Origin of the sequence: Paenibacillus sp. 32O-W, assembly GCF_007679495.1 — a bacterium.
Classification (GTDB): domain Bacteria; phylum Bacillota; class Bacilli; order Paenibacillales; family NBRC-103111; genus Paenibacillus_L; species Paenibacillus_L residui.
The window spans coordinates 1-57,671 of the sequence record NZ_VEGP01000027.1 but is presented as its reverse complement, the minus strand read 5'-3'; the positions used below and the strand labels follow the sequence as shown (position 1 = coordinate 57,671).

Annotated in this window: 58 protein-coding genes and 1 tRNA gene (1 of these 59 running past the window's edge); 4 read left to right on the top strand and 55 right to left on the bottom strand. The window is 48.9% G+C overall.

The features are described from left to right. The 43 genes from pabC to FS806_RS12530 form a co-directional block, all read right to left on the bottom strand. Window positions 1-725, bottom strand: the 5' portion of a protein-coding gene (gene pabC, locus FS806_RS12740) for an aminodeoxychorismate lyase (protein WP_144936821.1). 154 nt of this gene lie to the left of the window's left edge; 725 of the gene's 879 nt are visible here — the first part of the coding sequence; the start codon lies at window positions 723-725; the stop codon falls past the left edge of the window. 80 nt (window positions 726-805) lie between these two features. Next, window positions 806-1,408 (bottom strand): aminodeoxychorismate/anthranilate synthase component II, encoded by a 603-nt coding sequence (gene pabA / locus FS806_RS12735; RefSeq protein WP_144936818.1) that lies wholly within the window; start codon window positions 1,406-1,408, stop codon window positions 806-808. Window positions 1,409-1,445: 37 nt separating this feature from the next. Beyond that, window positions 1,446-3,005 carry an anthranilate synthase component I family protein gene (locus FS806_RS12730; protein WP_260982068.1) on the bottom strand — a complete coding sequence of 520 codons (1,560 nt, stop codon included), beginning with the start codon at window positions 3,003-3,005 and terminating at the stop codon, window positions 1,446-1,448. Between the two features lie 186 nt (window positions 3,006-3,191). Further along, window positions 3,192-4,130 carry a cysteine synthase A gene (gene cysK, locus FS806_RS12725; RefSeq protein ID WP_144936812.1) on the bottom strand — a complete coding sequence of 313 codons (939 nt, stop codon included), beginning with the start codon at window positions 4,128-4,130 and terminating at the stop codon, window positions 3,192-3,194. A gap of 96 nt (window positions 4,131-4,226) precedes the next feature. After that, complete coding sequence (locus FS806_RS12720) at window positions 4,227-5,165, bottom strand: peptidylprolyl isomerase (RefSeq protein ID WP_144936809.1); 939 nt, start codon at window positions 5,163-5,165, stop codon at window positions 4,227-4,229. 23 nt (window positions 5,166-5,188) lie between these two features. Then, window positions 5,189-6,061, bottom strand: a complete 873-nt coding sequence (gene hslO / locus FS806_RS12715) for an Hsp33 family molecular chaperone HslO (protein ID WP_144936805.1) — start codon at window positions 6,059-6,061, stop codon at window positions 5,189-5,191. Window positions 6,062-6,141: 80 nt separating this feature from the next. After that, on the bottom strand, window positions 6,142-6,906 hold the full coding sequence (locus tag FS806_RS12710; protein ID WP_144936802.1) for a type III pantothenate kinase: 765 nt from the start codon (window positions 6,904-6,906) through the stop codon (window positions 6,142-6,144). Continuing rightward, window positions 6,903-7,769, bottom strand: a complete 867-nt coding sequence (gene nadC / locus FS806_RS12705; RefSeq protein ID WP_144936799.1) for a carboxylating nicotinate-nucleotide diphosphorylase — start codon at window positions 7,767-7,769, stop codon at window positions 6,903-6,905. Before nadC ends, FS806_RS12710 begins: the two co-directional genes overlap by 4 nt. Then, the gene (nadB, locus tag FS806_RS12700; RefSeq protein WP_144936795.1) at window positions 7,762-9,375 is read right to left on the bottom strand and encodes an L-aspartate oxidase; all 1,614 of its coding nucleotides are present in this window, start codon (window positions 9,373-9,375) and stop codon (window positions 7,762-7,764) included. Before nadB ends, nadC begins: the two co-directional genes overlap by 8 nt. A 38-nt stretch (window positions 9,376-9,413) precedes the next feature. After that, window positions 9,414-10,352, bottom strand: a complete 939-nt coding sequence (gene nadA / locus FS806_RS12695) for a quinolinate synthase NadA (RefSeq protein ID WP_144936793.1) — start codon at window positions 10,350-10,352, stop codon at window positions 9,414-9,416. Window positions 10,353-10,549: 197 nt separating this feature from the next. After that, on the bottom strand, window positions 10,550-12,541 hold the full coding sequence (ftsH, locus tag FS806_RS12690) for an ATP-dependent zinc metalloprotease FtsH (RefSeq protein ID WP_144936790.1): 1,992 nt from the start codon (window positions 12,539-12,541) through the stop codon (window positions 10,550-10,552). An 88-nt stretch (window positions 12,542-12,629) separates the two neighbouring features. After that, a complete protein-coding gene (hpt, locus tag FS806_RS12685; protein ID WP_144936787.1) occupies window positions 12,630-13,172 on the bottom strand; it encodes a hypoxanthine phosphoribosyltransferase in 543 nt (180 codons plus the stop codon). A gap of 56 nt (window positions 13,173-13,228) precedes the next feature. Then, a complete protein-coding gene (gene tilS, locus FS806_RS12680; RefSeq protein ID WP_144936784.1) occupies window positions 13,229-14,647 on the bottom strand; it encodes a tRNA lysidine(34) synthetase TilS in 1,419 nt (472 codons plus the stop codon). 32 nt (window positions 14,648-14,679) lie between these two features. Continuing rightward, a complete protein-coding gene (locus tag FS806_RS12675) occupies window positions 14,680-15,600 on the bottom strand; it encodes a protein kinase domain-containing protein (RefSeq protein WP_144936781.1) in 921 nt (306 codons plus the stop codon). Next, complete coding sequence (locus FS806_RS12670; RefSeq protein ID WP_313960582.1) at window positions 15,584-16,348, bottom strand: vWA domain-containing protein; 765 nt, start codon at window positions 16,346-16,348, stop codon at window positions 15,584-15,586. The genes FS806_RS12675 and FS806_RS12670 overlap by 17 nt, the downstream gene beginning before the upstream one ends. 239 nt (window positions 16,349-16,587) lie before the next feature. Continuing rightward, a complete protein-coding gene (spoIIE, locus tag FS806_RS12665; RefSeq protein ID WP_144936776.1) occupies window positions 16,588-19,080 on the bottom strand; it encodes a stage II sporulation protein E in 2,493 nt (830 codons plus the stop codon). Window positions 19,081-19,553: 473 nt separating this feature from the next. Further along, a tRNA-Met gene (locus tag FS806_RS12660) sits at window positions 19,554-19,627 on the bottom strand. A gap of 137 nt (window positions 19,628-19,764) precedes the next feature. Continuing rightward, entirely contained in the window at window positions 19,765-20,247 is a 483-nt protein-coding gene (locus FS806_RS12655; protein WP_144936773.1) for a S1 domain-containing RNA-binding protein, read from the bottom strand. A gap of 89 nt (window positions 20,248-20,336) precedes the next feature. Then, window positions 20,337-20,663: an FtsB family cell division protein gene (locus FS806_RS12650; RefSeq protein ID WP_144936770.1), complete on the bottom strand. Its 327-nt coding sequence runs from the start codon at window positions 20,661-20,663 to the stop codon at window positions 20,337-20,339. Window positions 20,664-20,678: 15 nt separating this feature from the next. Continuing rightward, complete coding sequence (gene yabQ, locus FS806_RS12645; RefSeq protein WP_144936767.1) at window positions 20,679-21,257, bottom strand: spore cortex biosynthesis protein YabQ; 579 nt, start codon at window positions 21,255-21,257, stop codon at window positions 20,679-20,681. After that, the gene (gene yabP, locus FS806_RS12640; RefSeq protein WP_144936764.1) at window positions 21,254-21,535 is read right to left on the bottom strand and encodes a sporulation protein YabP; all 282 of its coding nucleotides are present in this window, start codon (window positions 21,533-21,535) and stop codon (window positions 21,254-21,256) included. The genes yabQ and yabP overlap by 4 nt, the downstream gene beginning before the upstream one ends. A gap of 262 nt (window positions 21,536-21,797) precedes the next feature. Beyond that, window positions 21,798-22,061 carry an RNA-binding S4 domain-containing protein gene (locus FS806_RS12635; protein ID WP_144936761.1) on the bottom strand — a complete coding sequence of 88 codons (264 nt, stop codon included), beginning with the start codon at window positions 22,059-22,061 and terminating at the stop codon, window positions 21,798-21,800. Continuing rightward, window positions 22,061-22,333 carry an HU family DNA-binding protein gene (locus FS806_RS12630; RefSeq protein WP_144936758.1) on the bottom strand — a complete coding sequence of 91 codons (273 nt, stop codon included), beginning with the start codon at window positions 22,331-22,333 and terminating at the stop codon, window positions 22,061-22,063. The genes FS806_RS12635 and FS806_RS12630 overlap by 1 nt, the downstream gene beginning before the upstream one ends. Window positions 22,334-22,428: 95 nt before the next feature. Further along, window positions 22,429-23,910: a bifunctional methyltransferase/pyrophosphohydrolase YabN gene (yabN, locus tag FS806_RS12625; protein ID WP_397347358.1), complete on the bottom strand. Its 1,482-nt coding sequence runs from the start codon at window positions 23,908-23,910 to the stop codon at window positions 22,429-22,431. Between the two features lie 25 nt (window positions 23,911-23,935). Then, on the bottom strand, window positions 23,936-25,678 hold the full coding sequence (locus tag FS806_RS12620; protein ID WP_144936752.1) for a putative polysaccharide biosynthesis protein: 1,743 nt from the start codon (window positions 25,676-25,678) through the stop codon (window positions 23,936-23,938). Between the two features lie 140 nt (window positions 25,679-25,818). Next, a complete protein-coding gene (spoVT, locus tag FS806_RS12615) occupies window positions 25,819-26,361 on the bottom strand; it encodes a stage V sporulation protein T (protein ID WP_144936749.1) in 543 nt (180 codons plus the stop codon). Between the two features lie 378 nt (window positions 26,362-26,739). Then, window positions 26,740-27,846 carry a peptidylprolyl isomerase gene (locus tag FS806_RS12610; protein ID WP_144936746.1) on the bottom strand — a complete coding sequence of 369 codons (1,107 nt, stop codon included), beginning with the start codon at window positions 27,844-27,846 and terminating at the stop codon, window positions 26,740-26,742. Beyond that, a complete protein-coding gene (gene mfd, locus FS806_RS12605; protein ID WP_144936743.1) occupies window positions 27,833-31,354 on the bottom strand; it encodes a transcription-repair coupling factor in 3,522 nt (1,173 codons plus the stop codon). Before mfd ends, FS806_RS12610 begins: the two co-directional genes overlap by 14 nt. A 101-nt stretch (window positions 31,355-31,455) precedes the next feature. Next, window positions 31,456-31,686, bottom strand: coding sequence for an anti-sigma-F factor Fin (fin, locus tag FS806_RS12600; protein WP_144936740.1), 231 nt, complete (start codon window positions 31,684-31,686; stop codon window positions 31,456-31,458). A 168-nt stretch (window positions 31,687-31,854) separates the two neighbouring features. Then, entirely contained in the window at window positions 31,855-32,415 is a 561-nt protein-coding gene (gene pth / locus FS806_RS12595; protein WP_144936736.1) for an aminoacyl-tRNA hydrolase, read from the bottom strand. Between the two features lie 204 nt (window positions 32,416-32,619). Then, the gene (locus FS806_RS12590; RefSeq protein ID WP_144936733.1) at window positions 32,620-33,240 is read right to left on the bottom strand and encodes a 50S ribosomal protein L25; all 621 of its coding nucleotides are present in this window, start codon (window positions 33,238-33,240) and stop codon (window positions 32,620-32,622) included. A 176-nt stretch (window positions 33,241-33,416) separates the two neighbouring features. Beyond that, window positions 33,417-34,364 carry a ribose-phosphate diphosphokinase gene (locus FS806_RS12585; protein WP_144936730.1) on the bottom strand — a complete coding sequence of 316 codons (948 nt, stop codon included), beginning with the start codon at window positions 34,362-34,364 and terminating at the stop codon, window positions 33,417-33,419. A 30-nt stretch (window positions 34,365-34,394) separates the two neighbouring features. Further along, on the bottom strand, window positions 34,395-35,789 hold the full coding sequence (glmU, locus tag FS806_RS12580; RefSeq protein WP_144936727.1) for a bifunctional UDP-N-acetylglucosamine diphosphorylase/glucosamine-1-phosphate N-acetyltransferase GlmU: 1,395 nt from the start codon (window positions 35,787-35,789) through the stop codon (window positions 34,395-34,397). A gap of 106 nt (window positions 35,790-35,895) precedes the next feature. Further along, the gene (spoVG, locus tag FS806_RS12575) at window positions 35,896-36,183 is read right to left on the bottom strand and encodes a septation regulator SpoVG (RefSeq protein WP_144936723.1); all 288 of its coding nucleotides are present in this window, start codon (window positions 36,181-36,183) and stop codon (window positions 35,896-35,898) included. Between the two features lie 120 nt (window positions 36,184-36,303). Next, on the bottom strand, window positions 36,304-36,690 hold the full coding sequence (locus tag FS806_RS12570) for a RidA family protein (RefSeq protein ID WP_144936720.1): 387 nt from the start codon (window positions 36,688-36,690) through the stop codon (window positions 36,304-36,306). 14 nt (window positions 36,691-36,704) lie between these two features. Then, complete coding sequence (purR, locus tag FS806_RS12565) at window positions 36,705-37,520, bottom strand: pur operon repressor (RefSeq protein ID WP_144936717.1); 816 nt, start codon at window positions 37,518-37,520, stop codon at window positions 36,705-36,707. Window positions 37,521-37,631: 111 nt separating this feature from the next. Further along, window positions 37,632-38,486 carry a 4-(cytidine 5'-diphospho)-2-C-methyl-D-erythritol kinase gene (gene ispE, locus FS806_RS12560; RefSeq protein ID WP_144936714.1) on the bottom strand — a complete coding sequence of 285 codons (855 nt, stop codon included), beginning with the start codon at window positions 38,484-38,486 and terminating at the stop codon, window positions 37,632-37,634. A 334-nt stretch (window positions 38,487-38,820) separates the two neighbouring features. Continuing rightward, the gene (locus FS806_RS12555; RefSeq protein ID WP_144936712.1) at window positions 38,821-39,009 is read right to left on the bottom strand and encodes a small, acid-soluble spore protein, alpha/beta type; all 189 of its coding nucleotides are present in this window, start codon (window positions 39,007-39,009) and stop codon (window positions 38,821-38,823) included. A 239-nt stretch (window positions 39,010-39,248) separates the two neighbouring features. Further along, complete coding sequence (gene veg / locus FS806_RS12550) at window positions 39,249-39,524, bottom strand: biofilm formation stimulator Veg (RefSeq protein WP_144936710.1); 276 nt, start codon at window positions 39,522-39,524, stop codon at window positions 39,249-39,251. Between the two features lie 211 nt (window positions 39,525-39,735). Beyond that, window positions 39,736-40,608, bottom strand: a complete 873-nt coding sequence (gene yabG / locus FS806_RS12545) for a sporulation peptidase YabG (RefSeq protein ID WP_144936846.1) — start codon at window positions 40,606-40,608, stop codon at window positions 39,736-39,738. A 62-nt stretch (window positions 40,609-40,670) separates the two neighbouring features. Beyond that, window positions 40,671-41,561, bottom strand: a complete 891-nt coding sequence (gene rsmA / locus FS806_RS12540; RefSeq protein ID WP_144936707.1) for a 16S rRNA (adenine(1518)-N(6)/adenine(1519)-N(6))-dimethyltransferase RsmA — start codon at window positions 41,559-41,561, stop codon at window positions 40,671-40,673. Further along, window positions 41,562-42,107, bottom strand: coding sequence for a ribonuclease M5 (gene rnmV, locus FS806_RS12535; protein WP_144936704.1), 546 nt, complete (start codon window positions 42,105-42,107; stop codon window positions 41,562-41,564). A gap of 289 nt (window positions 42,108-42,396) precedes the next feature. Then, window positions 42,397-43,536: a resuscitation-promoting factor gene (locus tag FS806_RS12530; protein WP_144936701.1), complete on the bottom strand. Its 1,140-nt coding sequence runs from the start codon at window positions 43,534-43,536 to the stop codon at window positions 42,397-42,399. 494 nt (window positions 43,537-44,030) lie between these two features. On the opposite strand from FS806_RS12530, the gene FS806_RS12525 reads away from it, so the two are divergent. Further along, window positions 44,031-44,783, top strand: a complete 753-nt coding sequence (locus tag FS806_RS12525; protein ID WP_144936698.1) for an ABC transporter ATP-binding protein — start codon at window positions 44,031-44,033, stop codon at window positions 44,781-44,783. Then, entirely contained in the window at window positions 44,776-45,996 is a 1,221-nt protein-coding gene (locus tag FS806_RS12520) for an ABC transporter permease (protein WP_144936695.1), read from the top strand. Before FS806_RS12525 ends, FS806_RS12520 begins: the two co-directional genes overlap by 8 nt. Here FS806_RS12520 and FS806_RS12515 read toward each other — a convergent pair. After that, the gene (locus tag FS806_RS12515; protein ID WP_144936693.1) at window positions 45,982-46,749 is read right to left on the bottom strand and encodes a TatD family hydrolase; all 768 of its coding nucleotides are present in this window, start codon (window positions 46,747-46,749) and stop codon (window positions 45,982-45,984) included. The genes FS806_RS12520 and FS806_RS12515 overlap by 15 nt on opposite strands. Before the next feature lie 22 nt (window positions 46,750-46,771). After that, a complete protein-coding gene (locus tag FS806_RS12510) occupies window positions 46,772-48,043 on the bottom strand; it encodes an HD domain-containing protein (protein ID WP_144936691.1) in 1,272 nt (423 codons plus the stop codon). Between the two features lie 381 nt (window positions 48,044-48,424). Between FS806_RS12510 and FS806_RS12505 the strand changes: the two genes are divergently transcribed. Further along, window positions 48,425-48,679: an AbrB/MazE/SpoVT family DNA-binding domain-containing protein gene (locus FS806_RS12505; protein WP_144936688.1), complete on the top strand. Its 255-nt coding sequence runs from the start codon at window positions 48,425-48,427 to the stop codon at window positions 48,677-48,679. A 153-nt stretch (window positions 48,680-48,832) separates the two neighbouring features. Here the strand turns inward: FS806_RS12505 and rsmI are convergent, their stop codons facing one another. The 10 genes from rsmI to FS806_RS12455 form a co-directional block, all read right to left on the bottom strand. Beyond that, window positions 48,833-49,696 (bottom strand): 16S rRNA (cytidine(1402)-2'-O)-methyltransferase, encoded by an 864-nt coding sequence (gene rsmI, locus FS806_RS12500; protein WP_144936685.1) that lies wholly within the window; start codon window positions 49,694-49,696, stop codon window positions 48,833-48,835. Beyond that, window positions 49,693-50,484, bottom strand: coding sequence for a tRNA1(Val) (adenine(37)-N6)-methyltransferase (locus FS806_RS12495; RefSeq protein WP_144936682.1), 792 nt, complete (start codon window positions 50,482-50,484; stop codon window positions 49,693-49,695). The genes rsmI and FS806_RS12495 overlap by 4 nt, the downstream gene beginning before the upstream one ends. A gap of 388 nt (window positions 50,485-50,872) precedes the next feature. Then, window positions 50,873-51,208 carry a DNA replication initiation control protein YabA gene (gene yabA, locus FS806_RS12490; protein ID WP_144936677.1) on the bottom strand — a complete coding sequence of 112 codons (336 nt, stop codon included), beginning with the start codon at window positions 51,206-51,208 and terminating at the stop codon, window positions 50,873-50,875. Window positions 51,209-51,233: 25 nt separating this feature from the next. Then, window positions 51,234-52,037: a PSP1 domain-containing protein gene (locus tag FS806_RS12485; RefSeq protein WP_144936674.1), complete on the bottom strand. Its 804-nt coding sequence runs from the start codon at window positions 52,035-52,037 to the stop codon at window positions 51,234-51,236. A gap of 2 nt (window positions 52,038-52,039) precedes the next feature. Then, on the bottom strand, window positions 52,040-53,017 hold the full coding sequence (gene holB, locus FS806_RS12480; protein WP_144936671.1) for a DNA polymerase III subunit delta': 978 nt from the start codon (window positions 53,015-53,017) through the stop codon (window positions 52,040-52,042). 14 nt (window positions 53,018-53,031) lie between these two features. Beyond that, on the bottom strand, window positions 53,032-53,478 hold the full coding sequence (locus FS806_RS12475) for a YaaR family protein (RefSeq protein WP_144936668.1): 447 nt from the start codon (window positions 53,476-53,478) through the stop codon (window positions 53,032-53,034). A 38-nt stretch (window positions 53,479-53,516) separates the two neighbouring features. Continuing rightward, the gene (locus tag FS806_RS12470) at window positions 53,517-53,846 is read right to left on the bottom strand and encodes a cyclic-di-AMP receptor (protein WP_144936665.1); all 330 of its coding nucleotides are present in this window, start codon (window positions 53,844-53,846) and stop codon (window positions 53,517-53,519) included. A gap of 18 nt (window positions 53,847-53,864) precedes the next feature. Next, entirely contained in the window at window positions 53,865-54,524 is a 660-nt protein-coding gene (gene tmk / locus FS806_RS12465) for a dTMP kinase (protein ID WP_144936662.1), read from the bottom strand. Between the two features lie 199 nt (window positions 54,525-54,723). Then, a complete protein-coding gene (locus FS806_RS12460; protein ID WP_225312814.1) occupies window positions 54,724-56,205 on the bottom strand; it encodes an aminotransferase class I/II-fold pyridoxal phosphate-dependent enzyme in 1,482 nt (493 codons plus the stop codon). 163 nt (window positions 56,206-56,368) lie between these two features. Further along, window positions 56,369-56,572 (bottom strand): sigma factor G inhibitor Gin, encoded by a 204-nt coding sequence (locus FS806_RS12455; RefSeq protein WP_144936659.1) that lies wholly within the window; start codon window positions 56,570-56,572, stop codon window positions 56,369-56,371. A 303-nt stretch (window positions 56,573-56,875) separates the two neighbouring features. Between FS806_RS12455 and FS806_RS12450 the strand changes: the two genes are divergently transcribed. After that, window positions 56,876-57,298, top strand: coding sequence for a hypothetical protein (locus tag FS806_RS12450; RefSeq protein ID WP_222126658.1), 423 nt, complete (start codon window positions 56,876-56,878; stop codon window positions 57,296-57,298). Window positions 57,299-57,671: the final 373 nt, after the last annotated feature.

Below are 57,671 nucleotides of genomic sequence, written 5' to 3'. Positions count from 1 at the left end.
TCTGCTTCCAATAGCATTTCCCAACTGTAATGCCCGGAATGGACCGGAATGGACCTGCTCTCGCATAAGCGGATAACGAATTGACGGGTAATGCCGGACAAAATGCCTGTGTCCAGGGAAGGGGTAAAACACTCTCCGGCAGATACAAAGAACAGATTACTGACCATTCCTTCCGCCAGATGACCTGACGAATTGAGAAACAATCCCTCCGCATGGACTCCGGCCAGCCATGGATACTGAAGCAATTCCCTTTTCGCCAAAATATTATTCATATAATGAAAAGACTTCATTCTCCATCCGGCTTCCGGACTGTTCCGCCTCAGCTTCAACCGCTGCAAAGGGCGGGCGGATGCTTCCCAATTAGGGCGCGGAGGAAGAGATTTGGCATAAAAAATAACGGAGGGAGAATCGTAATCTGCCGAGGGCAGCCCGATTTCCCCAATCCCTGCCGATACGGATAACCGGATGTAGGCATCGTCCAGACCGTTACGGGCCAATAATTCGCGAATAATCTGCATAATGCCTGACCGGTCAGGCTGATATCGAATTCCCAGCTCTCCGCAATCCTTCTCCAACCGTGACAAATGCTCGTCCAGCAAGAAGGGACGGCCGTTATAGGTTCTGAACGTCTCAAACAAACCGATCCCGTAAAGAAAGCCGTGATCGTATGCGGAGACCACGGCTTGATGATGTTCTATCCATTGACCGTTCATGTATAGGATCATGCCTTGCTCCATCCTTTATCCATCAGCTTTCCCGAACTGTAAAACAAGACCATTAAGCCCGTCTCGTCCTGATATCCACACTAACGAAATAAAGAAGCCGTCCGTTCTTTCCAACCTCTATAGGTTTCGATAAAATTGCGCAGCAGTTGCAGGCCATGATCGGTCAATATTGATTCCGGATGAAATTGAACACCTTCTATAGGGTACTCCTTATGGCGTATCCCCATAATCTCTCCCTCTTCCGTTTCCGCACTGATTTCCAATTCCGCCGGGAGGGTATCCCTCTTAACGATTAAAGAATGATAACGAGTAGCGGTGAAAGGGCTGGGTATTCCTGTAAAGATAGTTTTGCCGTCATGCAAAATAGAAGATGTTTTGCCATGCATCAATTTATCCGCCCGGACGACCTCGGCTCCGAAAGCCTGTCCGATCGATTGGTGCCCGAGACAGACTCCAAGGATCGGAATCTCTCCTTTAGACCGTTCGATTAATGCCAGACTGATTCCAGCCTCATTGGGAGTGCACGGACCCGGGGAGATCAACAAATAATCGGGGCGAAGAGAGGCTACTCCGTCCAGATCGATTTCGTCATTTCTCCGTACTTCTATTTCCTCTCGAAGCTCGCCTAAATATTGGACTAAATTATAAGTAAAGGAATCATAATTATCAATGACTAAAATCACAAATAGACCTCCTCGTGTCCAACTCCATATAGAATAGTTAATCCGTCGCGACCGCCGCCGATTCGCTGCACTCAATCGCTTTCCATAGCGCTTTCGCCTTATTAATCGACTCGGTATACTCCTTCTCCGGAACCGAATCGATCACAATACCCGCTCCGGCTTGAACATAACCGACTCCTTGCGTGACAAGCAACGTACGTATAATAATATTAAATTCCATATTGCCGTTGTAGTCAATCCAGCCGATCGCTCCGGTATAGGGGCCCCGTCTGACCGGTTCCAGCTCCTCGATAATTTCCATCGTCCGGATTTTGGGCGCCCCCGTTATCGTACCTCCCGGGAATACGGCAGCAATTACATCGTAGGCATCCTTGCCCGAAGCAAGCTCTCCCTGGACCTCGGACACAATATGCATAACATGGGAATATTTCTCTACGACCATGAAATCATCCACCCGCACGGTCCCATAGCTGGAGATTCTCCCCAGATCATTGCGAAGCAAATCAACGAGCATGACATGCTCGGCACGTTCCTTATCGTTATGGATTAACTCGGCGGCGAGAAGCCCGTCCTCTTCACAGTCGGCTCCCCGGGGCCTGGTCCCGGCAATAGGCCGTGTTCTGACCTTCCGATCCTCCAGCTGCACAAGAAGCTCGGGAGAACCCGATACAAGCTGGAACTCGGGGTAGCGCAGCATCCCCATATAAGGGGAAGGATTGATCAACCGCAGCCATTCGTAAACTGTCTCCGGGCGGGCTCGAAGCTCCTTGCTCTGTCTGACGGACAAATTAACCTGGAAAACGTCCCCGGCGGCAATATAACTCTGAATTCGTCTGACGGCTTCAATAAAGTCATTCCTGGGAAAAGAGGATTCTATCCCCCTAATAGAAGATACATCGATCTCTTGAGACTGCTGCTTAAGCCATTCCAACCGCCGGGATTGCTCAGCCTCTTGCTGTTCCCCCCGGGTTTCTATAATGGCGTCCCATTGCCGCTTCATCCTCTCCACGCGTCTCTCCGCTTCCTGATAAAGCTCTCTCAACAGGCTATTGCTTGTCTGATCTCTAGCCTGTTCCGGCAGATCCAGATGAACCGCACAGTAAAGCTCGCCGCTCTCTTGATCGACGATCCACAATTCGTTGAATTGAGTCATGACATATTCGGGAACCGGCAGATCGTCATCAGCCGCTTCGGGCAGCTTCTCCAGCGAGCGCATGACATCGTAACCGAGATATCCGACACATCCTCCGATAAACTTCGGAGCCCCGGGCACAGAAGGTACGCGATACGGTTTCATCCACTCCTTAATTAAGGCCAGGGGCTTGCCCGTCCTTCGCTCCCTTGTCCCATCCGCATAGACCGTTATGGTCGCTTCCTCTCCCTTTCCTTCAATCGCAGAGCGCGGTGAAAGCCCAAGGAAGGTATATTTTCCCGATTTCCCGCTTTCCAACACAAACGTTGAAGGGCTCTCACCGCTCCAGGCCTGCTCCCAGGACCGGGGACGTTCATACCCGGACGGAAGGGAATACTTGCAGACATAAGGAAGCATAGAGTAATCTTCCGAAGACCACTCCAACCATTGCTCCCATGTTGTCATCTTCTCTTGCATTGACCGATATCCCCCATTCTGCTTGACCGCCATGCAATTAGAAAAGAAGAGCCCCTAGCGGGGCTCAATGTTGTACTGTACATAAAATATATTAGTTTGTTATCCGAGCAGCTTAATTCGATCGACGTTAACAGTACTCTAAATACCGTCTTCCAATAGATATCCTGGATCGGCTCAATCTTCAAATTGGTACAAGGGAGTGCTGAGATAGCGTTCCCCGTTGCTTGGAATAACGGCCACCACCCGCTTGCCCTTGCCCAGCTTCTTGGCTACCTGAATAGCAGCGTAAATGGCGGCGCCAGATGAAATTCCTCCCAGAATTCCCTCTTGCTTCGCGACAGTCCGGGCAGTCTCGAAGGCATCTTCGTTCTCCACCTTGATAACTTCGTCATAGATCTCGGTATTTAATATGTCGGGTATAAAACCGGCGCCCAAGCCTTGAATTTTATGCGGACTCGGCTTGCCTCCAGACAAAACCGGAGAGGAAGCCGGTTCAACGGCATAGATCTTAATATCGGGGAAATGCTTCTTCAGTACTTCACCGGCGCCGGTGATCGTTCCGCCCGTACCTACCCCGGCGACGAAAGCATCCAGCTTCCCGTCATGTCCCTGGATGGCTTCGACAATTTCCGGACCGGTGGTTTCACGGTGTACTTTGACATTGGCGAAGTTCTTGAATTGCTGCGGCATGAAGTAATTTTCATTCTGTTCCAGCAATTCCTCGGCCTTCTTAATAGCGCCCTTCATACCTTCCGGTCCGGGAGTAAGAACGAGCTGCGCCCCATAGGCACGCAATAGATTACGGCGTTCCATACTCATAGTCTCCGGCATGACAAGAATAGCTTTGTAGCCTTTGGCAGCGGCGACCATGGCGAGTCCTATCCCTGTATTCCCGCTGGTAGGCTCAATAATCGTATCCCCTGGTTTAAGAAGACCTTCTTTCTCTGCCGCTTCCACCATGCTGATCGCTATCCGGTCCTTGACACTGGCCCCTGGATTTTGGAATTCCAGCTTCAAATAAATTTCGGCCGCATCATCCGGCACAATCCGATTCAAGCGCACTAACGGTGTATCACCAATTAATTCCGTAACATTCTGTACCAATTTAGCCATAAAAAACACCCTCCCCGGTTTATTTCCGACTAACTCAGTTGGTTTTATTCGATTTTACCAATCTATTGGGTGCATTGTCAATATGTTTTCTCTGTTTTATGATTGAAGCGATGTATCCAGAATGACAGCCTCTCTTTTCTTACGGATGGTGGCCACTACCTCTTTTAAAGGCGGGGCCTTCTGTAAGGACAGCCTCTTCTTTACCATCTCATGAATTTGTTCCTTCGTGCCTATGGAATCAACCTTCCGATTGGTCAGCTTAATGACGGCATATCCTCCATCCAATGGAATAGGCCGGCTAATTTCGCCTATCTCCATGCTTCGGGCCGCTTGCAGTATGCTCTCATCTACAAATGGATCATTATCTTCAATCCAACCCAGATCGCCGCCATCCGAAGCGGACATAGTGTCAAGAGATCTCTCTGCCGCCAATCGGGCAAAATCCGAACCGCCCGAAGCCAGCTCATATACTTTATTAGCCTGCTCTAACGATGCGGATATGACCTGTGAAATCCGAAGATGAACCGTATCCCGGAATTCATCCTTATGAGCTTGAATGTAATCCTCGATTTCCTTATCGGTTACTTTCACGTTGGAGGTGGCCAGCTTCTCCAGGAGAAGCTTGTAATAAACATCATCCCTGAGTTCTTCCCGAGTTAGGCCAAGCTGTTCCTTCATAGAGCGATAATAGGCATCCATACTTTCGTACCCTTGACTCATTCTGGATAGCTCATGCGTTATTTCTTCTTCAGAAACCGCCAATCCCATCTCATCCGCTTCCAATTGAATCGCTGTACGATCCAACATTTGGTTCAGCAGCTCCGCTCCGTATTTCTGCAGCAACTTATCTTCCAGCACGCTTAATAGGATGTCTTGGTCGCCTACCCTGCCCACAATTTTATCATCCTTGGGCGGCAAGGCACCGTTGTCGGAAGGAGAGACGGAAGAATTGCGGAGCAGGAGCAAAGCGGACAGTAGAATGACGGCAGCAGCCAGCAGGACATTCAAACCAACTAACCATTTAGTATTTCTCATCTCATCTCCTCTCCATCCGATAACTAATTGATTTTATCTGCTATTTCTTGCAGTTCTTTCCCCGAGAACTCATAAGCTTCATTGCAGAAGTGGCACACCACCTCTGCCTTGCCATCCTCCTGTATAATTTGGGAGATCTCTTCTTTGCCCAAGCTGATGAGCGTCTGCTCCACCCGGTCCCGGGAACAGTGACAGCGGAAATGAATATCCATCTTGTCCAGCAAATGGATTTCTCCTACGGCTGAAGTCAGAATAGCTTCCAGGGATTGCCCCGAATCCATCAGAGTGGTGATGGGAGGCAGTTCGCTCAAAGTTTGCTCGATTCGGCTTATTTCTTCATCGGTTAAACCCGGCAGCAATTGAATGATAAATCCTCCGGCGGCCTTAACCGAACGATCGACATCTACTAGCACACCCAACGCCACAGCAGACGGTGTTTGCTCCGATTTGGCAAAATAATAAGTAAAATCTTCGCCCAGCTCGCCCGATACGATTGGAACACTGCCGCGGTAAGGCTCCTTCAAACCGATATCTTTCGTTACATAGAGGAAACCCTCCCGCCCGACAGCTCCGGCTACATCCAGCTTGCCTATTTCATTGAGAGGCAGATCGACTTGCGGTTCGTCTACATAACCTCTAACTTCGCCGGCCGCATTAGCATCGACAACAATCTGACCGATCGGGCCGCCGCCTTTCACCTGGATCGTTAGCTTCTCTTCACCCTTCAGCATCGCGCCCATCATCGCCCCCGCTGAAACCGTACGGCCCAATGCCGCGGTCGTCGTCGGGGTTAAACCGTGTCTTCGGCGAAGCTCCTCAACTACTCCGTTCGTCCGAACGGCGAGCGCCCGCACTTTGCCTTCAAATGCGGTCGCACGAATTAAATAATCCAACATAGGTTCACCTGCTTTATTCCTTAAGTTATTGGGTGTGTAACCGATAAATGGTCCTTCGTTGATGGATGATCCTCTTTCGTTTATACATTCCGCTCATAAATAAGACGCAAGCCCTGAAGCGTGAGCAAGGGGTCTACCACATCAATCACTTTCGATTCCGACGCAATCAATTCAGCCAGCCCCCCGGTTGCAATCACCTTCGGATTCGTTCCGAATTCCTCGCGAATTCTGCTGACAATTCCATCCACCTGGCTCGCATATCCGAAGATAATCCCCGCCTGCATCGATGTTACCGGATTTCGGCCCACCGTACTCTTCGGCTTGACCAGTTCAATTCTCGGAAGCTTGGCCGCCTTCTGATACAGAGCCTCGGTAGAAATCCCGATCCCCGGCGAGATAGCTCCCCCTATGTACTGGGCTTGCTCATCTATATAGCAGTAAGTAGTGGCCGTCCCGAAATCTACAATAATCAGAGGGGTCCCGTAGAGCTCGATCCCCGCAACGGCATTGACAATCCGGTCAGCGCCAACCTCACGCGGATTTTCGTAACGTATGTTCAGACCGGTCTTGATTCCCGGCCCAACGATAAGCGGAGTCTTCTTAATATATTTTAAGCTAAGCTGCTCTAATGCAAACATAAGGGGAGGAACTACAGAGGAAATAATAACACCTTGAATGTCTTCAAGCTTAATTCCTACATAATGGAAAAAATTATAGACCATCATTCCGTACTCGTCAGCCGTACCGGAACGGTTGGTGCTGACCCTCCAATGGTGCAGCAGCTGATCCTGTTCATAAATCCCCAGGACGATGTTTGTGTTACCGACATCTACGACCAAAATCATGAAGTCGCCCCCTTTCGCTGGTTAAGGTCGAGACTGATGTCCAGTGCGGATACCGAATAAGTCAGACGGCCGACAGAAATGACGTCAACTCCGGTCTCTGCGATTCGTTTCACGGTTTCCAACTGTACGGAGCCGGAAGCCTCTACTAAAATATACGGGTAGCGGGTCTTAATCTTTGTAACGGCGAGCTCCATTTCCTCCGGCTGCATATTGTCCAGCATAATAATGTCTGCTTGGGCAGATAGCGCTTCTTCGAGCTGATCGAAATTTTCCACTTCCACCTCGATTTTCATCGTATGTGGAATTTGGCTTCTCGCCGCCCGGACCGCCTGAGTGATTCCGCCCGCCCCTATTATATGATTATCCTTGATCATGACCGCATCATACAACCCGAAGCGGTGATTATGGCCGCCTCCTACCTTGACGGCATATTTCTCCAGCATTCGATGGCCAGGTGTCGTCTTGCGGGTATCGACCAGCCTCACAGCGGTCCCTTCCAACGCTTCGACAAATTGGCGGGTACGGGTTGCAATGCCCGACATTCGCTGCAGCAGATTAAGAGCCAGCCGTTCTCCGGTCAAGATGCTGCGGGTGCTCCCTGCAACCTCGGCCAGAATCGTGCCTTTCCGAACGCTAGCCCCCTCTTCAACCTGTGCAGTGAACCTCAGTTCCGGGTCCACTTCAAGAAAAACCGCTTCAGCAACCGGAAGACCGGCTATAATTCCGTCTTCTTTGGCATGAATGATTCCTGTGGAACGGCTGTCTTCAGCAATTGTCGACAACGTCGTCACGTCTCCCGTCCCAACATCTTCATGTAACCAAAGACGCAATGACTCGCGAAAAGTTTCATTCTTTTTAAACATCGCCGATTTTCTCCTCCAAAATTCCATCCGTATGGCTGAACAAAATATGCTTCCTCCATACTAAATCATCTTTCTCCGGAAAGTCTTCGCGGAAATGGCCGCCCCTGCTTTCTTCGCGGAGCAGAGCCGCTTTCGTCGCGAGCAGAGAGCAGACTAATAAATTCGCGAATTCGTATTCCTCTCTTTTGGTCAGGCGGTAGTCGAAGATATGAATTTGTTTCGATAATTCCTCATAACCTTTCTGCAGTCCCGTAGATGTCCGAGTGACACCTGCGTATCGGAGCATAATCTTCTGCAGCTTCAGTCGCCTTTCAATGAATGGCCGGATCGGCAATTCCCTGTCCGGGTTAGCGAACCGCACATCGGGGATTCGGTTGACCGGCTCCAGCTCCTTGATTCTCTCTACGATCCTGCGGCCGAAGACGATAGCCTCCGACAAGGAATTGCTGGCTAATCGATTGGCGCCGTGAACTCCCGTTGAGGAAACCTCCCCGCATGCAAATAACCGCTTGACCGATGTCTCCCCGTGCAAATCCGTCTTAACCCCGCCCATCATATAATGTGCGGCCGGGGCTACCGGGATCCAGTCCGAAGACAAGTCCAGGCCATAATTAAGACAAAACTCATAAATCGTTGGAAACCGCGCCTTCACTTTCTCCTCGGATTCGTGGGTAAAATCCAGAAAGACGAAGGTCGAATTCGTCTTCTCAATCTCGCTGACAATCGCACGGGCGACGATATCCCTTGGAGCCAGCTCCAACTGATGATGATACCGCTCCATAAATCTTTCGCCGTTAATATTGCGAAGCACTGCACCTTCTCCCCGAACCGCTTCCGAGATCAGAAAACGGGGAGCCCCCGGATAAACAAGCGCCGTAGGATGAAACTGGATGAACTCCATATCCCGAATAACGGCTCCTGCACGGTATGCTATAGCAATCCCGTCTCCAGTAGCAATGACCGGATTCGTTGTGTAGCGATACAGCTGTCCGGTTCCGCCGGTGCACAGGACGGTAGCCTTTCCCTGAACATAGACTTTGCTGCCGTCCGGTTTCTGCACCCATACCCCATAGCATTCCCCATCCTGGGTAATTAAGTCAATGACGAAATGATCATCCCAAACCTCAATATTGGGATGCTGGAGGGCTTTGTCAGATAGAGCGCGCACAATCTCATATCCGGTAGCATCCCCATTGGCATGAAGAATTCTTCTCTGACTATGGGCCCCTTCCTTCGTTAAGGCCAGTTCCCCGTTTTCCAAATCAAATTGGGTCCCCATGCGGATCAAATCTCTGACCCCCTCGGGACCTTCATGCACCAGAACATTGACCGCTTCCGGATCGCATAATCCGGCTCCGGCGATCAGAGTATCCTGTCTATGGTACTCCGGAGAATCCTTCTCCGAAATGACCGCAGCGATTCCCCCTTGGGCGTAACGCGTGTTGCTTTCGAGCAGGGATTTCTTCGTAATCAACAGTACTTTATCGGTTTCCGCCGCCCGAATGGCAGTGAACAGCCCGGCAATCCCGGCCCCGATCACAATAACCTCTGCTTGCTTGACAGAGGCGGCAGACAGATCTATATCAACTAAATAGCGGGGAATCATTCTCTCACCTTTTTCTCATACAAAGGAAGTAGCGCATGCTACTTCACCTGCAGCATGCGCTCTAACGAAGCTCTCGCTTGATCCGCAACATGAGGCGGCACATAAATTTGCGGAGATAACGTCTCCAAGCATTTGGCCACCTTCTTCAAGTTGTTTACTTTCATGTTGGGGCAAACCAAGTATTTCGTAGCGAAATGGAAGGTCTTATCAGGACTGTCCTTGCGAAGCTGGTATCCCGTTCCATCCTCTGTTCCAACGATAAACTCTTGCTTATCCGACTCCTTACAATACTGGATGATCGCTGTCGTACTGCCAACGAAATCGGCCAGCTTAACGACCTCCGGCCGGCATTCCGGATGAACGACAAATTCTGCATTGGGGTATTTGGCCCTCATCTCTTCGACATCCTTCACGGTAAGCATGTCGTGAGTGTTGCAGTAACCTTCCCAAATGATCATTTTCTTATCTGTGAATTTAGACACATAGTCGCCCAAATTTTTATCCGGAACCCAGATAATCTCCTCGGAATCCACCGATTCTATCACCTTGATCGCATTGGATGAGGTGCAGCAAATATCGGTTTCCGCCTTCACCTCGGCCGAGGTGTTGATATAAGCTACTACTTTGGCATTGGGATGCTGCTTCTTCAAAGCGCGCAAACCGTCCACATTCACCATGTCGGCCATCGGACATCCCGCTCTTTCATCGGGAATGACGACCGTCTTGTTCGGCGCCAATATCTTGGCACTTTCGCCCATGAAATGAACTCCGCAGAATACTATGACTTCGGCATCCGTAGTCGCCGCCTTCTGAGCCAGCAGGAAAGAATCCCCGCGAAAATCGGCAACCTCTTGTATTTCGTCTCTCTGATAATAATGAGCAAGTATGATGGCGTTCTTCTCTTTCTTCAATTGAAGAATCCGTTCCTTCAACTGTTGGTTCTGCTCTTCCTTCCGCGCTAACGCGAGAGCCTCCATCCCAACCCTTCCTTCCTTCATGACCCCTTATTCGGCAAGCGGTCGGGCACCCCCAACCCCTTCTCCCCCTAAAGGATGGTGTAAGTTTAACCCTAATTTACACAACCTTAACTAAGGTGTCAATGCGGAAAAAGGCGGGAAACAACAAAAATCCGGGAGCCTTCTGCAGGCGATTCCCGGATTTGTTGACCTACCCTTTATTCTTCTTCGTTTTCATTTTTATCCTGGCCCGAACCCGGTTTATTTGTATCCTTCGGCTGGTCCTGACCTTGAATTTTAATTTTCATTTCTTCTTCTTTCTTATAGGCATCATAAGCGGATTCCGTTGCTCCCTCGGATCCCGGAGCTTCATCTCCTACCGTACCATGCTCGATCAGATGAATAATCTGTTCTTTAACCAATGTTTCTTTCTTCAATAGCGTCTGAGCCACCAGGTGGACTTTATCTTCATGATCCTTAAGTATCTGCTTCGCACGATCGTAGCATTGACGGATCATGCTCTGCATTTCCTGGTCGATTTCGTAAGCAATGGCATCACTGTAATTCTGCTCATGCCCCAAATCCCGACCCAGGAATACCTGTCCCTGAGAGTGACCGAACTGCATCGGTCCAAGCTTCTCGCTCATTCCATAATCGACAATCATGCGTCTTACGATGGAAGTGGCCTTCTGGAAGTCATCATAAGCCCCGGTACCGATCTCTCCGATGAACAGCTCCTCGGAGACACGGCCGCCCAACAGGCCGACCACCTGGTCCAGTAGTTCAGATTTGGTAATGACCAGCGGATCTTCCGCTTCCTTGGGCTGCATCATGACATAGCCTCCGGCGCGGCCCCGCGGTACGATAGTGACCTTATGAACCATCCATGCATCTCTTGCATAGTACCCGATAATCGCATGCCCGGCTTCATGGTAAGCCAGAGTCTTCTTATCGCGTTCGCTGATGACACGGCTTTTCTTCTGGGTTCCGACCACAACTCGGTCGAACGCTTCCTCTACTTCAGCCATGCCGATATCTTTTCTGTTGCGGCGGGCGGCGATCAAGGCAGCCTCGTTCAACAGATTCTCCAAATCCGCGCCCGTAAATCCGGTCGTGTATCTGGCCAGTACATCCAATTTAACGTCCTTGGCCAGAGGCTTGTTGCGGGCATGTACCTTCAGCACCGCTTCACGGCCTTTAACATCCGGACGGTCTACCGTAATCTGACGGTCGAAGCGTCCCGGACGCAGAAGCGCAGGATCCAGAATGTCCGGACGGTTCGTAGCGGCGATAATGATAATTCCTTCATTAGCACCGAAGCCGTCCATCTCGACGAGCAGCTGGTTAAGCGTCTGTTCCCGCTCGTCATGCCCGCCGCCCAAACCGGCGCCGCGCTGACGTCCAACAGCGTCAATCTCGTCAATAAATATAATACAAGGAGAGTTCTTCTTAGCATTCTCGAACAGGTCGCGAACGCGGGAAGCCCCTACTCCGACGAACATCTCTACGAAATCGGAACCGCTTATGCTGAAGAACGGCACTCCCGCTTCACCGGCTACCGCTCTCGCCAATAGCGTCTTACCTGTCCCTGGCGGTCCGTTAAGCAGAACGCCCTTGGGAATTCTTGCTCCGACAGCAGCGAATTTACGCGGATCCTTCAGGAATTCGACCACTTCGACCAGTTCCTGTTTCTCCTCGTCGGCTCCAGCCACATCCTCGAAGGTGACCCGCTTCTTCTCTTCGTTATATAAACGGGCTCGGCTCTTGCCAAAATTCATCACTTTGCCGCCGCCGCCCTGAGCTTGATTCAGCAAGAAGAAGAACAGGATGAAAATAATGACAAAAGGAATGATCGACGTCAGGAACGTGATCCATATGCTTCCTTCGTCCATTTTCTCATAGACCTCTTCTTTAACCCCGCTTTCCTCAATCAGGACAATAACCCTCTCATCCAAAGGGGCACGGGTTTTGAAGCTTTTGCCCGATTCAAACTTTCCCTTTATGACGTAGGTATAGCCTTCCGGCTTGACGATGACTCTTTCAATCTTATCCCCCGTCGTTTGGGCTGCTGCATTCTTTAATTCTTCGCGGAATTGATTGTACGTTATCTGCTCTTCAATTTCATTCTGATTGCTGATAAAACGCACAATACCGATGACAACTAAAAAGAGAATTAGATAAAATCCGGTATTTCGGAGGACCCGATTCATCCCCTACCTCCTCTCAAGCGGCACACTTGTTTTATTTTACCACAGCAGGTCTCGGCTTCACAATAGAGCGTAATATTGACTTCGCAGCCTAAGCTTTAGAGTATACTTCTTCTTTTAAGATGCCGACATAAGGCAGGTTCCGGTATTTCTCCGCGTAATCCAACCCGTACCCGACTATAAATTCGTCCGGCAGGGTAAATCCTGTATAATCCGGCGTTAACTCGACCGTTCTCCGCGCGGGCTTGTCGAACAGGGCGACCACCGAAACGGAATGAGCATTTCTTCTCTCCAGAATGTCGATGAGATAGCTCAGGGTCAAGCCGCTATCGATAATGTCTTCGACAATGAGGACATCACGGCCATCCAGCGGTACATCCAGGTCTTTAATAATCTTGACAACCCCTGATGATTTAGTCGATTGCCCGTAGCTGGACACCGCCATGAAATCAAGCTCAAGCGGTACAGTAATATGTTTGACAAGATCGGCCATAAAAATAAATGCGCCCTTCAGAACACAGATGACGAACAAGTTGCGGCCCTGGTAATCCTCGCTAATTTTGCGGCCAAGCTCCTGCACCTTCTGCTCGAGCTGCTGCTCGGTGTACAGCACTTCCTTTATGTCGTTATGCAACAATGAAACCTCCTACTTTATACTATGAAAAAACGAATGCGTACATACTGATCTCATTAAGTGGATTCCCGGGTAACCTTCATATATAAGTATCGGGCGGTCCGGTTCGTCACAACAGCATGCTCGGATCGTTTAATTCCTGGTATCCATATAATCCGACCGGCCCCATCGACGACTAAAGGAACACGATCCCGTTCCCTTGGAGAAATTTTAGCATCGATGAAAATATCTTTTACCTTTTTAGAACCGTTTAAACCAAGAACCTGCATCCTGTCGCCGGCTAGCCGGCTTCGGACCGTCAACGGCAGCTCCAGCAGATCCAGGTCGAACATCGCGCAATCCCTGGTCCTCTGTCCAAAGCCGTGACAATCTTCACAAGAACGGGTAATGAAATACTCCATAGACATGCCCGATTCGGGCAAGTACAGCGAGCTCCGGTTCAGCTCTACAGGGTAATGGAACGGGCGGGAAGGTGAATAGTTCCGCACAAACCCGATCCGGTCGTATTCTTTAAAAAAGCGGATCCGGTCGCCTGCTTCCAAGGTAAGAGTGGAGCTCCGCTCCTGTAAAATCGCCTCTCGCAGCAATTCCACGCCCGTAAATTCAACGGAATCCGCACAAAAATTGAGATAATTTAATATTAGTTTAATCAAACGCCTTTGTAAAGCAACATGTAAACTTATGAACTCTTTTCTGGAAAATGATATTTCGCCGTTTTCCGGGGTGGAGCGGACGATGCGTTTATATGCCGCGGCGGTTTCCCGATCCATGTAATCGTCCTCTTCCCGGATCATTAAGGACAGACGATTGAGTGATTCTACAAATTGCGGATTATACTTCGTCAGCTCCGGGATGACGTCCAACCGGACCCGATTCCGGGCATATTTGCGTTCTTCGTTGCTGCGGTCGACATAATAGGTCAGATGATGCTCCGTACAGTAATTCACCAGCTCGGCCTTGTACACTTCGAGCAGAGGGCGTATCCGCTCGACGCCATCCATCGTATTGGCGGCAGGTATGCCCGCAAGCCCAGACGGACCCGTTCCGCGAATCAGCCTCATCAGCACGGTTTCCGCCTGATCGTCCGCATGATGTCCCAGCGCCAGTTTGCGGGCCCCGAATTCCCTCGCAATGGAGGTCAGAAACCGGTAGCGCTGCTCCCTGGCTGCGTTCTGCGGGTTATCCCCAGTTTCTTCTATATAACGGGGCACATTGATCACTCCAACCTTGCAGGGCAAGCCGAGTGAAGCCGCCCACTCTTGGACAAATTCAGCTTCTTCCTCCGATTCTTCGCGAAACTGATGGTTGACATGGCCCACCAGAAGCTTCCAGCCGTGCCGCTTAGAAAGCAGAAACAGGAGATGCAGCAGCGCGACCGAATCGGGACCGCCCGATACCGCGACAACTATGCGTTCTCCTGGATCAAACCATCGTTCCTTATTAATCTTGTCTTCCACTCTGCGGATAAGCTCCATTATGCACTCTTTCCTTTCGGCGGGCAAGAAGGTCAGGACCAGACAAAATATAGCGCCAATCCAAATATAAGAAGGGATGCGGCGAAGCTGCAGGCTACCCAATGTCCTGCACCCGGAGGCAAGCCAAGGGCCTTGTTCGGGGATGCCATGGCGGAAATCGGCAGTGCTTTCCACTCCGCGAAAGCTTCTTCGGAGGAGCGGAACTCCCCGATGAGCGATCTTCGCACGAAATCCTCGTACCCGGAATATGCAGGGTTATCCAGTTCTTCCAGCAGCACATCGATGTTCCGGTTCTGGGGAATGAGTTGGGGAGTAATGCAGCTGTTGTGCCCTCCAAGCAATCTCATGCAAAGAATAGCGAACGAGAACAAGTCGTATCCATCATCCGCCTTCCGGCTCCCGCCGTTCCAATAACCGCGGTCATAAACCTCGGTAAACTGCTTGACCCCGTTCCCCATGACGGTTACACCGCCAAAATCAATCAGCTCTACTTCACCGTACCGGGATACCAACACGTTCTCCAGCTTCAAATCGCCGAAGACAAACCCTTGCCGATGGAGGTCAACGAGCTTCCTCAGCAGGTGAAGCCCGATCACTTGCATCCATTCCCTTCCGGAATTCTTCAGAAATACATCCGGAGGGTCTCCCCGGACATATCTCATTACATAGAAGGAATAGACCTGCCCGGCATGTTCGGCATCATCCGCATCGACGAAGAAGTTGCGGAAATCGCCGGGGGCCTGCGACAGCTTCCGGATCATGTTGATCTCGGATTGCAAATCAACGGCATTGAAGCCCAGCTTCAAAGCATACCAGCAGCGGTCCCGGCGAACCAGGTAAACCTTGCCGTTCGCTCCTTCCCCGAGCTTTCTCTCCACCACGTACGTATTTCGCTTCCACTTGCCAATGATCGGCGTCCCTTGTATAAACTCCATCTCAGACGACGTAGTCACTCAGCATCCCGTCCTTGCCCGGCTGCCGGGAATGGGTTATTCCCGCAGCCGGTTCTCCACCATCCATTTCGCCGTTACGCTCTCCAGACAGAAAACGGATAACATGGAGCAGGGCGGGGCCGGTGGGAGTCGTACCTTTCATGTTTATTTTATAAAATAAATCGCGTACATTTGCAAGCCGGGTGGTCCAATCCATGTCCATGCACACTTCCCTCTGTCCTTTCGCATCCGGAAAATGAAACACGGCGATTTCGCTTTTCCCTTTACGAGCCTGCATACTTAGCATAAGATCGCCGATCGCTTCTCTTACCGTCTCCAGCTTGGGCTTCATGCTGGCGCTGGCATCCACCAACAGCGCCACCTTCATCTCCGACGTTTCCGCGAGGTCGTCGATCACCTGCACAACCTGGGAGCGCTGTTCGGGATGCAGCTTTTCCAAAGCGGCTCCGGGTCCGACAATCTGCTTGAGCTCATGATTGACGGCATCGTGAATCGTATGCAGCATCGTCTTGCGGGTCATCATCTGCATCGTCTGAGCCACCATACTTGGCACGACCATACGGCTTAAGCCCCCTCCAGCCCGGGCGATGTCGTTGATTTCTTCTATTCCGTAATGACCGGTTTCCCCTTCGTCAATCACTCCGATAACATTCACCACGATCCCCTCGGCCAAAGCTCTGGCCGCTGCTGCGACAGGGCTTATACCAACATTCGAGCAACCGTCCGTGATCAAAATAATCTGTTTCATCATGCCCCTCCCCTGATTTGAATAAAGTAGAATGGCTGCTTCTACCAACCTATTAACCAGTGTTGCCCGTTTGCTAGACTTTATACGGAGAGGGGTTAAAGCAAGCTCATATCTAATGTAAGTAAATATAGGAGGCAGGATAAAAAAATAGGGAGTAGATCTCTCTTTTTTTAAAATGACGAAAGACCTGCCGATTTGCAGGTCTTTCGTTCAGCATGATTACTTGAGTCTCTCCTTTATTAACTCACCACCTTGGGGCGCTCGATGCGGGAAACACCGGGCCAGCTAAAGGTAGCCCACTCCGGCTGGAAGCGCTCTATTTTGGCAACGATAACCGTCATGTCATCGGCAATGTCCCCTTGCTGATAGCGTACGATTCTCTCCAGCAGGCAATCTGCAAATTCCTGCGGATCGGACAAATCCATCTCCTGAATGACCCGTTTCATCCATAGCTCCTTGTTAACCGCATATCCGGGAGCATCATAAATACCATCCGTCATCATAATTAGAACGTCACCCGGCTTCAGCTGAACGCTGACGAGATCGACATCAATTTCCTGCAAAATTCCTACCGGCAGATTGTTTGCCATGATGGAAATCACTTCATTATCCCGCTTAATAAAGCTGGGGGTCGAGCCTATCTTCATAAATGTCGTTTGCGCGCTGTACAAATCGATCAAAGCCATGTCCACCGTAGCGAAAATTTCGTCCGGCGAGCGAAGCATCAAGACCGAATTGACCGATTTGATCGCCAGCTTCTCGTCCATGCCCGACTGCAGAAGCTGCTGCAAAATATTGAGAGCCGTGCTGCTCTCCGCCCGGGCCCGCTCGCCGTTGCCCATTCCATCGCTTAGAGCAACCGCAAACTTTCCATTTCCCAACTCCACGGTGCTGAAGCTGTCCCCGGACAGCAAATCCCCTCCTTTGGCCGCTCCGGCAATACCCGTCTCGACCTCATATTCCTTGGCGGACCCGAACATAACCGTATAGTAGCCTTCTCCCCTTTCGGACGGTCTTTCTCTCTTAACCGCTATATTTTCGCCAATAATGTCTGATAATAGAGGAGCGACAATCTTGCGGCATTCATCATAGCCTTTTAAATATTGATGCACCACCTCAATTTCAACATTTCCTTCCTCAAGATTTATAATATCAATACTGTGAATCGACAACCCCAGTTCTTCCAAAGCGCTGCGGATCTGCTCCTCCTGCAAAAATAGCTCCTGACCCTCCCTTTTGATTTCCTTGGCCAAATCTTCCATGACCTGAGATACGCCTGTTAATTGATCCGCTACAAGCTGCCGGCTCTCCAGTATTTGTTTTTTCCAGTGCAAATTATTTTTGTAGAGCTGATATTCATGAAGCATTGTGTTCAGCACCCGCTCCGTTTTAATGCAGGCGCGAGTCCATTCCTTCGGGATATCCCGCTTGGCAGGGGCTTCATTCTTATCAATGGCGGTCATCATTTCCGTCATAAATGTATAGGTTTTGGCAAAATCACGGCTCCAGCAAGCATCCCGCTTGCCGCAATTGGTACAAAATTTCTGCGATACGGCACTCATGAAATGCTCCACTTCCCCTTCACGGTTAGCCGAATAGCCTTCTGTCGTCAGCTGTTTAAAGCTGCGGGACAGCTGGCGGAATACTTCGGAGAACTGCTGCACCCTTTCGGCCGTAATATCCCGGACCCTTCTGGCATAATCATAATGGGACTTCATATTTTCCTGGGTTCCCGGAATATAAGTTGCCAATGTATAGACGATACTCTTAGGCGTGAGCAAGAACAGAACGACCGCCGCCGCGGATTCCCAGGTGGATTGGAGAAAAGCTGTCTGGTCCCCGATGTAGATGGAAAGAATGGACGAACCAATGAGCATGCCCAGCGCCACGGCCAAGCGCCCGCCTTCCTTCATGAGCCCGGCAAGCATTCCTGCGAAAGCAAGCAAACTCATCTGGTAAATAGCGTTTACATTCGCCAAGCTGAGAATGAGGCCAGTTACCACACCGACAGAAGCCCCCAGGGGCGCTCCTCCCACCAGAGCAAACAACAAGATCAAGTATCTTGACAGGACATGCTCTACCGTTACGTTTCCAATTACCCAGCCCACCGTTCCCGTCATGACGGATGCGAGCAGTATGATCAGACAAATTATTTCATCCGTCTTGAGCCCATGCTTCTTTCTCGCAATCGTAAACACGGGAACCGCCTGGATGAATATAAGCGTAAGAATCAAGCTTAATGTCGATTCAATTCCGGTCATCATCAACGTATACCAAGATAGATTGGCCGCTACCAGATGGCTGAACAATTTGACGGAGAACCCGGTCATAAATACCAATAGCGGTACATAAGAAAGCTCGGCTTTCTCATATTTCTCCAGCCCTTTTTGAATAAGGAGAAATACCAGCATCTGGGCCACGATGTATCCTGCGCTGCCGTGTGCGGATAATAAGCTTCCCGCGCATAACGCCACTCCGACCCAATGAAGCAAATCTTTGCGGAGATAATAGAAGACGGCGAAATAAGCAAGGGCGAAAGGAGAAAGTTCATCGAGAATCGTCGCTCTTCCCAACAAGAAAGCAATGACGACAAGCAGCACGGCCCATCGTTTCACCATCCAGGCCTGAATGATACGGCTATCGGCCAATCTCTTGCCTGTGTTTTCTTTAACCTGCTTCACCCATGAAGAGCAATGGCCCTTCACCCCTTGTACACCAGATTGCTTTTGCATAGATCGGACACCACCTAACCGGTTTTCTTGTGTCCTCTATTATAGAAAGAATCTATCAGGAAGTTTGTCAGAATGAGAAGGTAGATTCAAAAAAATTTCCGACAAAAACCTTCCCGACCTATCCCGTTTTGTGCGAAAAAACAGCGTCGGCTTTCCCTAATCCTGCGGGTTCATAGTAGCCTTTGCCATTTTTAGGCGAGGGATGGTGCCGAACTTGCCGAGCGTTCGTGTCGAAGTCTTCGCATTGAAAAAAATAAAAAAAGCTTCTAAAACGAAGCCTTTTCGAAGTCGAATAACCCGGTTTTAAAGGTAGCTTTCTATGCCAATAGGAATCCTTGTTCTTCATCGTATTAAAACGGTAAGAACTTAAAGATTCCTTTGTGGTAAAAAATGGTAAAAAAGAGAAGCATTCTCGCGGATGCCTCTATTTTCCGATTATCGGTCTCCATACTGTCGGAATGGAGTAATAACAATAGCGGCGGAGGGGATCGAACCCCCGACCTCACGGGTATGAACCGTACGCTCTAGCCAGCTGAGCTACGCCGCCATAACAAGCAATACTATATACCAAGATGTATATGGAAGTCAAGCGGTAGAGACAACTTATAATTTTAATTCGGGAAACTCCCGAATAGACAAGACCGCAAGCCCGATAAATCAGGCTTGCGGACATAATTTCGTATATTAATCGCGTCTTGCGCCTCTCCCTCCACGCTTCGATTCCGTGTTCTTCTTAAGAGACGAGATGCGTTCTTCGCTATCTTTAAGAAATTTGATCATTTTATCCTCGAAGGAAGATTTGCCAATGGGAGGTTTAAATGGGCGTCCGCCTCGGTCATGACCGCGGTACCCTCCGCCGCCTTCTCTTCGATCCCCGTACGATCCCCCACCATGTCGTTCAGGTCGAGCGGGCCTTTCAGCTGCCAGGGGCTTATCAACAGCTTGCTTAATGGATAGACCGATTTTGCCGTCCTTATCGACATTAATCACCTTAACGAGGACTTTATCGTCCAGCTTTAGATGATCGTTAACATCCTTGACGTAGTTATCGGCTATCTCCGAGATGTGAACGAGGCCGGTCCCTCCTTCTGGTAGCTCGACGAAAGCTCCAAAGTGAGTTATCCCTGTCACCTTTCCTTCTAACTTGGTGCCCACTTCAATTGCCATAAATGATTAAGTTCCTCCCTTAAAAAATTCAAAAGACTGGCTATGGAGATTATACATGAAGCGGAATTAGAGGTCAACAAGGCAAAGGTCTAGGGGGCCGGTTTCACAACATCAAATACGGTCTCGCCTTCTCGGGCAACCTGAAGATCCTTACGAGCCTTCTCTTCCTGGTATTCCGGATCGTTCAAACGGTCCAATTCCATTCTGGATTCCTCGTTTATTTTCTCTACTTCCGCCAGTTTGGTTTCGAGCGTCACAAGTTTAGCTGAATTCTCAGCCAGTTTATCCGATTGGTCCAAGATCGTTATGCCTGCCCACAACAATACACAGCAAACAACGATCATCAACAGACGAATCCGCCGACGAGCGCCGATTGTGGAAGTATTCTTCTTAGATGCATTTTTTGCCTGTACCATGGAATAATGTTCCTCCTATGATTTTCGGAACCATTTTTGAAACAACTGCCGGATGATTCGCCAACCGTTAGCTATCCACTGCGGCCAACGAATCTTCTTCCAAATAAACAGCAACGGACGAATAAATATAAACAGGACAGGGTAAAGTAATTTTACCACAATTTTGTAGAGGAATATAGCTACTGCTATAAGAAACCCGATAACCATCATTAAACATTTATAAAGCAGTTGAATCGGCTTGACAATCATAAGCTCAACCAGTCTGCGAATCAAACCGGCCAGCCATAGAACCGATCGAATTAATGCACGGATAACCCATACGGTCCCTTCCCTCAAGAAGGCCCAATAGAAGCTGCCGCCTGCCAGCAGGCCGATGAATACGAACAGCCTAAGCTGACCCTGATTGCTGAAATATAAGGCACGAAAGACCAGTACGGTCATAACGCTCCAATAGACCAAGTCAAGGATGGAAATAAGCCAGCGCGGTGCGCGCAGCTGCCCAGTCAGCACGCGATAGGTTTCAAATAGAATACCCATACCGACTCCGCTGGCAAACATCATACCCATGGTGAGAAACTGGACGTGCAGTGTCACTTGAACAGTTTACCGAACAAACCTTTAGATTTTCCCTGGGTTCCTGAATCTAAATAAGCTAGTGCATGGACCAGGCCTTCAATCGCTACAAGGCCTTGCTCCAAGCTGAGATTTTTAATATGCAGATTCTGGCCTTTGATCGTAAGAAATCCGCATTCGGTTTCGAGTAGAAACTCTTCGCTGTCAAAGCTTTCCACATTCAGCACACCGGAGATTTCCAACAGCTTCCGATTCAGCATCTTGACTTCCTGACGTTTCACTTTTCCCTGTTCCACCATGGCATGTACCCCTCCTTCTAACACTACATTATGGAGGGATGTCCGATTTTAGAACCGGGGAAAAGATAGATTGCCTTAAAAAAACGTACAGAGTGTTTATCGGAGGCCAACCGGAGGGGTACACTAATTGGCAGGACCCAATACATCTTATGGAAAATGACCTTACCTTGCCACGGACTTGTTCCTTCCTATACGGTTAAATAATGGAAACCGCAAAGGTAGAAAAAGAGACTAAACTGTGGTTAGTCTCTTAATCTTTCTCTCAACCATTCGTTCGGGCTTCTTCCCGCAATAAAGTATACATAAGAGCAGCATCTTCTTTACGGGTTGATTCCGAGAGCTGATTCACCCTCACAACCACATACTTCTGACCGAATTGAATGGTCAGCTCGTCACCTACCTGAACGGTGCTGCTTGGCTTGGCTTCCCGTCCGTTGATCCACACTCTTCCTTGTTCCGAAACGTCTTTGGCGACAGTGCGTCTCTTAATCAGACGGGAAACCTTCAAGTACTTGTCCAGTCGCATTACTTCACGGCTTCTTTAAGCTTGTTACCTGCTTTGAAGGCCGGAACGACAGATTCAGGAATGGTGATTTCTTTACCGGTTTGCGGATTGCGGCCTACTCTGCCAGAGCGCTTACGGGTTTCGAAAGTACCGAACCCGATCAGTTGAACCTTATCGCCGCTGGAAAGTGCGTCGGTGATTTCACCCAGAAGTCCGTTTAATACAGACTCCACGTCTTTCTTGGACAGTCCGCTTTTTTGTGCAATGTTATTTACCAAATCGGTTTTATTCATGGTTGTTACCTCCTGTAATTACATAGTGCATATAAGGATATGCCATAAGTTATTCTTTGTGGAAACGGAAAATCCTGCTGACAAAACCCAATTTATTAAACTTTTTTCGCTTCTTGCCAATAGGCTTCCATCTCTTGTAAATCAGTTTGGTCAAAAGTTTTTCCATTTAAACGCAGTTGATTCTCGATGTATTCAAATCTTTGCACGAATTTTCGGTTGGTTGCCGTGAGGGCTTCCTCCGGATCGATCTTCATGAATCTGGCCAGATTAACAACCGCAAACAATAAATCGCCCAACTCCGATTTCAGGGCCTCGCTATCCTGATTATGCGCCTCTTTCAGCTCTTGCAATTCCTCTGTTATTTTGTCATAAACCCCCTGCAGGTCCGGCCAATCAAATCCGACCTTGGCTGCTTTCTTCTGCAGCTTGACCGCTTTGTATAATGCAGGAAGGTCTCTGGGGACACCCGACAATACAGATTGCTGACCAGGAGCTTCTCCCCGTTTCCGCTTCTCCTCCTGCTTGATCTGCTGCCAATTGGACAGAGCCTCTTCGGCATCTTGTGCGGATCTTTCGCCGAATACATGAGGATGGCGGCGAATAAGCTTCTCGTTCAAGCCTTGAATGACATCGACAATAGTGAACGAACCGGCCTCGTCCTCCATCTGCGCGTGCATGACTACCTGCAGCAGCAGATCCCCAAGCTCTTCACACATTCCTACGGGGTCATCATCGTCAATGGCTTCCAGTACTTCGTAGGTTTCCTCAATAAGATTGCTGCGAATGCTCGCATGTGTCTGTTCGCGGTCCCATGGACAACCTTCGGGACTGCGGAGAATGGCTACGATTTCCTTCAGCCGGGCGAAGGTGCGGTTAGCCAGCTCATTCGTCTCCGCTTTGGGAACCCAAACCAGAGACAAATTCCCGTATCCGTTCAGGCGGTCCAGCTCGAACAAAGGGATCTCATGAATCGATTCTTCACCGGCAATTCCGAGGGCATGTCCGACATAGACTTTATAATCATCCGGATAGAGCTCCATTAGAGTGAGCTTCACATCCGATGCGGTGAAGGAGTCGTAGACCTGAGCAACAACCGTATGCAGCATCGGATTCAGCTGAGCGGAATCCAGAGCCGTACCATCGAGCAGCTGGAAGCCTTCAATCGGATCGAAGCCGAACCGCAGGAAAGCCTGGTCGAGGAAGCTCTCACCGCCCAGAATTTCCAGTCCGATTCCCGCGTCAGGGCAGCGTTGTCTCAATATCTGGGTCGTTCGCTCGGCAACCGAAGGATGGCCGGGCAATGCATAGACGATTTCTTCCCCGCTCCGGACTGCTTCTTCCATAAGCAGGGCAGCGATCTGGCCATAGACTTCTTCGAAAGTGGGCGATTGCTTGTAGATCTCATCAAAGGATTCGTAAGCTATTCCTTTTTTGCGTATGTACCCCGCAACCGGATGCTCCTCTGTACGCAAAAATATTCTCGCTGCTGTCTGAAGCTTATTCCAGATGCCCAAGGTCATCTGGTTTTCGTCCCCTGTTCCCAATCCTACAACTGTGATTTGAGCGGACACGGGCATCCCTCCTTTGTCTATTAAACCAATTTTACTTCCATAAACCGATTCGGACCAACCAAGGCTCGATTTTTTTCCCGAAGCTCGGTACGGCCGCCAATTCCGAGCGGCTGACAGCTCCCGTCCTCAACAAGGCCAGAGGGTAAATCAATCCTCCAACGGCGACTGTAGCTAATCCGATAATCGAGTAGCGAATTCTCGACGATAATCCGGGGGCCAGATAATCTAATGCAAGTTCCAGCCCTAAGTAAAGAACCAGAATTCCTGCACACATACATACTACTGCCAGCAGCGGCTTAAACAATCCCGAGCGGAAAGTGATTCGTACCCCGATATTCTTGCGCAGGTAGCGATAATTCAAGCCGCTGGCGGTCCCATAAGCAATCACTGCCGCCACAGCCGCGCCTTGAATTCCCCACAACGGCATCAGAAGCAGATTGAAGCCTATTTTCAACACGACACCGATCAAAAGATGAATGACCGGAACCTTAACGGCTCCGAGACCTTGCAGAATGCTCGATGTAACAATATTTACCGTGCTGAATGCGGCGGTGAAGGCCAGCAAAGACATGGCCTCCCAGCCTTCGGCGGATTTGAAGAACATGATATTTAGCGGAACGGCGGTCACCGCCAGACCGAAGGAAGCGGCCAGACCGACCAGCCAGGTGAACCGAATCGCCAATTCCGAGCGAACTCGTATAATTTCGGGCTCGTTGCGTATTTTCGCTGCCGCTATGGCCGGAATCAGGGCGGTGGACATCGATGTCGCGATCATGGATACGAGCTGCACGAGCGGCAGCCCGTGGTTATATAAACCGAAGGCATACATGGACCCGGCTTCGTCCAAGCCGCCGTAAATCAGCAGTCGGGGCATCGTAAACGTATCAACTAGCGTCAGCAGCGGTACGACTAACGATCCCAAACATATCGGCAGGGCATAGCGCAAAAACCGTCGGATCAGCGATAGCGCCGGTTCCGGAGGCATCTCCCGAGCCCGAGCTGCTTGTCCCCCGGCGTCATCCATTCTACCCGCCACGGCACTCCGCACTGTATCTCCCGCAGCCGCCGGTTCCGGCGAAGAAGGATTTCCCGACCCGGCTGCAGGCAGAGCGGGCTCTTTTCGTTTCCACCAATAGAGAAGCATGACGACCAATCCGGCCCCTGCTCCAGCGACCGAGCCGAACGTTGCGCCGGCGGCAATCCATTCTTCGCTCATGCCGAGGGCGATGAAATACAGCAGCAATCCGATCATGGTTGCGACTCTGACCAGCTGCTCGACTACTTGGGAGACGGCGGTGGGTATCATATTCTGAATCCCCTGGAAATAGCCCCTTAGCGCGGCCATTACGGGGACCAGCAGGAGGGCGAAGGAAACACTGCGAATCGCCTTCTCGGTCTGCCCAACTCCCATCCAGCCGGCAATCACGCCGGCCCCGGCATACAGGGCAATGAAACAGAGCAATCCCGTCAAGGTCAATACCCCGCTGGCCAGCTTAAGGATTCTTCTTGCTTCCGCGGGACGCCCCATGACGGTTTGCTCGGAGACGAATTTGGATACCGCTATCGGAATACCGGCGGTTGCAATGGTCAGTATGAGAATATACAACGGGTAGACAGCATTATAAATTCCAAATACTCCGTCCCCGGCCATATTTTGCAGCGGAATTTTCTGCAGGGTTCCCAGCAGCTTCGAAATGACCGCAGCTATCCCGAGGACTGCGGCCCCCTTAAGCAGACTGTGGCCAGAAGAGGACGGTTTGCGAGAGTCATCCATACAATTACCAACTTCCATGCCATTTCCATAAAACGGATGACCTTATTATAACTGATCAAACTGCAAAATGAAAAAGCCTCCTGTACAGAAGGTGAGAGCACCTTGCCTTAAGGAAGCTGTGAGTATGATTGAAACCGTGATTACTGCTCCATCTGTTTAGCGAGAAATCCTGCCGCTGTCTCAGCCATCTTAAGCTCCATTTGCCCCATCTTGGCAGACTCATCCTTGCTGGTTATAATTACAGCTCCAATGGGATCCCCTCCTGCAACGATAGGGGAAATTACGTAAGAACTGTAGCTTTCCTTGACATCTTTACAGATGTCGTGCTGCCCCGGATTGGTTTCCAACACCGACTTCCGGCCCTCCATGGAGCTCTCGACCAATGCACCGATTTGCTTCTCCATATAATCTTTCTTGGAGGCTCCGGATACGGCGATAATGGTATCTCTGTCGGAGATAAGAATGATGTGGTTAGTGCTTTCGTACAATGATTCCGCATATTCCTTAGCGAAATCGCCGAGCTCGCCGATCGGGGAATATTTCTTGAGAATAACTTCTCCATCCCGATCCACAAAAATTTCTAACGGATCTCCTTCCCGGATTCTAAGGGTACGGCGTATTTCTTTCGGGATGACCACTCGGCCTAAATCGTCTATTCGACGAACGATTCCAGTTGCTTTCATAAGTCTCTGATGCCTCTCTTTCCTTTGATGAAATCAGATTCACTGGAGTAAAAGTGTATTTAAAGTATTCTTCGATTTCCAAAAACTTATACATTAGTAAGCCGGGGCAATTCCATGTTTTCGCCAGTCTCGACAGAGCGCACGAATAACGGTGACTTAGTAACACGGGTTTGAATCTCCATTGCAGGAACCCTCGAATTTTCTAGTCTGGACGGACCAATAGCGCTATTTCCCTCCCAAGGATAAACGGCTATCGCCGTCCTTAGGACGGGCGCGTTTACCGATGAAATATAAGAACAGGTATAGATGAAAACTTATACTTTCTTATATTTTAAAAAACAAAAGCACTCCCTTGAAGAGAGTGCTTGTTTATCGATATTATTCAGCGGCCGGCGATGCTGAAGGAGCAGGAGACTCGGAAGGAGTTTCCGCATTGGCATCGGCAGGCTTGTCCGATTCCGGCGTATCCGTGGATTCAGGGGTACCGGTAGAATCCGGGGCTTCGGACGGCTCCGGTTCAGGCAGATTGGTTTTGAAGTCGTAATTAGGCAGCTCCGACTCGATAAACTCGCCAATTTGCTCTGAAGTAATGGCTTCGCGAATGTTGGTCTTTACATCATCCAATGGACGCGGGCCTCTGAAATCAACCCTCATGATATGATATCCATAATCCGTTTCGATCGGTTCGCTGATGGTGTTCACCGGAAGCTCTTCGGCCGCCTGCTGGAACTGAGGAACCCACCTCTTGGCAGATAACGGCTCATTTTCATACTTACCGCCGTTATCTTTGGAACCGGGATCATCGGAATATTCCTTGGCCAGCTCGGCGAAATCGGCTCCGTTGTCCAGCTTGCCCTTAACTTCGTTGGCGATAGTCAGAGCCTCTTCTTTAGTGCGAAGATCCTTACCTTCCATATCTTTGATTCCAATGAGAATGTGACTAACCGTAACAACGTCCAATACTTTCTCATTGACCAGATTATCGTAATATTGCTGGATTTGTTCGTCGGTTACCTTGCTGTCCAAATCCGTCATGACAACCAGGCTGTTACGAACATAATCCTCCAGGTCCTTCTCCGTAATGTTAAGCTCTTTCAGATGATCCTTCAAAGCGCTTTTCCCTTTGGATTCATAATAGGCTTTGATTTCATCCATCTGCTTCTTGACTTCTTCTTCCGCATTCTTCTTGCTTTCATCAGATACTTGTCCAAGCATCAAATCGAGAGCGGCCATTTGCTTAAGCAAATATTCCTGGAATCCTGGAATGTCTTTGGCTGCGGCAAACTGGGCATTAAAGAAAGAAACGGTATTGAAAAATTTGTCAAACTCGCTTTGAGTAATGGAGCCATCCTTGTAAGTGGCCAGGACTTCCCCTTGCGCTCCGGACTTGTTCTTATCCCCACAGGCGCTCAGCATGGCTACAATCACGATCAGGACAAGGCTTATGATAAGCGCTCTAGTCTTGCGTGGTTTATTTCGCAGCATTTTGCAATTCTCCCTTCTCTTTATAAGCCTCCCTGTATTGTACCAAAAACTGCTCTAACAATGCTATGGATTGTTCTGGTTTGAGACCCTTGCATTTGACGACGATCTCGATATGCGCCCCGGGATTAACCTTCAGACGGCCTTCAAATTCCTTAGCCAGAGCCACAAGCTTCTTGCCTTCCAGTGCTTTGCTCCGCTTGGGATCGATCTTGAGGGTATAATCGTCTCCCTTCTGCACAATCGATTCTATCCCATACATGGAACCGTAAACTTTAAGTCTCGCCACCGCCAATAAATTTTCGACTGCCAGCGGCAAATCGCCGAAACGGTCTACCAGCTCCTCATGAAGATCTCCTGCCTCTTCCAGCGTAGTTACATTGGCTACTTTTTTGTAAATTTCAATCTTCTGAATGCTATCATAGATGTAATCGGACGGTAAGTAGGCGTCGATATGAAGATCCAACTGGGTACTCCAGAATTCGGGCTCGGTCTTATCCTCACCATCCAGCTCCTGCTTCCGCTTGGCGATCTCTTCCCCCAGCATCTGGGAATACAGATCGAAGCCGACGGACGCAATGAAGCCGTGCTGCTCCGCTCCTAACAAATTACCCGCACCGCGGATAGCCAAATCTCTCATCGCAATTTTAAAGCCGGAACCGAGCTCTGTGAACTCTTTGATCGCCTGCAGCCGTTTTTCAGCCACTTCCGTAAGTACCTTATCCCGCTGATAAGTAAAATAGGCATAAGCTATCCGGTTGGAGCGGCCAACTCTGCCCCGAAGCTGATACAGCTGGGAAAGCCCCATTTTATCGGCATCATGAACGATCAGAGTGTTGACGTTGGGAATGTCTACTCCGGTTTCTATGATGCTTGTGCTAACCAGCACATCGTATTCCCCGTCCAGGAAGTCGAGAATCGTCCTCTCCAGCTCCTGCTCCGACATTTGACCATGAGCGACGGCCACCTTGGCGTCCGGCACCAGCATGGAGATCTGATCGGCCATTTGCTGAATGCCCTGCACCCGGTTATATAAATAATACACTTGTCCCTCTCTCGCCAATTCCCGCTCAATAGCCTCCCGCACAAGAGTGTTGCTATGCTCTACCACATAGGTTTGAACCGGGAAGCGATTCTCCGGAGGAGTTTCGATGACCGACAAATCCCGGACGCCGAGCATCGACATATGCAGTGTCCGTGGAATAGGAGTAGCCGTCAATGTAAGAACATCCACATTTGGCTTGAGCCTCTTTAGCTTCTCTTTATGGGAAACCCCGAATCTCTGCTCCTCATCCACTATAAGAAGACCCAGCTCTTTAAAGACGATATCGGCGGACAATAACCGATGGGTCCCGATAACAATATCAACCGTACCGGTTTTGATTCCTTTAATCGTTTCGTTCTGTTCCTTCTTGGAGCGGAAACGGCTGAGCACCTGAATATTGAACGGATATTCCGAGAATCTTTCCCTGAACGTTTCATAGTGCTGTTGGGCCAGTATCGTTGTCGGCACCAGTACGGCCACTTGCTTGCCGTCGATTGCCGCCTTGAAGGCAGCACGAATAGCGACCTCGGTTTTACCGTAGCCTACGTCACCGCATAGCAGCCGGTCCATCGGCCGAGGCTTCTCCATATCCATCTTGATTTCCTCGATGGCCCGTATCTGATCGGGGGTCTCATCGTAGGGGAAGAGACTCTCGAATTCCTGCTGGTACGGCGTATCCTTGGAGAAAGGATATCCAGGCGTGGACTGCCTGTCTGCATAGAGCTTGATTAAATCATCGGCAATATCTTTAACGGAGGAGCGCACCTTGCTCTTAACCCGGTTCCACTCCGTACCGCCCAGCTTATAGATCTTGGGCTCCTTCTCTTCAGAGCCTACATATTTCTGGATGAGCTCTATCTGGTCAATAGGAACTGACAGCTTGTCTCCGCCGGCATAGAGAATATGCAAATAGTCTTTATGGATTCCATTGATTTCCAGGGTTCCAATGCCCACATATTTCCCGATTCCGTGATTAACATGGACGACATAGTCGCCCACTCTAAGCTCCTGATAGTTTTTAATCCGTTCCGCATTTTCTATTTTCTTGTCTACTTTACGTGCCTTGCGCTGCTTCTGAGAGAACATCTCTCCCTCCGTCAGCACGACCAAATGAACCGAAGGTAATTCAAATCCGCTCTGCAAATTTCCATCCAGCAAAATCGGCTCTTCAATCTTGTAATCATGAAGCACCCGTCGGACCCGCTCCATCCGTTCCTCGCCGCTGGCGAGCATAACCACTTTATAGCCGCTTTTTTTCCAACGGTCGGTTTCCGCTTTGAGCAGATTCATTTGACCATGGAAATTTTGCATGGCCCGGCTCATGAAGTTAACAATATTCTGCGGCTGGGTCTGCGGAACCTGGCGAAGGAATAAGGAGACATATAGAGTAGGAAACGGCTGTCGGTACAACAAGACGTCGTATGTCTTGGACAGCACAAAAGCCGGCAGAGTTTTACCTTCCTGCAGCAGCCCGGTCACCCATTCCGCCTCGTCTCTTTCCAGTTGTTTGGCGGTTTCCAGCAAACGGGATGGCTCATCGAGAATCAGCAGAGTGTCTTTGTCCATATAATCCGCCAGAGTATGTCTCTCGGGATACAGCAAAGAAATATATTTATAGATTCCCGGGAACGACTGCTGCTGTCTGAGCCGTTCTATGTCGCTGCGAATCTCCTCTTCCAGCTTCTCCTTGGCTTGACGGTCCGTCATTTTTGCCAGTTGCTTCTGCAGCAGGTCGAAGGCATGTTCGGCCGCATTTTGGAAACGCTTTCCTTCGGCAATAATCTCTTTACCTGGAGGAATAATCAGTTTATTTATTTTGTCTATCGATCGTTGATTGGCAGCGTCAAATGTTCGGATTGAGTCTACTTCGACATCAAACAGCTCTATTCGGTAAGGATTTGGCGATGTCAGCGGAAAGATATCAATAATTCCGCCCCTGACGCTCATCTCGCCCTTCTTCTCGACTTGATCCACACGCTCGTAGCCCATCTCCGTCATCCGGGTCAGGAAGGCTTCCAGTTCGAGCGCTTCACCCACGCTAACCGTTACTTGAGCTTCGGCAAATACAGACTTCAACGGCTGCAGCTTCCTCAAGCCGGCGTAGGGAGTGACGAGAACCCCTCTGAACCCGGTCGATAAGCGGGTTAACGCATCAATCCGCTGAGCAAGAGTCTCCGGGCTGGACACAGCGGTTTCTGCAGCCATCAGCTCCTGGGCCGGGAACAACAGCACATCCTCCGGAGGAAGGAACTCGGATAAATCTTCTACAATTTTCTGTGCCGCAAACATATTGTGGGTTACAACAAGGATCGGCTGCTTAAGCTCATCGGCCAATGCTGCGATCAACACCTGACGCGAAGAACCGGCCAGACCAGCTATTAATTGTTCCTTCATTCCGGACTTCAATCCGGATATAACGGTTTGAAAATCGGTGTCTTGAGACAGCGCTTGTATTAGCGATCGCAATGAATTCACTCCTCTCGACCATCAAAAAGAAGCCTCGGCGGAACTGCCAAGGCCATTAACATTCCTTAGTAATAGACGCTCTATATATTGACATATTCCGATTATTGCAGCGGATTGCTCAGCAAGGACAGCTCAGGATTGGCTTCCAGCGCTTCCCGGCAGTAATCACATGTAACCTTGACAATAACATTGCCATCCGGGTTATACGATATTATATCTCTGCGCTCGCCGGGGGTCAAGAATTGAAACCCGAGGCGGGCTTCGTCCACCGTATCCCTATCAATCTGCCCGACATGGCTGCGGCAGTGCCTGCAAATGTAAAGTATTGACATATCTATGCCTCCCGGAGTCATCCTATACCAACTTATTATGCCCAATTCTGCAGCAATTAAGCATAGGATAACCGTTGGGGCACACTGTTTGTTATTGACCAGTCAGCCTGGCGGGGTCTTAATTCAAAATTATGACCAAACGCCATCCATGGCGACGGCATTATGTAACTAACCGTTAAATTTCGCCATCGTTTGTTCAAAGGTATGGCTTATCGAATAAAGCATCGCTTCGCTCACGCGGTCCAATATATCGGGAAGCTGCTTAAATTCTTCCTTGGTGAAAGAGGAAAGCACATAATCGGCAATATCCGAACCCGGGGCGGGACGCGAAATTCCGATTCTTATTCGGTCGAAGGTCTGTGTCCCCGTATGCTGAATGATGGATTTGATTCCGTTATGTCCACCCGAGCTTCCCTGATAACGAAGGCGAAATTTGCCGAAGGCCGTATCCAGATCGTCATACAATACTGTAACATCCTCCAACTCCGCTTTATAATAATCCAGAAAAGCCCGCACCGATTCGCCGGACAGATTCATATAGGTCGTCGGCTTAATCAGCCATACTTTAGTCCCTTGAACGACACCTTCCCCGATCATCGCTTTGCACTTATTTTGCTTGATGGGAATTCCCCACTCACGGGCAAACCAATCGATCGCCATAAAACCGATGTTATGCCTGGTGTTTTCGTAGGACCTTCCGGGATTGCCGAGACCGACAAAACATTTCATAGCCGTATATCCACCTTCGTAAATAAATGATTATCTTACTATTTTAATCGGGAACTTGCGCAAGATCAAATCGGCAAGGCCGGAAAGCCTTTGGGTCGGCGGATTTTTAATGGCAGAATAGCACCTGCCGACTATATCGCAATGATATCAAACGACAAAAAACACGCCTCGTGAATCGGATCAGGCGTGTCCCTAATTGAAATCTTATTCCTCACCCTGCTGCCCAGGTGCTTCTCCGGCTGTCTCCTCGGCCTCCGTATCATCGGGAGCCTCTTCCTTCTGAGGAGCCAGTATAGTTACCACTACTTCATGGGGGTCTGAAATAATCTCCAGCTCAGACGGTACGGTTATTTCGGAGACCGTCAAATTCTCCCCTACTCCCAATCTCGATACGTCTACGGAAATGGTCGGGGGAAGATGCTGTGGAAGGCACTTAACCTCCACTTCATGAGCCCTTATCTGCAAAATTCCGCCTTCCTTGACTCCAATCGCCTCTCCGGTAATTTCTACCGGAATCATGGAACGGACAGGCTCGTCCATGCGGATGAGGTGAAAATCGATGTGCAGCAGCTCCCCGGAAAGCGGGTCCTTCTGCACCTGCTGGATCATCACCGGCTGCTTCCCTCCGTCAGGCATGGACATCTCAATGACTCCATGAGGGTTTGTCCTTAGAAGCTGCCCAATTTCCTTGTTATCCACCAGGACCGATACGCTGCCTATAGTCTTGCCATATACACTTCCCGGCACGAAACCTTCCTTCCTTACTTGCTTTCGTCCAGACTTCGTTAATTCCGGGCGTTCCTTCACTATCAATGTAGCGGTCATAATCAAATACCTCCAAGCATAGGTTTAAGAGCGAGCGAGTACCGCAGACTCTCTGAAGGAGGCGATAGCAGAGTCCTTATGGGGAGATTGCTCCGCCCAGAAGAACTCTCAGCACCACCTTGTGAAAGAATACTCACTCGTTACTTTACCCATATATTGGAGGTTCAAAACCAAAACTATTCAAATAAATTACTTATCGACTGTTCTTCGTGCACACGAATAATGGCCTCTCCCATCAGCGGCGCAACCGAAAGCGCCTTGATCTTGGGGGATGGCTCGCGATGAGAAATCGGAATGGTGTTGGTTACCAGCAGCTCGCGAATCGGAGATTCTTCGATCCGCTGCATAGCCGGACCCGACAGAACCGCATGGGTTCCGCAAGCGAAAACTTCCTTGGCGCCATACTCCATCAGTGCGTTGGCAGCCAAAGTCATCGTACCGGCAGTATCGATAATATCGTCTATCAGAATGGCGGTCTTCCCTTCAATGTCTCCAATGATATTCATCACTTCACTGACATTGGGCTCCGGCCTTCTCTTATCGATAATAGCCAACGGCGCTTTAAGATAGTCCGCAAGCCTTCTCGCCCGAACCACTCCGCCGTGGTCTGGAGATACAACGACCACATTGCTTAATTCTTTATCCCGATAATATTGTCCCAATATGGGAACTCCGAGCAAATGATCGACCGGAATATCGAAAAATCCTTGAATCTGCATCGCATGCAAATCCATAGTAATGACCCGATGAGCTCCGGCCGTCTCAATCAAATTCGCTACCAGCTTGGCCGTGATCGGATCACGGGATCTTGCCTTGCGGTCCTGTCGTGCATAGCCGTAATACGGAATAACGACATTAATGCTTCTGGCCGATGCCCGCTTGAGAGCATCGGTCATCACCAGCACTTCCATCAGATGGTCGTTAACCGGGCTGCATGTGGACTGGATTAGAAATACATTAGAGCCCCGGACACTCTCATTCAGCTTAATTTGGATTTCTCCATCGCTGAACCGCACAATATCCGCGCTTCCGAGCGGAACATCTATATAGTCGGCAATTTCCTGGGCTAACTGAGGATTGGAGTTACAGGTAAACACTTTAAGTTTTGAATCGCAATATGGCATTTCCAGCCGTTCCTCCTTGGCAGATCGGTGCTAGTCTTTTTTACTGTTTCTGGCTTTGATTCGGTTGCGCAATAACTGAGCGTACCCGGGTTTGTTGGTTTGTCGTTCCCTGGCAATGGCGAGGTCCCCTTCCTCTACGGGATGGGTAATAGTGGAACCGGCCACCACATAAGCGCCCTTGCCGATTTTGACAGGAGCAATCAGGTTGACATTGCTGCCGATAAAAGCTCCGTCTTCCACCTCGGTCAGGTGCTTCTTATAGCCATCATAATTTACCGTAATGGCACCGCAGCCAATATTGACATCTTTTCCAACCTTTGCGTCGCCCACATAGCTCAAATGAGATACTTTGGTGTTGTCGCCAAGCGTCGAATTTTTGATCTCGACAAAATCGCCGACCTTAACGTCTCTTCCCAATCGGGCTCCCGGACGCAAATAGGCGAACGGGCCGACATGGGAATGCTCTCCTACCGTCGCTTCCTGCAGCACGGACTGCTTGACCGTCCCGCCATGTTCTATGGTGGAATCGATAATTTCAGAATAAGGCCCTATAATACAGTCTTCACCAATGACGGTCTTCCCTTTCAAAACGGTTCCGGGCAGCAGTACCGTGTCCTGCCCTATCTCCACATCCGGTTCGATATAGGTTTGAGCCGGATCTTGAATCGTAACGCCGTTAATCATATGCTTCCGGAGAATTCGGTCTCTCATAAGCTTCTCCGCTTCCGCCAGTCCAATGCGGTCGTTAATTCCGGCCGCTTCCGAAGGATCGGGGGTGCAATAACCGATTACCCGGTCGCCATCGGCTTTCATAATACCTATGACATCAGTCAAATAGTATTCGTTCTGAGCATTATGATTAGTGACGCGGTCCAAAGCTTTGAACAGCTTGTGGTTATCGAACAAATAAGTCCCCGCGTTGATTTCCTTGATTAATTGCTGGGACTCGTTACAGTCCTTCTGCTCGATAATTCCGGTCACAAGCCCTTGATCGTCTCTTGTGATCCGGCCGTATCCATGGGGATTCTCCATTTCCGCGGTCAAGATCGTTGCCGCCGCTCCGCTCTCCTGATGAAGACGGATCATCTCCCTCAGAGTTTCTTCTCTAACCAAAGGGGTATCCCCGCATATTACAATGGTGACTCCTTGTTCATTCTCAAGAAGGGGCTTGGCTTGCAGCACTGCATGTCCAGTGCCTAGCTGCTCGGCCTGAAACGCATATTCTGCCCGGTCTCCCAAGTAGGCTTTAATTTCATCCGCTCCATTGCCTACGATAGCGACTTTGCGCTTTGTTTCGATCTTTTCCAACAAATCCAGGACGTGACCGACCATCGGCTTTCCGCAAACCGGATGAAGCATCTTGTACAGCTTTGATTTCATCCGCTTCCCCAAGCCGGCAGCCAATATGATGCTGTTTATCTGCAAATCAGACCACTCCAAGCTAATATAAGGTTCACTATAGAATATAGCTCACTTTCTGCAAAAAGAAAAGAGAGCCCATTCCGGGCTCTCTTCGCGGGGCTGAAATGCATTACGCCCCTTCTTCTATTACTTGCTCTTCCTCAATAGCGGCTCTTTCATACTCGGCCAGTACAGCCACCTGAATTTTTTCGCGAGTGGTCGAAGAAATCGGATGGGCGATATCGCGGAACTCTCCATCGGGCGTACGCTTGCTAGGCATAGCTACGAACATCCCGTTGTTCCCGTCGATGACACGAATATCGTGAACGACAAATTCGTTGTCAATCGTAATGGATGCAATCGCCTTCATTCTTCCTTCTGTGTTGACTCGGCGGAGTCTTACATCTGTAATTTGCACTCAAGTTCACCACCTTTTATCATCAAAAAGACTTGGTATAGACTTCCACATTTTGTTGGAAAATCCTTCTTTTCAATGATAAAAAAATGGCATTTTCTAAAATATTTTCCCGAGTTGTTATTATTCGACACCAATCGCTACAATCAATTCGATTTCGACAAGAACATCCTTGGGAAGCCTTGCCACCTCGACGGTGGAACGCGCCGGTTTGTGGTTGCCGAAATATTCGGCATAAATTTCATTGACCTCAGAGAACATACCCATGTCCTTCAAATAGACGGTCGCCTTCAACACATGCTGGAAATCGGCTCCCACCTCGCCAAGGATTTCTTTAAGATTCCGGAAGACCTGATGGGTTTGTTCCCGGATTCCACCCTCTACAATCTTGCCGTCCAGCCCGAGGGGAATTTGTCCGGATGTAAAAAGTACATTCCCGAACTGAACGGCCTGAGAATAGGGGCCGATGGCGGCCGGTGCTTTCTCCGTTGCAATTTGGATCGGTTTCATTCCATCACTTCCTTCTAGTCAAAATAATTACCAGGAACAGCAGTCAGACTTCTCGCTTTCGAATCGACGGACAGTCTGGCTAGCGACACATAGTCGGTAACGAGTCGTTCCCGCACATCTTCCGATTCAACCAACACTCCAACGCCCTGCACAGTCGCTTTAAACTCCTGAAGAAGGTCCATCATTCCCTGGATCGTCCCGCCGGCTCTCATGAAATCATCGATGATCAGCACCTTGGATTGCTCCTTCAATGCGCGTCTTGCCAATGACATAGTCTGAATCCTCCGGTTGGAGCCCGATACGTAATTGATGCTTACGGTCGACCCCTCCGTGACCTGACTGTCTCTGCGCACAATAACGACCGGCAAATTAAGGAAAGTCGCGGTCGCATAAGCTAGAGGGATTCCTTTGGTCTCTACCGTCATCACCACATCAATATCACGGTCGGAGAACGCCGTGGCGAAAATTTTGCCGATTTCATTCATAATCGCCGGCTTACCCAAAAGATCGGACATATATAAATATTCTCCCGGAAGGATCCGTTCCGGTTGTTCCAGCATTCCGCACAGCTTGCGGATCAATTCCAAAGAGGCCGTTTTCGGGTATTTGGGGATGAATATTACACCCCCGGCCGCCCCTGCCAAAGTCTGCAGTTCACCGAAGCCCTCCGCTTCAAACACTTCCTTAATGATCGCCAAATCTTCGCTGATGGAGGACTTGGCCGCTTGATAACGCTCAGCAAAAGTGGTTAACGGAATCAAGGAATGAGGCCGGTACAGCAAGTATTGCGTCATCTCCACTAATCTTGCACTGCGTTTTAATTTTTTCATGACACACCTCTGACCGTTTACTCAACAAGTCGGCATTTTAAGTTAAAATCCGAATATTAACATTAAATATACCATCTTTATACGTATTTAGACAAGCTTGCCGCAAGAGTGTCAGGTCAGCAGCCGTACAGCGTACACTTCTTTGCAAAAGCCTCTCAAGCCGTTATATATCTTTGCCGCTTTGGAAAACTTCGAGACCAGGCCGAACACCGTCGGACCGCTTCCGGACATCAATACGCCGTCGGCTCCCATCCGCTGCATGCTGTCCCGCAGTTGCCTTACCTCCGGATATAATTCGAAGGTTATATTTTCCAATACATTACCCAGTGAGCGGCACAATAAATCAAATCGTCCCGAACGGATGGATTGCAGCATATCCGGAATGGAAGGATGGTGTTCGATTTCGGAAGCCTTCAGCTTCCCGTAAACTTCCCCTGTAGATACATTAATGGGCGGTTTAGCAAGGATAACCCAGCACTGTGGAGGTGAAGGTAGGGGCTCGAGCTTCTCTCCCCTGCCACTTGCCAAAGCAGTACCTCCCATCACACAGAAGGGCACGTCCGAACCAAGCTCGGCTCCGAGCTCCATCAATTCCCGGGCGGGGATGCCCAGATTCCACAGACGGTTCAAGCCGCGAAGAGTGGCGGCGGCATCGCTGCTTCCCCCTGCCAGACCGGCCGCAACGGGAATTTTTTTGTCCAGGTGGATATAAACCCCTTTATGTACGTTATATCGTTCCTTAATCAGCTTGGCCGCCTGGAAAGCAAGGTTCTTCTCATCCAGCGGGATATAGCCCGCCTGACTTGATATGATAATGGTGTCCCGAGACAGCTCCTGCATTTCCAGCCTGTCCGCCAAATCAACCATCGTCATGACCATTTCCACTTCATGATACCCATCTTCCCTTTTGTATAATACATCCAAAGAAAGGTTGATTTTAGCCGGAGCCTTTTCAAATACTTTCATGCAGTCACCTTCTTCGCATTTACCGTTAAACAGCTTAACATATTATAACATGGCTGGTCAGCAAAATAACCCCATAAAGTGGCGCATGCCTTCGAAGCGTACTCCGTCCTGGTCACCCGCCATGCAGCGCCGCAACGTGTGCCGCGAGAGGCACGCATTTGAGTCCTCCAATCCCGGTCGCACTCCCTGACTTTCTTTCGATAGCAGCTTGATAACATTTTGCGGCTAATGATACTAAAAAAAGCCGGAACGGCTATCCCTCCGGCCTCCGGCTTCTGGCAACCCGTTTCGCCGGCTCAGAGCTTGCGGCATGTACTTCCGGCGAACTCGGCATTTAACGGTTCGGACGGTTTCCGCTTGTGGCCTGCTCGGCGATTTGGATCGCCCGTTTAACCATATTTCCGGCATCCTTGGTCCGAATCCCGCCCCAGCCCTCTTCTTTGACCGTATTATAGAATCCTAAATCTTTGGCAAGCTCATATTTAAACTGTTCGGACATGACGCTTCTTCTTCTCCGGCTCATCAGTATCCCTCCTTTCGCTCAGGGTTAGTATGTGTAAAGGCAGACAATAAAATAACCCCACAAAGTAACGTCCGGCCTTCGAAGCATATTCCGTCCGTGTTCCAACAGAGTCAGCGGCCAAGACTTCCTCTAAGCGCTGTCGCTCTTCCCTAATTACACTCTTTGCGGCGAGCCTTGAATATCCCCTACAAATAAAAAACAGCAAAACCCAAAAGGGCTTTGCTGCAAAATTCGTTCAGTTAAGTTTGCATATAAGAGATGCGGACTTGTCCTTCATCTTGGCAGACGGTTACTTCTACGGACTCCGTCAGTATATCCGCATAGCTGTATGACACTCGTTTAAAAGCATGCTGCTCTTGATCAAGCTTTACGATAAAAACAGAAGGGTAGGTCTCTTCCAAAACTCCAGATCGTTCAATGGTCTTTCGGCGACCACCGTTTGCACGCAACACAATCTTCTGCCCAACGTGGGGCTCCAAACTGCGTCTGATCTCCAATAGCGCATTTTTAGCCATTGTAAGCTACCACCTCTTTCCTTAGTCCATTATAACTCAAGATGGGCAGCTTGTCAATTAAGGATAATATTATATCAGCATCATAATTGCGTTGTCAACGGTTAATTTGTCCCGAATTTTTTTGAACAACGAGGCCTGCCGGTACGGTTCCCGAATCCGGTTAAACCTCCATAATTCTACAAAAAAAGCACCTATAAGCAAGGTGCTTGAATCAGGATTCCATATGGGTCTGCGGCTTCGGCAAAACTAATCGGAAGCTTCCCCGGGTCTGTATGCCTCCCAGCCCTTCAAGCCCCGACTGGGTTTGATGGATAATGTCGGAAATTTGGATCGTATCATCAATGGAAGTGAAGGATACTCTCGATGCCACAATCAGCGGATCCAGGGCATGGATCAACACCCGCGAAGGCGAGCTGGCAAAGTTGGCCCCGGCGAGCAGCAACGCCTCATAATGGGACTGACAGGCACCTGCTATAATAACGAGAGAGTCCCGGTTTCTGTCGTACTGCCGGGCTATCTTCACAGCCTGAACGAAATTATGCGAATTTTTGTAATTGCTAAGATTCATGACATCCGGCTGCCCCTGACCTTTGACAAGCCCGTCATGCCCCGTAATGACCACGATATCGGGCTGGGACTGCGGAAGCAGCTTATATAGTACAGACGGCATTGCCGATTCATGAACATGTACCCCTTCAGCGGGTACTCTTAGCTGCTTATACAGCTCCATACACTTTCTCAAGTAGCGGGGGTCTCCGTCCAGATGGAGCACTTTGCCCGGAAGCTCAAAGAAGGAGCGGGCTTGGCGCGCTTTATTCGGATTGACGCGGCTGTTTCCCTTCTTATGGGTCTGTTTCTGCGTTTCGCCAAATCGCCTTATGGATTCGTCCGCACTCCTTTGAAACGCCTCCTCGTCCTTGTAAATCCTCGCGGAGCTGACCGGTTCCAAATCAGCCGGCGGTGCATCGGCCAGAAGCCGGTAATTGATCCCTCTCAACCAGGATTTGTACCGACTTATCGCTTCGATTCTGAAGATGACATCTCCGCCGTAGGATTTTCTCGTTACCAGATCCCCTTGCTTCATCGCCATAATCCCTCCCCTTGAACTATCCTATGGCAGGGATGGGCTTTTGGTGTATAAGAAGTTTACAGGGAGCGCAGCATGATGTTGCTTAGTCGGGCATATTCGTCAATGGATAGTGTCTCTCCGCGCCGAGCCGGATCTATTCCCGCCTCTGCCAGAATAGTCTCCAAACGCGATCTCTCCCCTTTACCGAAGAAACGGGCGAGCAAGTTGTTGGCAACCGTTTTCCGTCTCTGGGCAAAGGCTGCCTGCACAACATCAAAGAAGAAGGCTTCGTCTTCCACCTGCACCGGAGGCCGGTCTCTTACCTTCAGCTTAATGACCGCAGAGTCCACGTTAGGCTGCGGAATGAAGACCGTACGCGGAACAATGGTGACCAATTGGGGCTCACAGTAATAGCTAACCGCTAAACTCAGGCTTCCGTAATCCTTGGTCCCCGGTCCCGAGGCCATACGATCGGCAACCTCCTTCTGAATCATTACCACGATGTTACGGAGCGGAAGCTTCTCTTCCAGCAGCTTCATCACAATAGGGGTCGTTACATAGTAGGGCAAATTAGCCACAACACTGACCCGTTCGCATTCTCCCAGATGCTGGCGCAGCAAATCGCCCAAAGGCAGTTTAAGCACATCCCCGTGTACGATCTGCACATTAGAGTAAGAGGCCAGAGTTTCGTCAAGTATGGGAATCAGCCGCTGGTCAATCTCTACAGCTAACACGGCCTTGGCCGCCCTGGCCAGCGGTTCGGTGAGAGATCCGATCCCGGGTCCGATCTCCAAGGCTCCATCATCGGGGCCCAATTCAGCCGCTTCAACGATTTTACGCAATATATTTTGATCGACCAGAAAGTTTTGCCCCAAGCTTTTCTTAAAGGAAAATCCATGTCGGGACACAATCTCTTTCGTTCGATTCGGTGCAGAAATATCTCCGTAGTCCTTTAGTTGTTTGTCCATTTACAACCCTCTTTTGGCTAATTCCTTAATGGCCTGCTCGAATTCCGCCCGGCTAATTTTAAACATGCGGCATCTCTTATGAAACTGTTTTCCGTTAGCATACCCAATTCCCAGCAGCTTGCCCGCCTCCAGACGGCGTTGGGAAACTTGGGGATGACCGATCAAGCCCGCTTCGATCAGATCCTGCCAGGAGATTTCCGATTCGGCCGGATTGAAATCTGTCTTAACATTCGCAAGAGCCGTCCGAATTGCCTCTGGGGAGGCATTCTCGACGCCTATATCATCCTTATATAAGGCGTCCTCCTTCTGGAGGAAAGCGTGCTTGCAGCCGGGTACTCTGGCAGTAATCAGTCTTCTCAGTTTCTCCCCCGCATGATCGGGGTCGGTGAATATGATGACGCCTCTCCGTTCCTGCGCCAATTCAATCCGGCGGTAGATGTCTTCGTTAATGGCCGATCCGCCGGTTTCGATCGTATCCGCCTCTACGGCTCTACGAATAGCAGCCGTATCGTCCTTCCCCTCAACGACAATTAATTCCTTAATCATTCGGTTCACCTCAAGCGAAAAATTATGAACCATTTGTGCTGCGCTTCTTAGCATGAAGTGGTTTTAGAGACCGTTGGAATTCCAAGTTACCCGTAAAATTTTTATCCTAGACAAATTTGGACTTCCAATCGCTGTTATCCTCGGATTAACATAATGCTATCAGCGGTTCGTTCCCGCCATACGATTGAACCGGACCACCTATAACAAGCAAAAAGAAGAGGAGCTACCCTCTTCTTGTCATGCTTCACTGTCTTTTAATTTATACCATTAACTGGCCCAAAAGCCAAGCTTAATCAGCAGTTGGTTTCTTAGGTCCGATAACATATACGGTATAGCCCCGTTTCACGCCAAATTTATTGGCATAAGACTCGCTCTCGAAGTAAATATCAATCTTGTTGCCTTTAATGGCGCTGCCTGTATCCTCGGCCCGGCGATAGCCGATTCCATCGATATAAACCCACCATCCCATCGGGATGACACTCTTGTCTACAGCAATGGTACGCCCTTCCGTTACCTTCGTTCCGGATGCGGTAATTCCGTATCCTTCATCTCCGGGATTTTTCCCCGTTGAAGAAGCCCCGGCTGTATATGCCGTAAGCGTAACATTGTTCAAAATTTTATTATACTTCGTCGGAACTCCGTTGTCGGGAATGAACTCGCCGCCTGACTCTGCGGACAAAGCCATGACTTGCGGATTTTTAACGCCTACCGCAATAACTTTATTCACGCTCTCTTCGACAATCGTCTCTCCTACGATGCTTTCCGCAATTAACTGACCGTCTTCATAAACCTTCTCGGTCTGCACCAGCTTGCTGCCTTCTTTCCCTTCCTGAACTACCTGCTCTTTTCCCTTGAGCAAGTTATGATCATCTTGGGTTATCGTTTCAAAGGCAAGCGGCACCGTCTGTTCTTCAATCTGTTTCGTAACGCGGATCACCTGAATAGAGGCGTCCGACACAATGGGATCTTCTATGGCGGGAACGACTCTATCGTCTTCCCCAACATGTATATTTAAATCTTCCAACGCACTGGCAACCGTTCTTCCAGTTGTGTACAATGTCTTGGTCTCCCCATCAGCAGTTACCAGAACAGGCAATGTATGATCGATCGTAAATCGGTCGCCGTTCTCGATTTGGGTGTTGAGATCCGCCGAAATGCGGTCATGCTCATCTACCGAGATTCCTTGTTCATCCAGCAGACGACTCAAGATCCACTGTTTCGTTTGAATCGTTTTTTCTTCTCCGTCCACCACCAAAGAAACGCTTTTGGTTGCCGTACCGTACAACAACATGAAAAACATGAAAGTCAATGCGAATGAAGCCAAGGCAATTATTGTTACCAAACGCAGGTTTTCATGCTTCCAACGCAATGCGAAGGACATGCTGGATGATCGTTTTACATGGGTGTTCTCAACCTGGATTGCGCCCACTTCTTCGGTCCTCCTTCAAAGCCCCGCCGTCGACTGTTACGCATGATTAAGATCTGACGCGACTAAGATAATTGGGTTTAGATTAATATCACCGTAATTTCTTGATTGACAAGATCACACTTTTGGCGCTCTTGACCTAGCTCCACCTCCCCTTAAACAAAACTCTATGTGAAAGTCCGGATATGTATCCCAAAATTATTAGCGATTAGAAATTCGGCGATAGGTTTTAAGCTTTCATGAAAGTTATCATAAGCTCTATCGATCAACCTTGTAAAGAGGGTGATCCCTATATAAAAACCCGATTTTCGAACCTATTCCGGCAAATTCTGAAAATTACAAAACATAACCGTTCTATTTCTATCCATTAATAAAGGTTTTCTGATTATTTCGCCGTTTTTCGTGTTGCATTAGGAAAATAAGCGCCTTAGGTTTATAATGGACAGACATAAATTAAGTTAAAAATATCCATAATATGGGAAAGCGAGGTAGGTTTTTTGGCACCGATTTTGACCCTTGAAAACGTATTCGGAGGGTACTTTATCCACAAGCCAGTCCTAAAAAATATTTCCTTTTCTGTCAATGAAGGGGAAATGATAGGCCTGATAGGTTTAAACGGAGCAGGCAAAAGCACAACAATCAAACACATTCTCGGTTTGCTTCAACCGCAGCAAGGCGATATCCGGGTGAAAGGGCAGACCTTGGCCGAGGCTCCGGGGATCTATCGCTCCGCCTTCGCCTATGTTCCGGAAAGCCCTGAATTGTATGAGGAGCTTACGATTTGGGAGCATCTGGAGCTTACCGCTCTTGCCTATGGACTTTCCAAAACGGAATTGAACACGCGGGCCGACAAGCTTCTGGATTTGTTTCACATGAGGAATAAAGTCAAGCATTTTCCGGTACATTTGTCCAAGGGGATGCGCCAGAAGGTAATGATCATGAACGCCTTTCTGATCGAACCGCCGCTATATATTATCGACGAGCCGTTCCTCGGATTGGATCCGCTAGGTATTCGCTCTCTGCTGGATTTGATGGTCACCTTCAAGGAGGCGGGGGCGAGCTTCCTGATCAGCTCTCATATCCTATCCACTCTGGAAAAATACTGCGACCGTTTCCTTGTACTTAACGAGGGGGTCATTGTTGGAGAGGGAACGCTTGTCGAATTGGGGCAGTTGGCAAATATGGAAGGCGCGCCACTCGACGATATTTTCTATAAACTGATTCAAAACGGGGGAAAAGGAGATGTTTGATCCCATTCAATTATGGGGTAGAAGATGCCGATCCTTCTGGAAGGAGGCGGCCTACTACTGGCGGTTCATCGGCAGAAGCATGAGCCAAGGGGTCTTGTTCTTTGCCTTTATAGCGGCAATGTATATGTATATTCAGTGGCTGGAAACTTTGCCGGACAACTTTCCTTATTACTGGTTCACGGTCCCTCTGATAACCTGGGCGGTAGCCTTCAGTCCCATCCGTACATTCCTGCAGCCGGCGGATCGAGTGTTTTTGCTCCCGGTGGAAAGCCGAATCGGGCCTTATTTATCCCGGGCATTACGGTACAGTTATCTTTGGCAGGCTGCCACAGTTCTCGTCGTGGCGATTATTTTATGGCCACTTTATAAAGTATCCAAAGACGGTTCGACCTCCTTTCTGCTGTTGAGCGTATTTCTATTAATTGTTAAATGGGGGAATGTTCTCGGCAGTTGGCAAGAGGCCCGGCAGGTTCATGAGCGCAGTCGACGACTGCTTCGCTTCATTAGATGGATAGCCTCCACCATTGTCGTTTTTACCGTATACCAGTATGGACCCGCTATAGCAGGCATCATCGGCCTTCTTTGTGTAACCATCCTCTGGGCAAGCTACAAGAAGACGAATCAATATCCGATCCCTTGGGAATATCTGATTCGGAAGGAGCGGGAGCATCTCTCCAAGCATTATCTGTTCTTCAGCTGGTTCATTGAAGTGGATCACCTGCCGAATCGTGTCAAACCACGGCGCTGGCTGGCTTCCATTACAGGCCGATTCCCGTTCCGCCAAGCGTCCACTTATTTATATTTGTTTACGAAGACGTATATTCGCTCGGAAACGGCCAGCATTTCGGTCAGATTAACCGCTGCCGGGGCTCTGCTTCTCCTTCTAGTTCCCGATCCGAACTGGAAAATCGCGGTGTTCGGCATCTTCCTATGGATGTCCTGTGTCCAGATGTCTTCTCTGGATCAGTATCACCGTTATACGTTCTGGCTTAAGCTCTACCCTGTTGATGCGATGAGCAAGAGAGCAGCGATTATCCGCATTGCTTATGTAAGCCTGCTCAGCCAATGGCTCCTTCTAGGAGCGGTGCTTGTCTGGCAATCCCGGGGATCTGGCCTTTCCTTGGCCGCGGCAGCTGTTTCCTTGTTGATGGTCAGCGCTTACTGCCTCATCTTCATGAGAAAAAAGCTGAAGCGGACCTCACTTCAGCTTTAGCAGTCGTATAGCATTCGTTGTCGTTATTTCTGCAATTTCTTCCAGCGTCTTCCCTGTCAGTTCGGCGGCCGCTTCGGCTACAAGCCGGACATAGGCGGACTCGTTTCTTTTGCCGCGGTAGGGATGGGGAGTAAGATAAGGCGAATCCGTCTCAATCAGCAGCCGATCGAGGGGCACCTTCTGCAGCACCTCTTTCGGCTGTTTGGCGTTCTTGAAGGTTATCGGCCCGCCGAAGGAAATATGGAAGTTCATATCCAGGCACAGCTTGGCAGTCTCCCAGCTTCCCGAATAGCAGTGCATGATGCCGCCTACTTCCGAAGCTTTCTCCTCCCGCAGGATTTTAACGATATCGCCATGAGCGTCCCGGTTATGAATCACTATCGGCAGACCCAGCTTGCGGGCCAAACGGATCTGATCACGGAAGACGCGATCCTGTACATCTTTGGGAGAAGTATCCCAATAATAATCAAGTCCGATCTCTCCTATAGCGACTACTTTCTCATGACGGCATAGCGATTCGAGCCAATCGAGGTCCTCGGGCCGCATATCTTTGGCATCCTGGGGATGCCAGCCTACAGTGGAATAAATAAAATCATATTGTTCCGCGAGCTTAAGGGAAGTAGGGATCGTTTCCCGATTAAAACCCACATTGACTATTCTTGTAACTCCTTGCTCTACCGCTCTGGCTATGACGGCTTCGCGGTCTTCGTCAAATTTCTCATCATTCAGATGCGCATGAGTATCTGTCAGCATGTTCTGCTCCTTTCCAAAACCATTACCGATCTGCATCCAGCAGCCTGCGCAGAGTTTCGGGCATATCGTCCAGCGCAACAATTTCAGCCGGATAATAAAGTTGATTCTGGCCCCGGCGGATGCCGCTGATGGAACGAACGATCTCAGACCGGGTCGATATTTCGTTTAATTGTTTGCGCTCATCCAATAACAAAATAGGCAGCTTCTCATCCAATTCGCCGGGTCGGTACACATCATAAGGCAAATCGAGCGGAAAATCAATTTCGACATAATATTCGGATTTCCACCCCCGGCGGTTCATCCAAAGCCTCAGCTCTTCAGCCAGCGCTTCGTCCTCTTTCTCAATCGGAACATGCTTAAACAGCCTGCGGTGAATAAATCGGGCGCACAGGTCGGCAAGTACCCCATCTTCTTCCTCCATCCAATACATGAACACCGTCTGCATCAGCGCTTCATCCAAATAAAAATAATCATTCACTGATAACTTTTGATCAAAAAGCGCCTGTATCGGTTTCACCATAAAGCGAAACGGGTATCTATCTTCGTATAAAGCTTTAGCACGCATAAAAATTTTATCCAATAAAATTTCCGCGCTGCGGGTTACGGGATGGAAATAAACCTGCCAGTGCATCTGATACCTGGACATTAAATAATCCTCTACGGCATGCATGCCGCTGTCTTTGACAACGACATGCCCCTTATAGGGCCGCATCATTCTAAGAATGCGCTCCATGTCGAAAGTACCGTAATTAACACCTGTATAATAAGCATCTCTCAGTAAATAGTCCATCCGGTCCGCATCCAATTGGCTGGATACTAAGCTGACGACTATTTCCTTAGGATAAGATTTGGCAATCACCGCAGCTACCTGCTCGGGAAAACTGGGATCGATCCGGCGCAAAACTTCATTAACCTCGGTATCTCCTAAAATCATTCGACAAGTCCAATCCTCATGATTCGTCTTGAATGTTTTCTCGATGGAATGGGAGAAGGGCCCGTGTCCCAAATCATGAAGCAAGGCGGCACAAAGACAGAGCAACCGCTCTTCCCGCGGCCAATCCGGATAATGGTTTCGCTCGAACAAGGAAATGATTTTGCGGGTTATTTCGTAGACTCCAAGAGAATGGGAGAACCGGCTGTGTTCCGCACCATGAAAGGTTACATAGGAGGTACCTAATTGACGGATGCGGCGCAGCCTTTGAAACTCTTTAGTGTTGATTAAGTGCCAGATAGTCTCGTCTTGAACATAAACATATTTGTGGACTGGATCTTTGAACACTTTCTCTTCCATCATAAGTCAGTTCCTCCTTTTAATCTCTTAAATTCATTAGTTTTCTAGACATCAATTCGACAAATTATCGAAGGAATTTGTCGAAAAATATATGGATGATTTCCCAATATAAAAGGGTTAGAGGAAAAGTTTCTCTTCCCTGCTATTCCAAAATATAGTATAAATATACAAGATTCATGACTGAAAAATCCAGTTTGCACCTTAAAATATTGCGTAAACGCTGGATTAGAGACAAAAACCAACTGTCTATCTATCTTTTTCCTGTAAATGGATAGGCAAGGGAAATGATTTGTGTTGACTATTATGGGAAGAGTTGGTATTATAATAAAGTAAAATATTGTCGAATAATGACGATTAATATATTGAAGAGGTGAAGTTTTCATTATGTTGAAATCTACCGGAATTGTAAGAAAAGTTGATGAATTGGGACGCGTTGTTATTCCTATAGAACTTCGCCGTACTCTAGGAATCGGGGAAAAAGACGCCTTGGAAATCTATGTAGATGGCGAAAGAATCATGTTGAAGAAATATGAGCCTGCCTGCATCTTTTGCGGCAATGCAGAAGACGTGACTTACTTCAAAGGAAAAATAGTTTGTCAGAATTGTGTCACGGAAATGCCCGCACCTGTGACAAAATAATAATAATGGTGTATAATGGGTATAATCGATAATTTGTTAATTCTAACCTTTTTCATATCTCCTCTAATCCCTAAGTATGGAAGCATTATTTTTCCGCCTGCTACTTAGGGATCTTTTTTTGTTCAAGGAGAGTTTTTAGTTGTGTTTCTACTATTATAATAACTGATTGTATACTTCCCTCTTCGGCACTCCCCGATCTTGCGCGGCTCTTTTGATCGCTTGCTTGCGATCTTCCCCTTGGCGAATATAGAACTCCACATGGTCCTCCAGAGTCAGCTCCTGCCACCAGGCTTCTCGGTCGTCAGCCTCTGCTTCTCCCGCACCGACCACGATACAATATTCTCCCAACGGTTCCACTTCATCGAGATGCTGCAGGCAATCATCCAACCGCCCTCTAACGACTTCCTCATATTTCTTGGTTAATTCCCTTACCAAAGCGACCTCCCGGTTTCCCCAGGCCTCGCGTATTTCTTTAAGGGTTTTGACAATCCGATGAGGGGATTCATAGAAGATGACGGTCGCCTGGACGTCTTTCCATAAACTCAGTTCTTTAGCCATCCCCTTCTTATCCCTTGGAAGGAATCCAACGAAGACGAATTTATCGGTCGGCAGACCGGAAATGATTAAGGCCGACAACGCGGCATTAGCACCCGGAATTGGAACTACGGGTATACTATGCTCCACAGCAGCACGAACCAGCTCGTAACCGGGATCGGAAATGGCCGGCAGTCCCGCATCGGAGACCAATGCCACGGATTCCCCCGCCTCCATCCTGCGGATTAGCTCCGCTCCGCTGGCTTCTTTATTATGTTCATGATAACTGACCAGACGGTTGGAGATTTCAAGATGGGACAGCAGCTTGCGCGTCTGCCTCGTATCTTCGGCCGCGATCCAATCGGCTTCTTTCAATATTCGTACCGCCCTGTAGGTGATATCCTCCAGGTTTCCAATCGGTGTCGCTACCAAGTACAGCGTTCCCGTGTTTCCCGCATTTCGAAAGCTTTGCTGAATGTTCATCTTTCCCCTCCTTCCTTTCCTTCTTCGGACGACAGGCTATCCCTATTGCCATAATAGATCTCCATGAGCTCCTCGCAATATTCATGATTATTCTTATAGACAATAAGCGGAGGAAGCAGCTTCACTTCCGGCTTGCCGTCGCGAATCGCTTCAATTAGCACCATGTTGCTTTCTTCCCCTTGCCGGGGATGAACAAAACGGATACGCTTCGCTTCCAGCCTGTACTTACTTAACGCATGCAAAATCTCCACCAGTCGGGAGGGACGGTGAACCATCGCTACTTTGCCCCCTGTTCGGACCAGTCTGCTGCAAGCGGCTGCTACATCATCCAGAGTGCAGAAGATTTCATGCCGTGCCGCCGCAACATGGGGGTTTAGGTTCTGATCCCCGGTTCTGGCTTTCATATAAGGAGGATTGACCGTTACCAAATCAAACTTCCCATAGCCCAATGTCTCATGAATGGTCCTCAAATCGCCCTGCATGATGCGGACCTGTTCTTCCAGACCATTAAGACGCACGTTCCGGTCCGCCATATCGGCAAGCCGCTCCTGAATTTCTACCCCCCATATATTAGCCTTGGTACGGGTTGTCAGCAGCAGTGGAATAACTCCATTCCCTGTGCATAAATCCATGATTTTACCCCGTGGCGGTACCGTACAAAAGCGAGACAACAAAACAGCGTCCATCGAAAAGCTGAAGACCTCGCCACTTTGAATGATGTGCAAATCATTCGTCAATAAATCATCAACCCGTTCGTGTTCCTGGAGTTTTACCGGAATCGATTCCATGATATTTCCCTCACAACTTTAATCTGAAAATAATATGGTAACTTTTCATGCCAATCCGAAAGATCTTTACTTTATGATTTAGTAAATTTAACTTTCGGATGTGGTAAGAAAAGCTTCTATTGATGCCCAATCAGAGATGTCGTCAAATTCCTCTTTAGTGGTAACTTTTCATGCCAATCCGAAAGATCTTTACTGTCATGCTTTAGTAAATTCAAACTTTCGGATGTGGTAAGAAAAGCTTCTATTGATGCCCAATCAGAGATGTCGTCAAATTCTTCTTTAGTGGTAGCTTTTCATGCCAATCCGAAAGATCTTTACTTTATGATTTAGTAAATTTAACTTTCGGATGTGGTAAAAAACCGCAGAGACTTATATCTCTGCGGTAGAATCATTTATTCAAAAAAGATAAGCAGAACAAGCAATCTCCCTCATTACGAAGATGCCCGTAATAAACATTACATATATGAAAGCCTTCATAGTATAGTCTGGCCAGGTTATCGTAGCCTTCTCCTATGACCGGCGTTTCTTTCCCTTCTTGATGTTTGACTTCGCCAGAGGTGTCCTTCTTCAATAATTTCCTGAGCTGTTGGTTCTCGTTCGTCAAACGGTGATTTTCCTCCATGACAAGGACAAGCTGTTGTTTTAAAGAATTGAGGTCGGCAAGATTTGCGCTCATCCGTTCTTCCATTTGTTCTATCTGTAAAAATAGTTCTTTTTTGTCCACGGTTTCACCCCGACGTTAAAATCCGCTATTCCTGTTCGACAACATCTTCCGATGGAAGATCCAGAATTCTGTTCTGTTCGAACAGTTGAACTTTAATCATCTTTTCATTAGCCTTAATGCTTAATACTTTGCCGGTACCATATGAGGTCATTACAATTTTGCCTATCTTGGGAAGCTCATCCTTCACACTTTCATAATTATCATGCTCATACTTGAGGCAGCACATCAATCTTCCGCATAGTCCGGAAATCTTGGTAGGATTCAATGACAAATTCTGATCTTTGGCCATCTTGATGGACACCGGCTCGAAATCCCCCAGGAAAGAGGAGCAGCATAATATTCTTCCGCAAGGCCCGATTCCTCCAAGCAGCTTCGCTTCGTCCCGGACTCCAATTTGCCTAAGCTCTATCCGTGTGCGGAAGATGCTGGCCAGATCCTTGACCAACTCTCGAAAATCAACCCTACCTTCGGCCGTAAAGTAAAAAATAATTTTATTGCGATCAAATGTATATTCTACATCAACCAGCTTCATCTTCAGTTGATGGTCCTTTATCTTTTCCTGGCAGATGCCAAAGGCGTCCTTGGCCGCCAATTTATTGCCTTCCACTAATTTCGCATCGTTATCATCCGCAATGCGAATTACTTTCTTGAGCGGGAGCACGACATCATCTTCAGGCACTTCCCGTTTGCCGATGACAACTTTGCCATATTCCAACCCCCGTGCCGTGTCGACTATCACATGATCGTCCTTATCCACAGGCAAGTCTATAGGATCGAAATAAAATATTTTGCCCGCTTTCTTGAAGCGAACACCGACTACTGAATACAATGCTACCCCCCCTGTAAGTCAATCATCCATTTTTCGAGCGTAAGCTGGGGATTGGCGTTAAACCTAATCCGTTTCCGGACATCAACCGCCCGCTCCATTCCTGTAATCCAAAAACCGACTTCCCGGCTGAAAGCTAACGGGGACATCCAGTCAGCCTGATCTATATAAACTATATTCTCCTTATGACCGCTGCTCAAACGCACCATATCCTTGAGCCATAACATCCACAAATCCATTAATATGTCTATATGCTCGTTGAGCTTACTCTTGAACACCTTCTGCTGTAAAGTAATCATCGCGTGAGGAAGCTTCGTCAATGATTCCTTGGCCAGCTGCAAAACCGTATTTCTCGCCTCCGCAAACCATTCCGCAGATACCAGCTCCCTCGCCGCATGCACTCCGGCCGCCAGATGAACCGCAGGCGAAACCAGTATCGGCGAGAGTCCTTCTTCTATTAGAATAGAAGACATCTCCAGCGGGCTCGCCGGAACGAAAGAAATCCATTGCGCCCGGGATTGAATGGTGGGCAGCAAGGCATGTCCATTTTCCGTTATCAGGACTGCAATGATGTCCGTAAGGGGCTCCTCCAGAAACTTCAGCAAGCTGTTGGCAGCCTGAACCGTCATCCGGTCCGCTTCATTCAGGACATAAATTTTCGTCTGGGAAGCGGTGGCACGATAGGCAAACTCTTTCTGAAGCTCACGAATTTGATCTATCTTAATCGAGGCGCCGTCGGGCTCGATCCATACCACATCCGGATGGTTGTTATGATCTACCTTACGGCAGTTTAGGCAATGGCCGCAGCTATCGTCAACTAATTCGCTGCAGTAGAGCGCTTTGGCCAATTCCTTGGCCATCTCCCTGCGGCCCGAACCTGAAGGGCCACTGAATATATAAGCATGGGATAGCCGTCCCGACCGCAAACCGTTCTGCAGAATTCTCTTCGCTTGAGCCTGTCCGGCTATCGCTTGAAAGGACATAGCTCCCCCTCATTTCAATAGAGGAGATTGATAAGCATGCCGCGAATTTCTCCCACTTTACTCAACAGCTCAATTTTACCGTTCTCCTGCTGCAGCAGCTCATCCGCCATGGACAAGAGAACGGCGTCAATCTCCTCTAGCAATTTATAACGTTTGGCCCGCCCGCGGCGGTCCCAGCCCTTCGTCTCTTTAAGATGGACTCCGCGCCGGGCAGTCTCCTCCAGAAACTTCTTGACCAGCAGTTTGTACTGCCGAAGCTCCCTTAGTGTCAAGGATTTCGCAAGACGTTCGCCCTGCAGATGAATTTGGTCCAGAATTCGCTGCAATTCGTCCGCGGTTACCTGCTGATCATGCCTCCGCATGAATTCTGAGAAAGGCTTCGGCTGAATCTGCTGGTTTAAAGAATTGTCCAGCGGCTTGATATCTTTGGCAAGGGGCCGCAAGCCCGGTATTATCTTCATGCCTGTAGACCTGCCTTCATCGCGGACAATGGCGCCGCTTAATAATGTTCAAACCGTTCCACTTGAAGGACGAAGACGGCGGCTCCGCCCACTTGTACCTCAACGGGAAAAGGTATATACGAATCCGTCGAACCTCCCATAGGAGACACGGGAGTAACCAGTTGATCACGGACTTTACAGTTGGCTTTAATGACTTGCATCACTTCAGGGATTCGGTCATCCTCAATACCGATCATGAAAGTGGTGTTGCCTGCTTTAAGGAATCCCCCCGTACTGGCCAACTTGGTTGCGCGGAAGCCTTCCTTGACCAGCGCGTTGGACAGCCGGTTGCTGTCTTTGTCCTGCACAACGGCAATAACAAGTTTCATAGATATCCCTCCCTATTATTATACCCTAACTTGTGAGTCGGGGTGTACAAGCTTTTCAAAATCTTCTGCAATTTCGTCCGCAATCTCCTGGACCGTCCGATCCGCCCGAATCAAGCGAACCCGGTGCCGTTCCTGTTCGGCGATGGTCAGGAAGCCTTCTCTTACCTTTTGATGGTAATCATCGCCTTTAAGTTCGATGCGGTCCAAGCCTTCGCCATTGAAAGCTTGGCTTCTCTCCAGCAATCTCCTTCTGCTGATCTCTACCGGAACATCCAGCATGTAGGTTCTCGCAGGCTGCAGGCCCGCACTGGCAAAACGGCTTACGGCCAGGACAGTCTGTAAGTCAAGACCAAGCCCATAGGCCTGGTAAGCAACACTTGCATCAATATACCGGTCGCACAATACGATCCGGTTTTGTTCCAGGGCCGGGATGATTTTCTCATGTACATGCTGAGCCCGTGAGGCTGCATATAGGAGCACTTCCGTTTGATCAACCATCTCTTGATGATCAGGAGAAAGCAAGATTCGGCGAATTTCATCGCTTATCGGTGTACCGCCCGGCTCGCGTGTGACCAGCACATCCAAGCCTTGCTTAATTAAACGATCAGCCAGCAATTGGAGCTGAGTCGACTTGCCTGACCCGTCCGGGCCCTCGAAGGTGACAAAAATTCCTTTCACAAAATTCCTCCCGAAGAATGACTATACCTAGATGTATCGTCAGTTTTTTAAGCGAATGTATTTATCATCATTTGAACATATTAGGATTGGAACTCTTCACTCGGCGGCATCTCCCTGCTAAACCTTCCAAGACTCAAAAACCGATGGCCTTCCCCCTGAAAGTGGGCTCTTAATAACATATGAGGCGCGCGCCCAGAGGTTAATCAGGATTCAGTACCTGAAGCGTAGCTAATGAGCGATCCATTGTTCCCTGAAACCTTGCCCCGGTATTGGCCAGGACAGCAAGGTAAGCTGCCGCTTCCTTCGTAACAGGCTCACCCGGATACAGAACAGGAATGCCTGGCGGATACGGAATGACCATCTCAGCCGAACGATACCCCACTGAGTTGTCCAAGGGAACCGTCTGTACACAATCATCAAGGCGGGAAAGATCGATGTCGAAAGGAATAGGAAGAGATACATGCGGCATTGAAGCGGTTGTAATCTTATTCGTCAAAGCATCATGCTTTTCCTTCTCATGAAGCCCGAATTTGTCGTTAATATCCGTTAAAGCGGATAGTAATTTTTCCGTGTCCGCCAGGCTGGAAGCAAGGCTGAATAGCAAGAGCACATGACGGGGATCCGCCATTTCAATCATACAGCCTCTAATCTCCAATTCTCGCTGTAACTCAAATCCGTTCAAGGTTCCCGTTCGATCCCTTAAAATAACTTTAAACGGATCCCAGGCGTCATAAGCCCCATTCCCCTCAAGCTTCACCACCTGAAAAGCATCCAATGACTCCGCTTTATCACGAAATGTTCCGACACTCTCAAGTCCGCGCTCAAACAACCGGCTGCCTTCTTGCTGAAGCATGCTCCGGCATAGATCCAGAGACGCCATAATCGGATAAGAAGGACTCGAGGTCTGCAGCATGGACAGCCTGGAGGCTATCTTATGAACATCGACTAGACCGCCACGAACATGCAGCATCGCACCCATAGTCAGAGCGGTTAGCATTTTATGAGCCGATTGAACGACCACATCCGCACCTGCGGACAAAGCCGATTCAGGAAATGCCGGATGAAAGCCAAAATGAGCCCCATGGGCTTCATCAACAAGAAGCGGAATACCCCGGGAATGAACGAGATCAGCTATAGGCTTTAAGTCTATTGCCATTCCGTAATAATTAGGGTTAGTGAGTAAAACTCCCTTAGCCTGAGGATACCGATCCAGTGCCTCGGCCAGATCCTTGCTGCCGACACTCGTGGCCAGTCCGGTTCCCGGATCCAACCGCGGAGTCACAAAAACCGCCCGGGCACCCGCAAGCATCAAGCCATGGATAACCGACTTATGAACATTCCGCTGCACAATCAGTACATCCCCGCGGCCACAGACTGCCGTAATCATGGCCAAATTCCCCGCCGTGCTGCCATTTACCAGAAAATACGTCCGGTCCGCGCCAAAGCAATCTGCCGCAAGCTCTTGAGCCTCCTTGATGACTCCTTCCGGCTGATGAAGATCATCCAATCCGGTGATTTCCGTAAAATCTATAGACATAATCTGTTCCAACATGCCCTTGTTCTTGGCAGAAAGGGCGGACCCCCCCTTATGTCCCGGAACATGAAAGCTCGAACGTCTTTGAAAATGATACTCTAATAATGTTTCATATAATGGAGCGCGTATGTATCTATCATGAATCACCCTGATGATCCTCCATATGGCTTTGATCTTTGTCCCTTAGTCCAGAAGCCCAGGGCTTTCCTCCTATATTTAAGAAAAAAGGAGAATAAGCCAGTCACTTATTCTCCCCTTACTATATGAAAAAAAGCTTTATTAATAAAGCTTTTTTTGCAGTTAGCCAAAATTATGCATCCTTAGGGTACCAGATCTGTCTGAGCTGATGAATAAAAAATGGATATTTTTCGTCCTGCACATCCGTATGGACTATCTCCTCTTCGCAAGCGGCACATATAAATTGCGAAATAATGTGAATGCCGTCTTCTCTCTGCTGCCCGCATATGATGCATATAGTCTGACTTATTTCTTCAGTCGGTCTGGCTGCCTCCATCCTCCCCACCCCGCTTTTGAATTTCCTATTAGTATTTCCCAAATAGAAAACTATTAAACTCCCCGCCGCTATTTTTATCTTTTATTTATATTATGTAAGCTGATGACCGATGGTGTCTGTACGCTTTAATGCGAACAAGTCTTTTTCTTTAGGCGTACTTCCAATATACTAATGATAGGTCTATACATACAATCGGAGGCAAATATGAACAGGGGACTATCTGAAAAGGCTACGATATATAATTATACCTTGCTTAAAAAATGCGGGTATGGAAAATTGCCCTCTTCAATCTATATAACCATATTGTTATTATGGGGGGCGGGCTGTTTCCTTTGGCATTACAGCGGTGCTCTTGCGCTGCTGCTGGCTTTACCGGCTGTTCATGGTTTGTATTATGTGCTTATCCGCCTGATCAAGCGATTTACTCCCTGGTCAGCGGACTTTTCCTGGTTATGGACGAAGAACCTGCCTTGGAACGGATATCTGCCGGAAGGATATATCCGTAATCGCTTCTTACTCTCCATTCACATGCACCTGTTGCTTACTGGGGCCGCTATTATTGGAGCAGCCTACATCTGGGTTCCCGTCCCGGTATTTGCCACATTTATGTTTGTACATATTTGGACTCTGCTCCCGAGACTATGGATTCTGCAACAACTGAAGCAGGTTCACCCCCACGGGCTGATTAAAATAACCGCTGATGAATTATTGCTCTATTCAACCTGATACGGGAAATCCTTTAGAGGACGAAGCTGTCTTGTGTGCTTCGTCCTTTACTTCAGATTTCAATCGATTGATATGATTTGCTGTTTCATTGGACATACAAGTTGCATTGATTAAGTGCCTTATCGACATCGTACCGGAGTTCAAGACAAAATAAAAAAAGCCCTGCCGGCAATATACCCGCAAGGCTTGGTTCTTATAAAAAATTCCGCATACTCTCCTTCGGGAGAGATTACGTTAAATTCAGGAAAAAAAAGCCGCTTGGCAACGTCCTCCCGCACCGGCTGAAAATGCTTCTCGAATCACTTCGAGGTCGGCATCGGAATTCACCGCTTAAGCCGGGCCAGCTTCTTGAGTTTCATCGATAAAAAATTCC

Excerpts from the sequence above, each read along its gene's own strand:
- FS806_RS12720 (WP_144936809.1), bottom strand. The coding sequence starts at position 5,165 with ATGAGAAATACTAAATGGTTAGTTGGTTTGAATGTCCTGCTGGCTGCT.
- FS806_RS12555 (WP_144936712.1), bottom strand. The coding sequence starts at position 39,009 with ATGAGCCGGAGAAGAAGAAGCGTCATGTCCGAACAGTTTAAATATGAG.
- rsmA (WP_144936707.1), bottom strand. The coding sequence starts at position 41,561 with ATGGACAAACAACTAAAGGACTACGGAGATATTTCTGCACCGAATCGA.
- nadB (WP_144936795.1), bottom strand. The coding sequence starts at position 9,375 with ATGATTCCCCGCTATTTAGTTGATATAGATCTGTCTGCCGCCTCTGTC.
- FS806_RS12475 (WP_144936668.1), bottom strand. The coding sequence starts at position 53,478 with ATGAAGATAATACCGGGCTTGCGGCCCCTTGCCAAAGATATCAAGCCG.
- veg (WP_144936710.1), bottom strand. The coding sequence starts at position 39,524 with ATGGCTAAAAATGCGCTATTGGAGATCAGACGCAGTTTGGAGCCCCAC.
- ftsH (WP_144936790.1), bottom strand. The coding sequence starts at position 12,541 with ATGAATCGGGTCCTCCGAAATACCGGATTTTATCTAATTCTCTTTTTA.
- tilS (WP_144936784.1), bottom strand. The coding sequence starts at position 14,647 with ATGGAGCTTATCCGCAGAGTGGAAGACAAGATTAATAAGGAACGATGG.
- nadA (WP_144936793.1), bottom strand. The coding sequence starts at position 10,352 with ATGGAGGCTCTCGCGTTAGCGCGGAAGGAAGAGCAGAACCAACAGTTG.
- FS806_RS12585 (WP_144936730.1), bottom strand. The coding sequence starts at position 34,364 with ATGCCATATTGCGATTCAAAACTTAAAGTGTTTACCTGTAACTCCAAT.
- FS806_RS12495 (WP_144936682.1), bottom strand. The coding sequence starts at position 50,484 with ATGGAATCGATTCCGGTAAAACTCCAGGAACACGAACGGGTTGATGAT.
- FS806_RS12655 (WP_144936773.1), bottom strand. The coding sequence starts at position 20,247 with ATGGCAATTGAAGTGGGCACCAAGTTAGAAGGAAAGGTGACAGGGATA.
- cysK (WP_144936812.1), bottom strand. The coding sequence starts at position 4,130 with ATGGCTAAATTGGTACAGAATGTTACGGAATTAATTGGTGATACACCG.
- rnmV (WP_144936704.1), bottom strand. The coding sequence starts at position 42,107 with ATGATTAAGGAATTAATTGTCGTTGAGGGGAAGGACGATACGGCTGCT.
- yabG (WP_144936846.1), bottom strand. The coding sequence starts at position 40,608 with ATGAAGCAAGGGGATCTGGTAACGAGAAAATCCTACGGCGGAGATGTC.
- FS806_RS12470 (WP_144936665.1), bottom strand. The coding sequence starts at position 53,846 with ATGAAACTTGTTATTGCCGTTGTGCAGGACAAAGACAGCAACCGGCTG.
- FS806_RS12590 (WP_144936733.1), bottom strand. The coding sequence starts at position 33,240 with ATGACCGCTACATTGATAGTGAAGGAACGCCCGGAATTAACGAAGTCT.
- yabP (WP_144936764.1), bottom strand. The coding sequence starts at position 21,535 with ATGGTGGAACAGGGAAAAGTGAAACGTCAGGAAGTCAAGATGCTGAAT.
- FS806_RS12520 (WP_144936695.1), top strand. The coding sequence starts at position 44,776 with ATGTTTGATCCCATTCAATTATGGGGTAGAAGATGCCGATCCTTCTGG.
- pth (WP_144936736.1), bottom strand. The coding sequence starts at position 32,415 with ATGAAATGTTTTGTCGGTCTCGGCAATCCCGGAAGGTCCTACGAAAAC.
- FS806_RS12455 (WP_144936659.1), bottom strand. The coding sequence starts at position 56,572 with ATGGAGGCAGCCAGACCGACTGAAGAAATAAGTCAGACTATATGCATC.
- spoIIE (WP_144936776.1), bottom strand. The coding sequence starts at position 19,080 with ATGCAAAAGCAATCTGGTGTACAAGGGGTGAAGGGCCATTGCTCTTCA.
- spoVT (WP_144936749.1), bottom strand. The coding sequence starts at position 26,361 with ATGAAAGCAACTGGAATCGTTCGTCGAATAGACGATTTAGGCCGAGTG.
- FS806_RS12650 (WP_144936770.1), bottom strand. The coding sequence starts at position 20,663 with ATGGTACAGGCAAAAAATGCATCTAAGAAGAATACTTCCACAATCGGC.
- rsmI (WP_144936685.1), bottom strand. The coding sequence starts at position 49,696 with ATGAACATTCAGCAAAGCTTTCGAAATGCGGGAAACACGGGAACGCTG.
- nadC (WP_144936799.1), bottom strand. The coding sequence starts at position 7,769 with ATGTTTAAAAAGAATGAAACTTTTCGCGAGTCATTGCGTCTTTGGTTA.
- ispE (WP_144936714.1), bottom strand. The coding sequence starts at position 38,486 with ATGAAAGTATTTGAAAAGGCTCCGGCTAAAATCAACCTTTCTTTGGAT.
- hslO (WP_144936805.1), bottom strand. The coding sequence starts at position 6,061 with ATGTTGGATTATTTAATTCGTGCGACCGCATTTGAAGGCAAAGTGCGG.
- FS806_RS12515 (WP_144936693.1), bottom strand. The coding sequence starts at position 46,749 with ATGCTGACAGATACTCATGCGCATCTGAATGATGAGAAATTTGACGAA.
- FS806_RS12670 (WP_313960582.1), bottom strand. The coding sequence starts at position 16,348 with ATGAAACAGATTATTTTGATCACGGACGGTTGCTCGAATGTTGGTATA.
- yabN (WP_397347358.1), bottom strand. The coding sequence starts at position 23,910 with ATGCCCGTGTCCGCTCAAATCACAGTTGTAGGATTGGGAACAGGGGAC.
- FS806_RS12510 (WP_144936691.1), bottom strand. The coding sequence starts at position 48,043 with ATGATGGAAGAGAAAGTGTTCAAAGATCCAGTCCACAAATATGTTTAT.
- FS806_RS12505 (WP_144936688.1), top strand. The coding sequence starts at position 48,425 with ATGTTGAAATCTACCGGAATTGTAAGAAAAGTTGATGAATTGGGACGC.
- FS806_RS12610 (WP_144936746.1), bottom strand. The coding sequence starts at position 27,846 with ATGCTGCGAAATAAACCACGCAAGACTAGAGCGCTTATCATAAGCCTT.
- FS806_RS12730 (WP_260982068.1), bottom strand. The coding sequence starts at position 3,005 with ATGACAACATGGGAGCAATGGTTGGAGTGGTCTTCGGAAGATTACTCT.
- FS806_RS12635 (WP_144936761.1), bottom strand. The coding sequence starts at position 22,061 with ATGCGACTGGACAAGTACTTGAAGGTTTCCCGTCTGATTAAGAGACGC.
- FS806_RS12710 (WP_144936802.1), bottom strand. The coding sequence starts at position 6,906 with ATGATTTTGGTCGTAGATGTCGGTAACACAAACATCGTCCTGGGGATT.
- FS806_RS12570 (WP_144936720.1), bottom strand. The coding sequence starts at position 36,690 with ATGAAACCGATCCAAATTGCAACGGAGAAAGCACCGGCCGCCATCGGC.
- fin (WP_144936740.1), bottom strand. The coding sequence starts at position 31,686 with ATGTCAATACTTTACATTTGCAGGCACTGCCGCAGCCATGTCGGGCAG.
- holB (WP_144936671.1), bottom strand. The coding sequence starts at position 53,017 with ATGTCCTTTCAAGCGATAGCCGGACAGGCTCAAGCGAAGAGAATTCTG.
- FS806_RS12620 (WP_144936752.1), bottom strand. The coding sequence starts at position 25,678 with ATGGATGACTCTCGCAAACCGTCCTCTTCTGGCCACAGTCTGCTTAAG.
- purR (WP_144936717.1), bottom strand. The coding sequence starts at position 37,520 with ATGAAAAAATTAAAACGCAGTGCAAGATTAGTGGAGATGACGCAATAC.
- FS806_RS12630 (WP_144936758.1), bottom strand. The coding sequence starts at position 22,333 with ATGAATAAAACCGATTTGGTAAATAACATTGCACAAAAAAGCGGACTG.